84 protein-coding genes, 1 tRNA gene and 3 other RNA genes (1 of these 88 running past the window's edge) are annotated in these 49,040 nt (G+C 62.8%); 36 read left to right on the top strand and 52 right to left on the bottom strand.

Going from position 1 to position 49,040, the window contains the following annotated elements:
* The 4 genes in view from ACIBCT_RS35450 to ACIBCT_RS35435 are tightly spaced (at most 15 nt apart) and all read left to right on the top strand, a layout consistent with a single transcriptional unit that may run on beyond the window.
* A protein-coding gene (locus ACIBCT_RS35450; protein WP_399196264.1) for a hypothetical protein crosses the window boundary here: on the top strand, positions 1–416 show its 3' portion. It extends 250 nt beyond the left edge of the window; only the last 416 of its 666 coding nucleotides appear in the window; the start codon falls outside the window, past its left edge; it ends in the stop codon at positions 414–416.
* Positions 413–853, top strand: a complete 441-nt coding sequence (locus tag ACIBCT_RS35445) for a hypothetical protein (protein WP_399196262.1) — start codon at positions 413–415, stop codon at positions 851–853. Before ACIBCT_RS35450 ends, ACIBCT_RS35445 begins: the two co-directional genes overlap by 4 nt.
* Before the next feature lie 11 nt (positions 854–864).
* On the top strand, positions 865–2,640 hold the full coding sequence (locus ACIBCT_RS35440; protein ID WP_399196260.1) for a hypothetical protein: 1,776 nt from the start codon (positions 865–867) through the stop codon (positions 2,638–2,640).
* A gap of 15 nt (positions 2,641–2,655) precedes the next feature.
* Complete coding sequence (locus ACIBCT_RS35435) at positions 2,656–4,110, top strand: hypothetical protein (RefSeq protein WP_399196258.1); 1,455 nt, start codon at positions 2,656–2,658, stop codon at positions 4,108–4,110.
* A 364-nt stretch (positions 4,111–4,474) separates the two neighbouring features.
* On the opposite strand, the gene ACIBCT_RS35430 is transcribed toward ACIBCT_RS35435, so the two are convergent.
* The 37 genes from ACIBCT_RS35430 to ACIBCT_RS35250 all read right to left on the bottom strand — a co-directional run bounded on the left by ACIBCT_RS35430 (position 4,475) and on the right by ACIBCT_RS35250 (position 21,820).
* A complete protein-coding gene (locus ACIBCT_RS35430) occupies positions 4,475–4,930 on the bottom strand; it encodes a hypothetical protein (RefSeq protein WP_399196256.1) in 456 nt (151 codons plus the stop codon).
* Positions 4,931–4,953: 23 nt separating this feature from the next.
* Positions 4,954–5,325 (bottom strand): hypothetical protein, encoded by a 372-nt coding sequence (locus ACIBCT_RS35425; protein WP_399196254.1) that lies wholly within the window; start codon positions 5,323–5,325, stop codon positions 4,954–4,956.
* Entirely contained in the window at positions 5,322–5,942 is a 621-nt protein-coding gene (locus ACIBCT_RS35420) for a hypothetical protein (protein WP_399196252.1), read from the bottom strand. The genes ACIBCT_RS35425 and ACIBCT_RS35420 overlap by 4 nt, the downstream gene beginning before the upstream one ends.
* A 10-nt stretch (positions 5,943–5,952) precedes the next feature.
* Positions 5,953–6,273 carry a hypothetical protein gene (locus tag ACIBCT_RS35415; RefSeq protein WP_399196250.1) on the bottom strand — a complete coding sequence of 107 codons (321 nt, stop codon included), beginning with the start codon at positions 6,271–6,273 and terminating at the stop codon, positions 5,953–5,955.
* Positions 6,274–6,288: 15 nt separating this feature from the next.
* On the bottom strand, positions 6,289–6,447 hold the full coding sequence (locus ACIBCT_RS35410) for a hypothetical protein (RefSeq protein WP_399196248.1): 159 nt from the start codon (positions 6,445–6,447) through the stop codon (positions 6,289–6,291).
* A gap of 72 nt (positions 6,448–6,519) precedes the next feature.
* Positions 6,520–6,774, bottom strand: a complete 255-nt coding sequence (locus ACIBCT_RS35405; RefSeq protein WP_399196246.1) for a hypothetical protein — start codon at positions 6,772–6,774, stop codon at positions 6,520–6,522.
* Between the two features lie 23 nt (positions 6,775–6,797).
* Positions 6,798–7,400, bottom strand: a complete 603-nt coding sequence (locus ACIBCT_RS35400) for a hypothetical protein (RefSeq protein WP_399196244.1) — start codon at positions 7,398–7,400, stop codon at positions 6,798–6,800.
* Positions 7,401–7,419: 19 nt separating this feature from the next.
* Positions 7,420–7,818 carry a hypothetical protein gene (locus tag ACIBCT_RS35395; protein WP_399196243.1) on the bottom strand — a complete coding sequence of 133 codons (399 nt, stop codon included), beginning with the start codon at positions 7,816–7,818 and terminating at the stop codon, positions 7,420–7,422.
* Positions 7,818–8,102: a hypothetical protein gene (locus ACIBCT_RS35390; RefSeq protein ID WP_399196241.1), complete on the bottom strand. Its 285-nt coding sequence runs from the start codon at positions 8,100–8,102 to the stop codon at positions 7,818–7,820. Before ACIBCT_RS35390 ends, ACIBCT_RS35395 begins: the two co-directional genes overlap by 1 nt.
* On the bottom strand, positions 8,102–8,479 hold the full coding sequence (locus ACIBCT_RS35385) for a hypothetical protein (protein WP_399196239.1): 378 nt from the start codon (positions 8,477–8,479) through the stop codon (positions 8,102–8,104). The genes ACIBCT_RS35390 and ACIBCT_RS35385 overlap by 1 nt, the downstream gene beginning before the upstream one ends.
* A complete protein-coding gene (locus ACIBCT_RS35380) occupies positions 8,469–8,663 on the bottom strand; it encodes a hypothetical protein (RefSeq protein ID WP_399196237.1) in 195 nt (64 codons plus the stop codon). The genes ACIBCT_RS35385 and ACIBCT_RS35380 overlap by 11 nt, the downstream gene beginning before the upstream one ends.
* The gene (locus ACIBCT_RS35375; protein ID WP_399196235.1) at positions 8,663–9,139 is read right to left on the bottom strand and encodes a hypothetical protein; all 477 of its coding nucleotides are present in this window, start codon (positions 9,137–9,139) and stop codon (positions 8,663–8,665) included. The genes ACIBCT_RS35380 and ACIBCT_RS35375 overlap by 1 nt, the downstream gene beginning before the upstream one ends.
* A 76-nt stretch (positions 9,140–9,215) precedes the next feature.
* Complete coding sequence (locus ACIBCT_RS35370) at positions 9,216–10,001, bottom strand: hypothetical protein (RefSeq protein WP_399196233.1); 786 nt, start codon at positions 9,999–10,001, stop codon at positions 9,216–9,218.
* 24 nt (positions 10,002–10,025) lie between these two features.
* Positions 10,026–10,361, bottom strand: coding sequence for a hypothetical protein (locus tag ACIBCT_RS35365; protein WP_399196232.1), 336 nt, complete (start codon positions 10,359–10,361; stop codon positions 10,026–10,028).
* Positions 10,362–10,426: 65 nt separating this feature from the next.
* A complete protein-coding gene (locus ACIBCT_RS35360; RefSeq protein WP_399196230.1) occupies positions 10,427–10,801 on the bottom strand; it encodes a hypothetical protein in 375 nt (124 codons plus the stop codon).
* A 3-nt stretch (positions 10,802–10,804) separates the two neighbouring features.
* A complete protein-coding gene (locus tag ACIBCT_RS35355) occupies positions 10,805–11,320 on the bottom strand; it encodes an antirestriction protein ArdA (protein WP_399196228.1) in 516 nt (171 codons plus the stop codon).
* A 28-nt stretch (positions 11,321–11,348) separates the two neighbouring features.
* On the bottom strand, positions 11,349–12,122 hold the full coding sequence (locus tag ACIBCT_RS35350; RefSeq protein WP_399196226.1) for a hypothetical protein: 774 nt from the start codon (positions 12,120–12,122) through the stop codon (positions 11,349–11,351).
* A complete protein-coding gene (locus ACIBCT_RS35345) occupies positions 12,123–12,392 on the bottom strand; it encodes a hypothetical protein (protein WP_399196224.1) in 270 nt (89 codons plus the stop codon).
* Positions 12,393–12,544: 152 nt separating this feature from the next.
* Positions 12,545–12,838: a hypothetical protein gene (locus ACIBCT_RS35340; RefSeq protein WP_399196222.1), complete on the bottom strand. Its 294-nt coding sequence runs from the start codon at positions 12,836–12,838 to the stop codon at positions 12,545–12,547.
* A 107-nt stretch (positions 12,839–12,945) separates the two neighbouring features.
* Positions 12,946–13,257 carry a hypothetical protein gene (locus ACIBCT_RS35335; protein ID WP_399196220.1) on the bottom strand — a complete coding sequence of 104 codons (312 nt, stop codon included), beginning with the start codon at positions 13,255–13,257 and terminating at the stop codon, positions 12,946–12,948.
* Positions 13,257–13,568 (bottom strand): hypothetical protein, encoded by a 312-nt coding sequence (locus ACIBCT_RS35330; RefSeq protein ID WP_399196217.1) that lies wholly within the window; start codon positions 13,566–13,568, stop codon positions 13,257–13,259. Before ACIBCT_RS35330 ends, ACIBCT_RS35335 begins: the two co-directional genes overlap by 1 nt.
* Positions 13,569–13,930: 362 nt before the next feature.
* Positions 13,931–14,188, bottom strand: coding sequence for a hypothetical protein (locus ACIBCT_RS35325; protein ID WP_399196215.1), 258 nt, complete (start codon positions 14,186–14,188; stop codon positions 13,931–13,933).
* A 56-nt stretch (positions 14,189–14,244) separates the two neighbouring features.
* Entirely contained in the window at positions 14,245–14,559 is a 315-nt protein-coding gene (locus tag ACIBCT_RS35320; protein ID WP_399196213.1) for a hypothetical protein, read from the bottom strand.
* Positions 14,560–14,575: 16 nt separating this feature from the next.
* Positions 14,576–14,806, bottom strand: coding sequence for a hypothetical protein (locus ACIBCT_RS35315; protein WP_399196211.1), 231 nt, complete (start codon positions 14,804–14,806; stop codon positions 14,576–14,578).
* A 43-nt stretch (positions 14,807–14,849) separates the two neighbouring features.
* Positions 14,850–15,536 (bottom strand): DUF6927 domain-containing protein, encoded by a 687-nt coding sequence (locus ACIBCT_RS35310; protein ID WP_399196209.1) that lies wholly within the window; start codon positions 15,534–15,536, stop codon positions 14,850–14,852.
* A 7-nt stretch (positions 15,537–15,543) separates the two neighbouring features.
* Positions 15,544–16,113 (bottom strand): hypothetical protein, encoded by a 570-nt coding sequence (locus ACIBCT_RS35305; RefSeq protein WP_399196207.1) that lies wholly within the window; start codon positions 16,111–16,113, stop codon positions 15,544–15,546.
* A 98-nt stretch (positions 16,114–16,211) separates the two neighbouring features.
* A complete protein-coding gene (locus ACIBCT_RS35300) occupies positions 16,212–16,562 on the bottom strand; it encodes a hypothetical protein (RefSeq protein WP_399196205.1) in 351 nt (116 codons plus the stop codon).
* 20 nt (positions 16,563–16,582) lie between these two features.
* Positions 16,583–16,663, bottom strand: an RNA gene (locus ACIBCT_RS35295) — hammerhead ribozyme type II.
* Positions 16,662–16,985 carry a hypothetical protein gene (locus ACIBCT_RS35290; protein WP_399196203.1) on the bottom strand — a complete coding sequence of 108 codons (324 nt, stop codon included), beginning with the start codon at positions 16,983–16,985 and terminating at the stop codon, positions 16,662–16,664. The genes ACIBCT_RS35295 and ACIBCT_RS35290 overlap by 2 nt, the downstream gene beginning before the upstream one ends.
* A gap of 126 nt (positions 16,986–17,111) precedes the next feature.
* Positions 17,112–17,645: a hypothetical protein gene (locus ACIBCT_RS35285; protein WP_399196201.1), complete on the bottom strand. Its 534-nt coding sequence runs from the start codon at positions 17,643–17,645 to the stop codon at positions 17,112–17,114.
* A 188-nt stretch (positions 17,646–17,833) separates the two neighbouring features.
* Entirely contained in the window at positions 17,834–18,337 is a 504-nt protein-coding gene (locus ACIBCT_RS35280; RefSeq protein ID WP_399196200.1) for a hypothetical protein, read from the bottom strand.
* A 52-nt stretch (positions 18,338–18,389) separates the two neighbouring features.
* An RNA gene (locus tag ACIBCT_RS35275) (hammerhead ribozyme type II) lies at positions 18,390–18,460 on the bottom strand.
* 792 nt (positions 18,461–19,252) lie between these two features.
* Positions 19,253–20,359 carry a DUF932 domain-containing protein gene (locus ACIBCT_RS35270; RefSeq protein ID WP_399196198.1) on the bottom strand — a complete coding sequence of 369 codons (1,107 nt, stop codon included), beginning with the start codon at positions 20,357–20,359 and terminating at the stop codon, positions 19,253–19,255.
* A gap of 114 nt (positions 20,360–20,473) precedes the next feature.
* Positions 20,474–21,058 carry a hypothetical protein gene (locus ACIBCT_RS35265; RefSeq protein WP_399196196.1) on the bottom strand — a complete coding sequence of 195 codons (585 nt, stop codon included), beginning with the start codon at positions 21,056–21,058 and terminating at the stop codon, positions 20,474–20,476.
* Between the two features lie 29 nt (positions 21,059–21,087).
* Positions 21,088–21,167: hammerhead ribozyme type II (locus tag ACIBCT_RS35260), an RNA gene on the bottom strand.
* 3 nt (positions 21,168–21,170) lie between these two features.
* On the bottom strand, positions 21,171–21,479 hold the full coding sequence (locus ACIBCT_RS35255) for a hypothetical protein (RefSeq protein ID WP_399196194.1): 309 nt from the start codon (positions 21,477–21,479) through the stop codon (positions 21,171–21,173).
* Positions 21,480–21,586: 107 nt separating this feature from the next.
* Positions 21,587–21,820, bottom strand: a complete 234-nt coding sequence (locus ACIBCT_RS35250; RefSeq protein WP_399196193.1) for a hypothetical protein — start codon at positions 21,818–21,820, stop codon at positions 21,587–21,589.
* A 2,218-nt stretch (positions 21,821–24,038) separates the two neighbouring features.
* On the opposite strand from ACIBCT_RS35250, the gene ACIBCT_RS35245 reads away from it, so the two are divergent.
* The 12 genes from ACIBCT_RS35245 (at position 24,039) to ACIBCT_RS35190 (ending at position 28,674) form a co-directional block, all read left to right on the top strand.
* Positions 24,039–24,251, top strand: a complete 213-nt coding sequence (locus ACIBCT_RS35245; protein ID WP_399196191.1) for a hypothetical protein — start codon at positions 24,039–24,041, stop codon at positions 24,249–24,251.
* Positions 24,252–24,406: 155 nt separating this feature from the next.
* Complete coding sequence (locus ACIBCT_RS35240; RefSeq protein ID WP_399196189.1) at positions 24,407–24,793, top strand: hypothetical protein; 387 nt, start codon at positions 24,407–24,409, stop codon at positions 24,791–24,793.
* A gap of 249 nt (positions 24,794–25,042) precedes the next feature.
* A complete protein-coding gene (locus ACIBCT_RS35235) occupies positions 25,043–25,510 on the top strand; it encodes a hypothetical protein (RefSeq protein WP_399196187.1) in 468 nt (155 codons plus the stop codon).
* Between the two features lie 82 nt (positions 25,511–25,592).
* Positions 25,593–25,916 (top strand): hypothetical protein, encoded by a 324-nt coding sequence (locus ACIBCT_RS35230; protein WP_399196185.1) that lies wholly within the window; start codon positions 25,593–25,595, stop codon positions 25,914–25,916.
* Positions 25,913–26,278 (top strand): hypothetical protein, encoded by a 366-nt coding sequence (locus ACIBCT_RS35225; protein ID WP_399196183.1) that lies wholly within the window; start codon positions 25,913–25,915, stop codon positions 26,276–26,278. Before ACIBCT_RS35230 ends, ACIBCT_RS35225 begins: the two co-directional genes overlap by 4 nt.
* The gene (locus ACIBCT_RS35220) at positions 26,275–26,628 is read left to right on the top strand and encodes a hypothetical protein (RefSeq protein WP_399196182.1); all 354 of its coding nucleotides are present in this window, start codon (positions 26,275–26,277) and stop codon (positions 26,626–26,628) included. The genes ACIBCT_RS35225 and ACIBCT_RS35220 overlap by 4 nt, the downstream gene beginning before the upstream one ends.
* The gene (locus ACIBCT_RS35215; protein ID WP_399196180.1) at positions 26,625–26,816 is read left to right on the top strand and encodes a hypothetical protein; all 192 of its coding nucleotides are present in this window, start codon (positions 26,625–26,627) and stop codon (positions 26,814–26,816) included. The genes ACIBCT_RS35220 and ACIBCT_RS35215 overlap by 4 nt, the downstream gene beginning before the upstream one ends.
* The gene (locus tag ACIBCT_RS35210; protein WP_399196178.1) at positions 26,813–27,085 is read left to right on the top strand and encodes a hypothetical protein; all 273 of its coding nucleotides are present in this window, start codon (positions 26,813–26,815) and stop codon (positions 27,083–27,085) included. The genes ACIBCT_RS35215 and ACIBCT_RS35210 overlap by 4 nt, the downstream gene beginning before the upstream one ends.
* Entirely contained in the window at positions 27,082–27,696 is a 615-nt protein-coding gene (locus ACIBCT_RS35205) for a hypothetical protein (RefSeq protein ID WP_399196175.1), read from the top strand. The genes ACIBCT_RS35210 and ACIBCT_RS35205 overlap by 4 nt, the downstream gene beginning before the upstream one ends.
* Positions 27,693–27,929 carry a hypothetical protein gene (locus ACIBCT_RS35200; RefSeq protein WP_399196173.1) on the top strand — a complete coding sequence of 79 codons (237 nt, stop codon included), beginning with the start codon at positions 27,693–27,695 and terminating at the stop codon, positions 27,927–27,929. The genes ACIBCT_RS35205 and ACIBCT_RS35200 overlap by 4 nt, the downstream gene beginning before the upstream one ends.
* Complete coding sequence (locus tag ACIBCT_RS35195) at positions 27,929–28,174, top strand: hypothetical protein (protein WP_399196171.1); 246 nt, start codon at positions 27,929–27,931, stop codon at positions 28,172–28,174. The genes ACIBCT_RS35200 and ACIBCT_RS35195 overlap by 1 nt, the downstream gene beginning before the upstream one ends.
* A complete protein-coding gene (locus ACIBCT_RS35190; protein ID WP_399196169.1) occupies positions 28,171–28,674 on the top strand; it encodes an HAD domain-containing protein in 504 nt (167 codons plus the stop codon). The genes ACIBCT_RS35195 and ACIBCT_RS35190 overlap by 4 nt, the downstream gene beginning before the upstream one ends.
* A 63-nt stretch (positions 28,675–28,737) precedes the next feature.
* On the opposite strand, the gene ACIBCT_RS35185 is transcribed toward ACIBCT_RS35190, so the two are convergent.
* From ACIBCT_RS35185 to ACIBCT_RS35165, 5 genes are all read right to left on the bottom strand, one after another.
* Complete coding sequence (locus ACIBCT_RS35185) at positions 28,738–29,097, bottom strand: hypothetical protein (RefSeq protein ID WP_399196167.1); 360 nt, start codon at positions 29,095–29,097, stop codon at positions 28,738–28,740.
* 259 nt (positions 29,098–29,356) lie between these two features.
* A complete protein-coding gene (locus ACIBCT_RS35180; protein WP_399196165.1) occupies positions 29,357–30,391 on the bottom strand; it encodes a hypothetical protein in 1,035 nt (344 codons plus the stop codon).
* A gap of 22 nt (positions 30,392–30,413) precedes the next feature.
* On the bottom strand, positions 30,414–31,025 hold the full coding sequence (locus ACIBCT_RS35175) for a hypothetical protein (protein ID WP_399196163.1): 612 nt from the start codon (positions 31,023–31,025) through the stop codon (positions 30,414–30,416).
* A complete protein-coding gene (locus ACIBCT_RS35170; RefSeq protein ID WP_399196161.1) occupies positions 31,025–31,459 on the bottom strand; it encodes a DUF6283 family protein in 435 nt (144 codons plus the stop codon). Before ACIBCT_RS35170 ends, ACIBCT_RS35175 begins: the two co-directional genes overlap by 1 nt.
* Positions 31,456–32,064, bottom strand: a complete 609-nt coding sequence (locus ACIBCT_RS35165) for a winged helix-turn-helix domain-containing protein (protein WP_399196159.1) — start codon at positions 32,062–32,064, stop codon at positions 31,456–31,458. The genes ACIBCT_RS35170 and ACIBCT_RS35165 overlap by 4 nt, the downstream gene beginning before the upstream one ends.
* 130 nt (positions 32,065–32,194) lie before the next feature.
* On the opposite strand from ACIBCT_RS35165, the gene ACIBCT_RS35160 reads away from it, so the two are divergent.
* Positions 32,195–32,587 carry a hypothetical protein gene (locus tag ACIBCT_RS35160; protein ID WP_399196157.1) on the top strand — a complete coding sequence of 131 codons (393 nt, stop codon included), beginning with the start codon at positions 32,195–32,197 and terminating at the stop codon, positions 32,585–32,587.
* 76 nt (positions 32,588–32,663) lie between these two features.
* On the opposite strand, the gene ACIBCT_RS35155 is transcribed toward ACIBCT_RS35160, so the two are convergent.
* From ACIBCT_RS35155 to ACIBCT_RS35145, 3 genes are all read right to left on the bottom strand, one after another.
* Positions 32,664–32,945: a DUF397 domain-containing protein gene (locus ACIBCT_RS35155; protein WP_399196155.1), complete on the bottom strand. Its 282-nt coding sequence runs from the start codon at positions 32,943–32,945 to the stop codon at positions 32,664–32,666.
* Between the two features lie 146 nt (positions 32,946–33,091).
* A complete protein-coding gene (locus tag ACIBCT_RS35150) occupies positions 33,092–33,289 on the bottom strand; it encodes a DUF397 domain-containing protein (protein ID WP_399196153.1) in 198 nt (65 codons plus the stop codon).
* The gene (locus tag ACIBCT_RS35145) at positions 33,276–34,157 is read right to left on the bottom strand and encodes a helix-turn-helix domain-containing protein (protein ID WP_399196151.1); all 882 of its coding nucleotides are present in this window, start codon (positions 34,155–34,157) and stop codon (positions 33,276–33,278) included. Before ACIBCT_RS35145 ends, ACIBCT_RS35150 begins: the two co-directional genes overlap by 14 nt.
* Before the next feature lie 377 nt (positions 34,158–34,534).
* Here ACIBCT_RS35145 and ACIBCT_RS35140 point away from each other — a divergent pair, with 377 nt between their 5' ends.
* The 4 genes from ACIBCT_RS35140 to ACIBCT_RS35125 all read left to right on the top strand — a co-directional run bounded on the left by ACIBCT_RS35140 (position 34,535) and on the right by ACIBCT_RS35125 (position 36,110).
* Complete coding sequence (locus tag ACIBCT_RS35140) at positions 34,535–34,717, top strand: hypothetical protein (RefSeq protein WP_399196149.1); 183 nt, start codon at positions 34,535–34,537, stop codon at positions 34,715–34,717.
* Entirely contained in the window at positions 34,714–35,184 is a 471-nt protein-coding gene (locus tag ACIBCT_RS35135) for an ATP-binding protein (protein ID WP_399196147.1), read from the top strand. The genes ACIBCT_RS35140 and ACIBCT_RS35135 overlap by 4 nt, the downstream gene beginning before the upstream one ends.
* A gap of 55 nt (positions 35,185–35,239) precedes the next feature.
* Entirely contained in the window at positions 35,240–35,848 is a 609-nt protein-coding gene (locus tag ACIBCT_RS35130) for a hypothetical protein (RefSeq protein WP_399196145.1), read from the top strand.
* 67 nt (positions 35,849–35,915) lie between these two features.
* The gene (locus ACIBCT_RS35125; RefSeq protein ID WP_399196142.1) at positions 35,916–36,110 is read left to right on the top strand and encodes a hypothetical protein; all 195 of its coding nucleotides are present in this window, start codon (positions 35,916–35,918) and stop codon (positions 36,108–36,110) included.
* Between the two features lie 645 nt (positions 36,111–36,755).
* On the opposite strand, the gene ACIBCT_RS35120 is transcribed toward ACIBCT_RS35125, so the two are convergent.
* Complete coding sequence (locus tag ACIBCT_RS35120; protein WP_399196420.1) at positions 36,756–37,739, bottom strand: LuxR C-terminal-related transcriptional regulator; 984 nt, start codon at positions 37,737–37,739, stop codon at positions 36,756–36,758.
* A gap of 385 nt (positions 37,740–38,124) precedes the next feature.
* On the opposite strand from ACIBCT_RS35120, the gene ACIBCT_RS35115 reads away from it, so the two are divergent.
* Complete coding sequence (locus ACIBCT_RS35115) at positions 38,125–38,511, top strand: hypothetical protein (protein WP_399196140.1); 387 nt, start codon at positions 38,125–38,127, stop codon at positions 38,509–38,511.
* Between the two features lie 108 nt (positions 38,512–38,619).
* A complete protein-coding gene (locus ACIBCT_RS35110) occupies positions 38,620–39,009 on the top strand; it encodes a hypothetical protein (protein ID WP_399196139.1) in 390 nt (129 codons plus the stop codon).
* 49 nt (positions 39,010–39,058) lie between these two features.
* On the opposite strand, the gene ACIBCT_RS35105 is transcribed toward ACIBCT_RS35110, so the two are convergent.
* Positions 39,059–39,394, bottom strand: coding sequence for an Lsr2 family protein (locus ACIBCT_RS35105; RefSeq protein ID WP_399196137.1), 336 nt, complete (start codon positions 39,392–39,394; stop codon positions 39,059–39,061).
* Between the two features lie 146 nt (positions 39,395–39,540).
* On the opposite strand from ACIBCT_RS35105, the gene ACIBCT_RS35100 reads away from it, so the two are divergent.
* Both ACIBCT_RS35100 and ACIBCT_RS35095 read left to right on the top strand, forming a co-directional pair.
* Positions 39,541–39,978 (top strand): hypothetical protein, encoded by a 438-nt coding sequence (locus ACIBCT_RS35100; protein ID WP_399196135.1) that lies wholly within the window; start codon positions 39,541–39,543, stop codon positions 39,976–39,978.
* 189 nt (positions 39,979–40,167) lie between these two features.
* Positions 40,168–40,554 (top strand): hypothetical protein, encoded by a 387-nt coding sequence (locus ACIBCT_RS35095; protein ID WP_399196133.1) that lies wholly within the window; start codon positions 40,168–40,170, stop codon positions 40,552–40,554.
* A gap of 1 nt (position 40,555) precedes the next feature.
* On the opposite strand, the gene ACIBCT_RS35090 is transcribed toward ACIBCT_RS35095, so the two are convergent.
* Together ACIBCT_RS35090 and ACIBCT_RS35085 are read right to left on the bottom strand one after the other, a co-directional pair.
* Positions 40,556–41,467, bottom strand: coding sequence for a tyrosine-type recombinase/integrase (locus ACIBCT_RS35090; protein ID WP_399196131.1), 912 nt, complete (start codon positions 41,465–41,467; stop codon positions 40,556–40,558).
* Positions 41,467–41,751, bottom strand: coding sequence for a hypothetical protein (locus tag ACIBCT_RS35085; protein ID WP_399196129.1), 285 nt, complete (start codon positions 41,749–41,751; stop codon positions 41,467–41,469). Before ACIBCT_RS35085 ends, ACIBCT_RS35090 begins: the two co-directional genes overlap by 1 nt.
* Before the next feature lie 107 nt (positions 41,752–41,858).
* Here ACIBCT_RS35085 and ACIBCT_RS35080 point away from each other — a divergent pair, with 107 nt between their 5' ends.
* The 11 genes from ACIBCT_RS35080 to ACIBCT_RS35030 all read left to right on the top strand — a co-directional run bounded on the left by ACIBCT_RS35080 (position 41,859) and on the right by ACIBCT_RS35030 (position 46,352).
* Positions 41,859–42,407 (top strand): hypothetical protein, encoded by a 549-nt coding sequence (locus tag ACIBCT_RS35080; protein ID WP_399196128.1) that lies wholly within the window; start codon positions 41,859–41,861, stop codon positions 42,405–42,407.
* 183 nt (positions 42,408–42,590) lie between these two features.
* Positions 42,591–43,055 carry a hypothetical protein gene (locus ACIBCT_RS35075; protein ID WP_399196126.1) on the top strand — a complete coding sequence of 155 codons (465 nt, stop codon included), beginning with the start codon at positions 42,591–42,593 and terminating at the stop codon, positions 43,053–43,055.
* Between the two features lie 4 nt (positions 43,056–43,059).
* On the top strand, positions 43,060–43,692 hold the full coding sequence (locus ACIBCT_RS35070; RefSeq protein ID WP_399196124.1) for a hypothetical protein: 633 nt from the start codon (positions 43,060–43,062) through the stop codon (positions 43,690–43,692).
* A 56-nt stretch (positions 43,693–43,748) separates the two neighbouring features.
* A complete protein-coding gene (locus ACIBCT_RS35065; protein ID WP_399196122.1) occupies positions 43,749–44,063 on the top strand; it encodes a hypothetical protein in 315 nt (104 codons plus the stop codon).
* Between the two features lie 106 nt (positions 44,064–44,169).
* On the top strand, positions 44,170–44,316 hold the full coding sequence (locus tag ACIBCT_RS35060) for a hypothetical protein (RefSeq protein WP_399196121.1): 147 nt from the start codon (positions 44,170–44,172) through the stop codon (positions 44,314–44,316).
* Entirely contained in the window at positions 44,316–44,579 is a 264-nt protein-coding gene (locus tag ACIBCT_RS35055; protein WP_399196119.1) for a hypothetical protein, read from the top strand. The genes ACIBCT_RS35060 and ACIBCT_RS35055 overlap by 1 nt, the downstream gene beginning before the upstream one ends.
* Positions 44,580–44,644: 65 nt before the next feature.
* Positions 44,645–45,160, top strand: a complete 516-nt coding sequence (locus tag ACIBCT_RS35050) for a KTSC domain-containing protein (protein ID WP_399196117.1) — start codon at positions 44,645–44,647, stop codon at positions 45,158–45,160.
* A 33-nt stretch (positions 45,161–45,193) separates the two neighbouring features.
* The gene (locus tag ACIBCT_RS35045) at positions 45,194–45,511 is read left to right on the top strand and encodes a hypothetical protein (protein ID WP_399196115.1); all 318 of its coding nucleotides are present in this window, start codon (positions 45,194–45,196) and stop codon (positions 45,509–45,511) included.
* Positions 45,512–45,616: 105 nt separating this feature from the next.
* Complete coding sequence (locus ACIBCT_RS35040; RefSeq protein WP_399196113.1) at positions 45,617–45,862, top strand: hypothetical protein; 246 nt, start codon at positions 45,617–45,619, stop codon at positions 45,860–45,862.
* A 71-nt stretch (positions 45,863–45,933) separates the two neighbouring features.
* Entirely contained in the window at positions 45,934–46,134 is a 201-nt protein-coding gene (locus ACIBCT_RS35035; RefSeq protein ID WP_399196110.1) for a helix-turn-helix domain-containing protein, read from the top strand.
* A complete protein-coding gene (locus ACIBCT_RS35030) occupies positions 46,134–46,352 on the top strand; it encodes a helix-turn-helix domain-containing protein (RefSeq protein ID WP_399196108.1) in 219 nt (72 codons plus the stop codon). Before ACIBCT_RS35035 ends, ACIBCT_RS35030 begins: the two co-directional genes overlap by 1 nt.
* A gap of 131 nt (positions 46,353–46,483) precedes the next feature.
* On the opposite strand, the gene ACIBCT_RS35025 is transcribed toward ACIBCT_RS35030, so the two are convergent.
* The 3 genes from ACIBCT_RS35025 to ACIBCT_RS35015 all read right to left on the bottom strand — a co-directional run bounded on the left by ACIBCT_RS35025 (position 46,484) and on the right by ACIBCT_RS35015 (position 48,865).
* Positions 46,484–47,263 (bottom strand): group I intron-associated PD-(D/E)XK endonuclease, encoded by a 780-nt coding sequence (locus ACIBCT_RS35025; RefSeq protein WP_399196105.1) that lies wholly within the window; start codon positions 47,261–47,263, stop codon positions 46,484–46,486.
* A 63-nt stretch (positions 47,264–47,326) separates the two neighbouring features.
* Positions 47,327–47,401 (bottom strand) — tRNA-Pro (locus tag ACIBCT_RS35020).
* Between the two features lie 108 nt (positions 47,402–47,509).
* Positions 47,510–48,865, bottom strand: coding sequence for a tyrosine-type recombinase/integrase (locus ACIBCT_RS35015; protein ID WP_399196103.1), 1,356 nt, complete (start codon positions 48,863–48,865; stop codon positions 47,510–47,512).
* Positions 48,866–49,040: the final 175 nt, after the last annotated feature.

Genomic DNA, 49,040 nt, shown 5'->3' with positions numbered 1-49,040 from the left:
TCCCGAGCGACCCGGCCTCTCTGTTCCCGGCCGACTGGCACAGCGCCATCGTGGCCGAAGCCCGGCAGGCTGCCCAGGTCGTCAAGCGCTTCCACCAGGCCGCCGTGGACGCCCAGCAGGCCGCCCCGAATTCGGGGGCCTGGACGAACTCCCAGACCGTCATGCACCTCGCAGAGGCCCAAGCCGCCGCCCTGTACGAGGACATCCACACCGGCCGCAGATCCGCCTTCACCGAGCACGGAGCGGGCTACTCCGACTGGGCCAACTTCCGCTGGCAGAGCCACAAGCGCAACGGCGTCGTCAACGCGCTACGCGCCATCTCCCAGCTCCGCGACCGGCCCAGCCACTCGATCGAGGACATCCACAACGAGCTGCTCCGCGCCCAGCTCAGCACCGTCCCAGGAGTACGCCTGTGATCGCCTGCGCCATGACCATATGGGGCATTCTCCGCGACCCCATCAGCCGTCAGCCCAGCGACCACGGCCGGACGCTGTATGCCGCCATGAAGGAGGGCTACCGCGTGCACCTGCTGGCCGACGACCCGGCCGACATCGAGTGGCTGCGCCTGGAACACATCACCGGCCACGTCTCCATCAGCACACCGCGCCCCGGCCACCCGATGCACACCGAGCGGCTCTACCAGGTTGCCCAGCTCCGCGCCGCCGGACCGCTCGACCTCGTCATTGACCCCGATCCCACGATCTGCGCCGCCCTGTTCGACGCAGGCCAGCCCACCCTGCTCTACAGCCACCCCCGCTATGCCCACCTGCGGCACCGTCCCGGACTCAAAGCCTGGGCCGACCTGGAAACCACCGTGAACCGCACGCGCCAGCTCGAAGCGAACGCCGCCTAGGAGAGCCGAAAGTGTCCACATCCCCCTTCAACTACTCCACGGTCTCTTCGCCGGGCACCAACGCCGCCAAGAGCCCCAACAAGTTCGGCTTCCAGACGTTCAAGGAAAGACGGGAGAAGAAGTACCGCGAGTCCGTCCGCCGCACCCGCCAGCAGGACTTCTACGACAGGCGCGACTACTCGGTGGGAAAGGACATCGAGAAGGAACAGCACATCCAGCGCATCCGCTGGGATGCCGCACGAGCCAGCGATGCCGCCAAGTCGCAGTACCGCTCGCAGGAGCGTTGGAACGCCTTCCGCGATGACGAGGCACAGGCCGACATCTCCACGGTCACCCAGTCCCGCCGCGACAACTTCGCCCATGGCCACAAACTGCGCCGCCAGGACCAGACCAACGCTCAGCGCGTCTCCCACCAGGACGCGATGCACCAGAGCAACCAGAGCCACGCGGCGGCCATGGGTGACATCAACGCCGACGCGGCCCAGAAACTCGGTAACGCGAAGGCCCAGACGGCTTTCAACGTCAGCTACTCCACCACCTACGGCAGAGGCAAGGGCTCGGCCGACGGCGCACAGCTCCAGGGTCAGGTCAAGGCCGACAACGTCCGCCTGCACGCGAATGCCGACGCCGACGCCAGCCGCATCCGTGCCACCGGTATCTCCGACGCAGACCAGATCAAGGCGCGCGGGAAGGCGTCCGCAGCCCATGTCGGACTCACCACCGCCGACTACGACGCCCAGGCGACACGCACGCGAGCAGTAGGACATGCCGAGGCAGAGCAGATCAGGGCGCGGGGCAAGGCCGCCGCTGCGCACACGGGAATCACCACCGCTGGCCACGAAGCGTCCGCCGCACGCGTTCGCGCTCAAGGCGGCGTAGACGCCGCCATGATCAAGGCCCGTGGCGGTCTGAACGTGGCTGGCCATGCGGCCGAAGCCTCGCGCGTCCGCGCCCAGGGCAGCGCAGATGCCGCCCGCACGGTCGGTCAGGGCCGAGCCGACGCCGCGCGGAAGATTGCACACGGCCAGCTCGACGCCGCCTCCAACGCCCCCGCCATCGCGACCCACGCGGCCGAGGCAGCCCGAATTCGGGCCGAGGGTGACGCCAGCGCTGCCAACATTCGCGCCACCGGCCACGTCAACGCACATCAGATCCGCGCTACCGCTCCCAGCGCTCCAGCTCCCAAGCGCCAGGCAGGACAGCGCTCGCGCCTGGGGGATCCCGTCCAGAGCACGCCCAGGCCCACCGTTCCCAGGAACGCGACGCCGAACGCCGTGCCCACCACACCGAAGCGCACCGACCCGATCAGCGCGCCCGCGACACCGGCTGCGGTCAACGCCCAGCAGATCCCGGCCCCCAAGCCGAAGCGAACCCGGACCCCGAAGGCTCCCGCCAGCAATGGCCAGCAGTCCCTTGACCTGACACCCGCCTCGCCCGCGCCGTCAGCCCCGAAGACGCCCACCACTCCCACCAAGAATCCGGCTCCTACAGGAGGAACTCCCGTGTCCCAGCTCCACCACAGCAACCCCATGCAGGCTCGCCAGCTCCCCAACCTGCCCCGGGCCACCGGCAAGGTGAACCCGGCCATGAAGGTCGGGGAGAAGATCGAGGTAGGGGGACACGAGCCCATCGGCGCAGGTGAGCACGTCCACGGCTCTTTCTCCTGGGACAAGCGCAGTCTCAGCGACCGTCAGACGCAGATGCGTCCCGGCCAGCGCGTGGAGACCCGCGCGGAAAGCTCCAGTCGGCTGCGCACCCGCAGAGCCGCCAAGCCCGCCACGGATTGATCAGGCACACTCACCATGACCCGCCTCTACTACGCGGGGGCCGAGATTCCATCGTGGCGCATCCTCCTGCACAGCCAGGGAGTGCGCCACGTCTCGCTCTCCTTCATCGGACTATCCAGACGAGTCAAATTCTCCCGCCCGTGGCTCCTGTCCACGAAATTCGGGGAAGACACGGAAATCCTTCTCGACTCCGGCGGGTACAGCGTCAGAGCCAATCCCGGAAAGTACGATCTCCCGGATTTGGCCGCGAAGTATCAGTCCTTCGTCGAGACCAACCTTGACCGCGTCTCCCTGGTCACCGAGTGGGACGTCCCCCAAGCACCGGCCGACATCGCCACAATCGCGGGAGACAAGTACCTGCCGATCTGGCACGCCGAAGACGGGCTTCCGCACCTGCGCGAGCTGGCCGACGCACACGGGCGTGTAGGCGTCCCTCAGACGAGCGTGGGCGGCCGGGACATCATGCCGGTACTGCGCAGCCTCGCACGCTCCGGCGTCAAGCTGCACGGCGTGGCCATGACCAAGCCCGAGGTCCTGGAGGCGCTGCCGTGGGACTCGGTCTCCAGCACCTCATGGCTCAGCCCAGCCCAGTACAACGACACGATCGTCTGGACCGGAAACGCGCTGAAGAGATACCCCAAGAAATACGCCGAGCAGGCCAGGAAGCGCCACCGGCAGCTCTTCACCAAGAACGGCTTCGATCCCGAGCTGATCGAGTCCGGCGACTCCAACGAGCTTCTACGCCTATCGCTGTGGAGCTGGCAGCAGTACATCGACCATTTGAACGGAAGAAAGCTAGTTACTGTGGACACTGAATCGCGTGGTTGGAGTTTCGCGGAAAATGACGACGAAACAGTTGATAACCCACCCTCCGAAGCGCGGAAAAGGCTAGCAACTCCCCGACGCCGTGAAGCCGCGAAAATCGCCCCCGGATTCGGGATCGAAGAGGTGGAACAGCGCGTTGTCGGCGAAGACGGCAACTTCACCACCCGGAAAATCGGGCTCATCAACGTATCCGGAGAGAGCCAGCGACTCTGTGACACCTGCTTCCTGAGCCCGAGCTGTCAGGAGTTTGATCCCGGCTCCACATGCGCCTACAAGCTACCCGTGGAGGCCCGCACGGTTGAGCAGCTTCAGCGAATCCGGGAGATGGGAATCGAGATCCAGGCCCAGCGTGTCGCCACGATGTATGCCGCTGAGCAGCAGGAAGGCGGCTACGCAGACCCTAACCTGTCACGTGAGCTGGAGCTGCTCGACAAGATGATTGAGAAGAAGGTGGCCGCCGAGAACGAGGGCTTCTCCATGACCATCAAGGCCAGCGGACGCGCGGCGGCCGGTACCGGACTCGTCGGCCAGCTCTTCGGAGAGAAGGCCGCGCAGCAGGCCCAGGCGCTCCCCGAGGCCGTGCCCGCCGACGACGTACTCCGGCAAATGGGCGTGATCTCCGGCGAGATCGTCAGGGAAGCCTAGTAACTGGCTTACAGCCAAATGCAGCGGAACCGTGTTCGAGCAAAAAAAAGCCCCGGCGCGAAGCCGGGGCTTTTTCACGGGATGATGACAGAGCCGTCTTCGGCAAACGTGCAATCACTCAACCGCACGCCCCTGGCCTCACACTCCCGAAGGACGTGCTGAAGAACGGCGGGGGAGAGGCGGATGTGACTGTCCAGCTTGCCCGGAGGATCAGGATCGTCCAGGGAGCTAGGCCGCCAGCGTTCGTCTCGGGTAGGGATGATGTCCCGGCCCTCGTCGGCTGGCGGCTGGCCCGTCTCGGTCCTGTATACCCTGCGACCTGTCATACCGTCCCCGATCGTCCTGCGCACCGAGGATCGTATCGCTAGCCTCTGTCTTCGGCGATCTTCCGCAGGAGGCCACCGATCCGCATAGCGATGTGCACAGGCTCAGCCTCCGGAAGCAGCGGACGAACCTGGTTGAAGATCTCCGTACGTGACGGCACCTGACCGCCGTTGTCAGCGATGATCTTCCGTAGCAGTTCCTCGTCGAAGGTCCGCTCGACCTCGCCCTGTCCCAGCTCGTTGGCCAGCTCAGCGTCACGCGTACCCGTAGCGTTGCACTTGCCGCAGAAGTGCTCTCGCGACGGCACCAGCCGGACCGATCCGCGCCCGAGACAGGCGGTGCAAAGATCGTTTTCCGCTGCATGAATGACGGCTTCGATGCTGGACTTCAGCTCCGTGCGGCAGAAGCAGGCGTAGGTGGAGAAGTCGCCGCGAAGGACCTTGTCAAAGGGAGCATCTAAGGGGAAATCGTCCCAGTTAGTGATGATGACGTGCATGCCTTGCGTTACCTGCTCTCCAGCTACGCGTCAGCGGATTTGGGGTCGAAGACGATCTCGACTGGCTTGCCGTTCTCGTCCAGGTACGGGCTTCGCCTCCGCATGTAGTGGGGGCCGAGCATCACCTTGCCCTTGTATCCGGGGCGACCTCCCGTGAAGCTGAACGACACCGCGATAAGCGGCCCAACATCATGGGCAGTCAGGACGGTGTTCACGGCGTAGATGGCGAACTCCTCTTCGTGCTCCCAGTGCCGCGCGAGCCAGGCAGGCATGTCGCTCTCGCGGATGGTGCTGATCAGGTTGGGACCGATGATCACGAACACCGTGCCGTCGATGGTCTCGCCCTCGTGCTGCCTCGGCAGATCGACGCGGCCAGGGATCAAACTCTCGCTCATGCGCTCACCCTCTCTTTGATCGCGATAACGCGGGAGGCGATGGCGTCGGTGACGCCAGGGTCCTCGCCGTACGGTGTCACGAAGACATCCCCGCTCACTCCCACGTCCAGCGTGTGCGAGTCAATCCACGCCCACGTTCCTCTAGTGAGCTGACTACTGCGAATCGGAGAGTCACTGGAGAGGAGCAACGTGCCGTTCCAGCTCTCCGGAATCGGGTCATTCGTGGATTCGCGGGGAAAGATGGTCAGAGTATATCGGGTGAGACCCTCGAACAGGTTGTACTCGAAGGACAGCACCTCACCGTTATGCACGTAGGGTTGGCCGCTCTCCAGCTCCTCGAAGCATACGTAAACGCGATCGCCCGGCTCGAAGTTCTTCTTCAAAATCGGCCTGGCGCGAAGCCTGAGCGCGGGGGAAAGAACCTTCGAGCCATCCTCACGGATGTAGAAGACAGCCGTCTCCCAGAACTCCTTCTCGTCGTCCTTCGCCTCGCCGAGCGTTATCCGCTCCATGTTCTTGATGTAGTTCGTCTTCCACCAGTCCCACTCGTTGATGCTCATGCCGCTGTCGTACATCTCGACGACGTTCCTGCCCGGCGTTGATGTTCCAGCGCCCATATAAGTTCTCCTAAATCCCGAGACGAACCATCTCGTTATCGGCGTAGGCATCCGCAGCTTCTTGATTGGCGAAGTCGCGGGTCCACTTGTTGGTCCCGCTCCAGCACTCGACGGCAACGCGCGGCGTCTGAAGAATCGGGCAGACGAAGGAGGTAACACACACCTCCTTTCTCACGTCGTCTCCGAAGGCGTAACCAGACTTGCGGAGGGTCTCGCATCGCAACTGACTACCCGAATAGATCGCCTCAAGAATGCGCTTAGCGTCCTCCTCCGAGACATCCTCCTTCCGGCTAACGGATTCGATGATGCGCTGTTCAGGCTGTTCGGTCATATCAGTTCTCCCTGATCAGAAGAGAATGCCGTCGCAGCGGCACTCACGAACTTCGGGCTTGTAGGATTGTGCGATGTTGGCACCCATGCGCTTGGCTTCCAGATCGTCATGAACTTGCGCGATGTCGATGCGCCTACCTTCGACCTCGATGGACACCTCATAGTGATTGCCCATAGCAGCTCCTTTCGATGACCTGAGTAGACCCCAATGCCGCCCGCCCCGAATTCGGGCGACAAAGGCGCTCACTCAGCCCTGCTTCTGCTCACGAGCGATTCTCCGACGCATCTTGTTAGCGCATTCAGGGCAGATCGGCATCCGCTCCGACCGCGCCAGCTCCTCCGGCGTCGGCGTGCGCGTCGGCGTGCGCGTCTCTGGATCCGTGTCCGGTGGAAGACCGGTTTCCGGATCGACCAAGACCGAATTGACCGTCTCGGGATCGAAGTCGAAGACCTTCCGGCAAACGGGGTTGTAGCACGTCGTCACGTGCAGCTCGTGGCCCATCACTTACTCCTTGTCGTAGTACGTCATCGCGCTGCGTCCTCCACTCGGACCCTGTTCGCGGTCACTTCCACGCGCGCCACCCTGCCGTCGTACAGGGTGAAGGAGCCGCTACCCTGCCTCAGCGTGCCTACGAGGACACGTTCGAGAACGGGTTCTTTGATCTCGTCCTGTAAGGCCAGGCGCACACGATCCGCGAACTCCTTTGCGATGAACTCGGCAGGCTGGTCATCGACACCGAGAGCAGGTTCGGCCGATGGGTTCTTGTGAACCCTGAGCGTCACCGTGAGTGTCACGGTCTCCTCTATGCCGTTGTAGCCCCGCCCCGAGCCGCCGCACGATGTGCAGTGACCGTGCGCCCCGCCCATCGGGGTGGCCTCGCCAGTGCCCAGGCAGGTCTCACAGCCGCCGTTTTCGCGGATGTGCATGATGGCCTGGTCGTTGTTGCCGATGAACTTCGCACAGGCACAGGAGTACAGCTCCGACCCGAGTACCCACGTGTAGCCGCAGGGCTCGCAGAATGCGCGCGGAGAATTGGGGACGATGCTGAATTTGCTCGTATCGCATTTGGGGCAGTTGGAAGTGGTCTCCGCCGCGTAGATCGCGTGTTCCCGGTCTATGGCGTCCATCAGATGAGCACCCTTCGGCTCACTCGTTGTTCTCCGCGTCTTTCACTATGGCGGTGGCCTTGGCGATGATCTCGGACGGCGTTACGCCGAGCCGCTCTTCCGCGTTTTCCGGATCGTCCAGAGATGCGATCCAGCGCACGAACGCATGAAAGGGCGTGTCCTCGATAGCGTCACCGTTCACGTCGAATTGGACTGCTTCGAACTTCCCGTAGCTGGTGACCTTCTTCCGGCGTACGAGCTTGACGTTCGGACGCGGGATCCGGTGCGGCCAGTTGAACGGACCGACCACCTGAATGTCCGGGTTGCCGCGCTTGCGGAACAGGTTGAAGTACTCCCACCCTTCCACCAGGCCGGTTTCCTTGCACACGGCGTCGAGCGCAGCTAGTTCCTCGGCCGTCACCTCGTTCTTCTCAGACATCAGTCCTCCAGCTCCCAGCCGGGGAAGAAGAAGATCGTGGTCCTGGCTGTGTTTACCAGCGCCACAGCGCCCGCCAGTTCGTAAGCAAGTTCTTCGTCTGCGTCGTCGTAAAGGAACATTCCCAGGCCGACGAAGAACTTGGTGGCGTCTCCGTAGGACTTGAATTCGATGCCGAATCCAACCCGGCCGGTGGGCGACTCGTGGGAGTTGAGAATTTCGGCGGTGTGATCGATACCGGCGTTACCGAGGGCCTCCGTGATGTGCCTACGGTGGATCTTCTTCACTAGACGCGCCCCGCTTCCCATGCCTTGTTCCACTGCTCTTCCGTTGCCTGTCCCGGCACCTCCCAGACGAACCCGCATCTCAATCGCGGGCACGAGAGGATCTTGCCGGTAGCGTCCTCGCTGGCCTCCAGCACCCAGCCGTCATCCTCACAGCGCGGTACGTCGTCCTTCGGCTTCTTGGGCTTCCGCTCTTCGATCATCTGGAGCCCGTACCGAAGTGCCGTGATCAGAGCGCGCGCCGTCTCCGCGCTGACGTGCCCACCCTGCGACATGCCTGGAGCTACGCGATTTCGGGTGGTGTAGCGGATGGACGGCTCAGTGTCGCCCGCCATGGGGTCGGCGACTTCGACCTCCACCAAAGGCTTGTCACTGCTCACTCTGCGCCTCGTTCCTGAACATCGCTTCCAGCTCGTCTTCCGCCCGCTGTAGGGTCTCGCCATCGAGCGGGTTCTTGCAGTGCTGGCACATCTGGTTGAACGCGCACAGGTTGCAGACGGGCTTACCGCACTCGGGACAGGGAACCGTCGTCTCTACGATCCTGACGCGCATCTCGCTGCTCACTAGTCGTCCTCTCTCAACTGCTCGATTCCGGCTATGACCTGCTCGCACATCCACAGCAGGTGCTCCCGGTCCTCCGGGCTGATCTCGCGGAGAGCGTTCAGCATGGCCGTGCCGTCGCCGGTCTTCCCCGCGACCAGGGCACCAGCCATAGCCATCACGAACTCAGCCGAAAGCGGGGCAGGAGCAGAGGGCTCCGGCTGGCAGTCCTTGCCGCCCTTGTACTCCTCGCCGTTGATGTAGACGTGCACGTTGTGGCCGATCCCCTGACGGGAGCCACCGCCCGCGTGTCTCACGGCCTGCTGGAGCGCGGTCGCGTCCTCACGCCTGTGGAAGGAGCGACTGTCGCTCGCGAAGGTGCCGGGGTAGCCGGTGTCGCCGTCGTCGTTCGTGCTCCAGTGGAGAACGGCCTCTTCGTCGTCGCCCAGAATGTAGTACTTGCTCCAGGCTTCCAGCTCGCCGTGCTCGTTGTCGGACACCCTTACTCCTTGTGTGTATTCGGGGACGAAGCGGGGCGACGCCCCATGGTAGGACGCCGCCCCGACATGGAACCGGCTATCGAGGAATGGCCCGCGTCTCGCTGCCGATCCGGGCGTCACCCAGGTCAGCTTGCTTGCCGAGCCGCTGGCCCTCGCGGAGGGCATCGCTGTAGAGCTTGCGCGTTCGAGAAGGGCGGAGCTTTGGCCACCGCTCCTTGAGAGCGGCCTCCAGTGCCGTCGCGCGATCGTAGAGGACCAGAGCAGCCGTCGATCCCTCCGTGGCTTCTTCGTACGTCTTGGCCATGCGCTCTTGGATCTTCGCGGCAACGCCTCGTCCGTAGCCAACGAGCACCGATCTGAACCACTTGGTCACCGCGCGAGACAAGTTCGCAGGGTTGAGGTAGTACATCTCCTGTTCCTTGCGGAACTTCTTCGCCGACTGACGAGCTGCGTCCTCCATCTGCAACAGCAGAATTGGGATCAACAGCTTCAACCGGTCCACTGTCTCAGCAGGTCCCAGGACTTCAAAGTCGATGGGCTGTCCATACGTGTTTCGTGCGCAGCCAATGGACACCCCCTCGCAGTTCATCGCGCCTACGAAGGAGAACAGCGCTTCGATCCGCTCTGGTCCGTGCTGGCCACGGTTCGACACTTGGAAACGATGCGAAGAGATCGTGATTTCCGTCTTACCGGCGTTGTTCTCTGTCCGCAAAACGGCTTCGTCGAGGTCATAGGTATAGACCATCTCGGAAACCGCCCCGAAGAACAGCTTCGCTTCTTCCATGTTTCCGAGCTTGACGGCAGATTCGGCCTTGGCAAGGTAAGCCTTCACCCGCCGCTCGATGTCTTCCTTTGTTCTCAATCCGCTGCTCTTTCTGTGCGTGTATCAGGTGACTGTTACAGATAGCTGTACGTCCACCAGGCATCGGGAGTAGGCGTACATCAGCGCCGTGACGAACCTAGGGCGCTCATTTTCAGGAACCGTCTTAATGACTCCGTCAGCCGTCCAAACACTATCAGGGACGTAGACATTCTGATTGCGCTTCTTCAAACCCCGCTCGAATTTCGGGAGGTCGAGAAACTCGGGGGGGAGTTTATCCCTCAGCGCTCTGGCTACAAGAGCCGATGCAACGAACGACAGGGTGAGCCCGCTTCCTTCCGCCTTTTCGCTCATTGCATCGATAGCTGAAACGGGCAGATACATCGTCAGGGAATTCGCCATGATTCGGCTCCGATCGGGGTTGGCTCCAGGTCTACTCGATTCTAGGAGTCAACCCCGCCGAGACATCAGGCGTTGCGTTGCGTGCGCCGGGCCGCCTCCACCCGGCTCCGCATCAGCTTGACGAGATTCTCCAGCCGATCGAGCTGCCGTACGGCGTCCAGCTCCGTCTCGGTGTACCAGCCGCCGTCCAGGCAGAGCGCGGCGATCTCGCCAAGCTTCAAGGCTGCGCCGCCCGTGGCCACCGCCAGCTCTGCCACCTGCCCCCATCGACCGTTCTTCGGCTCGTCCGGGTTGACCACCATGTGATCCGGCAGGATCTCTCGGGTAAAGCGCGGCTGAGTGTCGCTCCACTCATAGACGGTGTGCCCCTCAGGCCCCCAGGGAGCAGGACCAACCAGCTTGCCGCGCGCCCCGTCGCTCTTGCGGATGCCATCAGCCATGACTCAGCCCTTCCCAAAGACGGCGATGCGGCCGGTGGACAGCTCGACAACCCGGTGGTCAGCGGCGACGTACTTGCCGTACTCCGCGAAGTTGAAGAACTGGTCCAGGATGGGCATGTGCCGGATTTCGTCCTCCATGAGGGTGTGTCCATATTCAGCGAGGTCTTCGTAGTCGCCCTCGAACTCCCTACGGAAGTCCCTGATCGCCGTTTCCGGGTCAAGACTCGCGAGCCCGCCCGGCAGGATGCCCGCCCAGGCCATGAAGCAGTTCGCGTCACGAGACTCGGTGGCCAGCTTCGCCAGCTTCCAGAGCTGCTCAATGGTGGTCCCGGACACCTGGACGCCTTCCCAGTTGCCGTCGTCCGTGTCCACCTCGACGTAGATACCGCCGAAGGTACTGAGAACCGCAGCCTTCAACTCGTCCAGTTCGACAGCCAGGAGATCAACCGACATCTCATCCGTGTCATCCGGGTTCTGGGATCGGAGCGTCACGCACAGCTCATAGGGGTAGAAGGACATGACTATTACCGTCTTTCTGTGTGAACGATTAGGCAGCGAGCCCGCGATTGATGAGGTTGTCTCGCCATTGCTTGGCGAATTTCGGGCAGGAGACGCACCGCTTATGCGAGCACCCGTCAAGGTGGATCTTCTGCTTGCGGGCATGCTCAGACCAGGCCATCGAATCGGCGGAGGTGAGGAGATGCCCGACCTTCGCGAGCCCTTCCGTCTTCAGTCCGAATCCGTGTAGCTTCCGCAGTCCGGCATCGTGCAAGGTCTCGATAATCTCGACGGCCTTGTCCGTGTGCTGAATTCGGCAGATGGAACCGACGCCAACGATCTTCTGTGCGAGGGGATCGACTCCTGCGTCTGCGTACATGTCGAGAATGCGGAGATAGGCTCTCGGCGTATCACCCTGCACAGCCATGGCCCACGGAAGATCGGGGGCAAGCTGAGTGAGCCGGGCGAAGTTCCGCACGGTGCGTCTCTGGTGTTCGAGCACCGTAAGACCAGTGTTGGCTAGCTGCTCTTCCTCGCACATCCAATCTTGCGGAGCGATCCACAGAAGGTGGTGGCCGCCTCTCCAGATGAAGCGCTTGAGCCTGCGAATCGCCGCGATGTAGGGCTCTTCGCAGCCGTCCGGCCAACCGCCATTGGAAAGCTGTGTGAAGCCGCCACTGTCGATAGCGAAATCCGTGGTGACATCGATGGGCCGAAACTTCAATCGGCAAATGCGGTTGAAGCTGATGAAAAGCGGCCCGATGTCGCCGTGATCTTCGGCCCAACTCAACTCCGGAGCACCACAGAGAAACCGGGCGCGCACTCAGATCTCCCGGACAGACGGATAACCGGCCTTGGCGTAGACGTGGATGCTCCGGATGTCCGCCTGGATCTGCTGGAGCAGGGCCTTGAGCTTGATCCGCTCGTCGCCGTCGAAGGTCATCGCCATCAGCGCCCGCACGGCCCGCTCCTGCCTCTCCAGGTGGAAGGCCGCGCGGATGATGGCGGCGCGACGGGCCACCCAGTTCATCCCGCGCACGTTGGGGACGCTGCTCTGCGGAGCCTTGTCGGTGGCGATCAGGATCTTAGGCATGGTGGAACTACCGCCTTTCTGTGTGCGGTTGGGGAGTCTCAGTCGCTCTTCGGCCTGATGCAGTACGTCCACCGCTTGGGGCTGCAACGGCTTCCGCGCTCCAACGGCCAGGCCCGCAGCTCTCGGCCGCAACGGTCACAGTGCACGCGGATCTACCGCCTTTCCGCGTGGTTGCACGTACCGTCAGCGCACTTACCGATCAGTCGGAGCGCTGCGGCGAACACCCAGCCGCCCTTGCGGTTCCGCCAGTACTTCGGGTAGGTGATGTTGACCGCCGGACCGCTCTTGGTCCGCGTCGAGTAGCGGAGGTTGTAGGGGGAGTTCGTCTCCGCGTGCGGGGCGATCGTCAGGGTGGTCGAGTTCCCCGGAAGGCTCTTGAGCCGTGCTCGGCAGCCGACCGGCCACCGCTCGCGCATGTAGTCCTCGTTGATGTAGGAGAAGCGCATAGATCTCCCGCCTTTCTGTGTGTGTTGGTCGTGATCGCCCCAGCGGACGCCCCGACCGGCCGCGCATCTCTACCGGTGTGAAAGACGCGCGGTGATCGGAGGATCCGCTAGGACGTGTGCTTGTGGTACTGGCCGTTCCAGTACTCGACGTAGGTCGCGCCGTCCATGCGGTAAGCGAAGGTCTCGCAGACTGACCCCGTGCGGTTGTCGAAGCAGGCCCACGCGCCGCCGTGCTTGATGAGAGAGAGCCGCTTGGTAGCGCGAATGCGCCTCACCTCGCGCCGGATCTCCTTGACGTGCTCGCGGTTGCCAGAGCGCCGAGCCGCGCGCTCCCACCTGTGCAGCTCTGCCACGGTCGCCTGTGTCGCGCGCTGGGAGGCGAAGAAAGCGGCCCGAGCAGCGATCTCGTATGCAGTCATCACGCGTCCCCGTCCTTGAGGTAGGGGAAGACCTCGGCCAGAGACAAGGACTCGATCAGCTTGTCAGCCCGATCGGAGAGCGACAGATTGCCGTGGCGCTTCCGGTTGTCGTCCAGCGCCATCGACAGCGCTACGGGGTTGCAGCCGGTGAACGCCTCGTACGCGGTGGACATCCCAGTGTAGTAGTCGGCTGGGCCAGAAACCGGACCCGTGGCCTTCATGATCTCCCATGCATGGATGAGCCTGTTCGTGATGGTGCGGGTGTTCCTAGCGCGATCCGCGTCCGTCATGCGTGCGTGGTTGTAGGTCATGGTTCTACCGCCTTTCGGTGTCTTCAGATTTGATGCGCTCCCAGACCGCTGCCCACAGCTCGACCACGCTTTCGGGGTCGTCGAAGGAACGGAGAGCCGCCTCCACAGCCCGCTCCGGAGCGAAGCCGGTAGCGATGTTGTGACAGACCAGAGCAGCGAGCCGGACGAGAGCCTCGCTCTCAGATTCCGTGACCTGTGAGCGGTCAGGGGTCGTGCTGCTGGCCGGGTACGGCGATCGGTTCCTGCTGTGCCTTCCCATCTCCCGCCTTTCTGTGTGTGTGTGGTGGTGATCGTCCAAGCGGACGCCCCGGCCGCCCATGCCCGCCCCCGATATTTGGCAGGCATGGGGACCAGAGGATCCGCTAGGCCGACCGCGCGTCCAGGTGGTCAAGCACGATCCGCCAGGCGGTGTCCAGCACGGGGTACATGACGTCGTTCCTCACGTCGAGATCCAGCCCGTAGCGCTGCGGTTCGTCGCAACCGTGCAGGGACAGCACGTCGATCCCTTCGTTGAAGTCGCCGAACACCTGGCCGAACACACAGCGGCTCGTGTGATGCATGGCAAGGGTGTCCTTGTCCACCATTCCGCGCCATTCCGGCGTGTGCTCGTTCAGCATCACGACACAGCGGTAAGCCCGCTTGATGGCTCGCTTTTCGGGGGCGGTAAGAGGCATGGTCACTGGCCTTCCGTGTCGTTCTTCGCAGCGGGGATGTAGAGGTTGAACCCATCGATTTTCAGATCGGTCCGGAACGTGCCGGGCACGCGCGGGTAGAGCCCGGTAACCCCCGGCGGGTAGTTCTCCTCGTACTCCCTGTTGTCCGCCTCCTCCCAGCTCTCGAACAGCAGGCCGCCGACCTTTTCGATCTTGTCCTGTTCCGTGAGCGTCGAGACGGAGAGCACTTCTACCGCGTGCCGGAATTCCGCATGCGATGTGCTCCCGCTGTGCTGTACGAGCGTGTATTTCGTGGTCGCCTTGCGCCGCTCTGGCATTACTCCCGCCTTTCCCTTACTTGTACTTTTCGGCGATGGTGTGCAGCGCCAGATGTAGGGAGAGCACCGCAACCGCGTCATTTAGCAGCTCATCCCTGGACTGTCCGGGAGCATCGCCGATGTGCGTTGACACGTACGCCAGCGCTGCCCGTGCACCATCCACCAGGTCAGACGTGTTGTTCACCGCCTCGTGTGCCGTCCACATAATCATTCGGGCATTGTCGTGCCGGGGAACGCTGCGCGCCATGCGTACGAGGAGAGCGGGGATGTCCATCACTACCGTCTTTCTGCTAGTTGTTCTCGATCTCGAATGACATTGCGCGCCAGCCGGGAATCCGGGCACGGAAGCGGAATTCCCCGTCATCGGTGATCGCTTCAAGGACCGACTTACGCCCCGCCTTCCGGTAGCGGAAGCGCTGAGCCTCTCCATACGGCTCACCGAAGGGCATGGGGTTGGTGAAGCGGATGATCTGACCGTCGGTGAGCTTCCGCGCCTTGTCCAGGCGGGCATTGTGGGCACGGCAGCGCTCTCGCCACCTGGTGGCCCCTGCATGTTCGGTCGGTGACAGGAGGTCAAGAATCCGGTCCGGGCAGGTGCTTTCAACCGGCCCCATGGTCTCGTCCAAGTCCTTGTAGTAGAAGTTGCACCCGCCCGACGATTTACGGTCGTTGCGCATCAGCACGACCAACGCCCACGTCTCGCCCGGCTTATACGACGCGTCATCGTTGTTGGTGACCGCCGCATAGAAAGCACGGTTCCAATCGCCACCAGCGGGGTTGGAAGCACAGGCCACGATCTGCCCATACTTGCCGAGCATGTTCGGGAACTCCTTCTCGAAGAATTCCCGATCGGTCATGCCAGGCTCGCGGTGAAGTCCAATCGATCCCATCTGTCCCGCCTTTCTGCGTGTTGCTCTGACACGTTCGCCGTGCCACCAACACCGCCCGGAAATCCGGGTGATGTCAGAAGCGCTCACGACCGCACTACATAAGAGTCCGAAGGAATTCGGCGATCTTTGCGGCTACCTCACCATCCGTCTTGATCTCGATAGCCACGCTGCTACCGGACATGACGCGGAATTCCGAGCGTGTAACGGGCGCCTTCGGACCGCACCAGCCGCTACGGACATAGACTCCGGATGGGTGGACGGTCTCCGGGCAATCGACACCAAGCGCCGTTGCGACGGTCTGCGCTATGGTCGCCTGCCGCCTTTCCTCCGCCTCGTGAGCGGCGATCCGTGTGACAACGCTCTCCAGCTCGCGGAGGTAGTCAGGCATCAACCTCCGCTTGATCTCCCGTGCGATCACGACCGCGCCGCGCTTGTAAGACACGCGGATGCTGTAGCCCTTGATGCCGTGCACCACACTGGAATTCTTCGGGTACGAGGCACTGATGCTGAGCCTGCCCGTCTCGTGTGTGAGATCGAACATCAGGCACAGCTCTTTGTTCTCGTCGGCGATGAAGAACTGGCCGTTCATGTAGCCGTCGCGAATGGTCCAGTTACCCATCTCGCGAGCAACATCGGTAGCGATGGCACGGATCTCTGTGAGCATTACAACCCTCTTTCTGTGTATGTTCTTAGGTCTGACACGTTCGCCGTGCCACCAACACCGCCCGGATTTCCGGGCGATGTCAGAAGCGCTCACGACCGTTACGCAGCCTCGTCAATGACGTTTGCGCGGTTCAGATACACGCGAACACGGCTCTGGTGCTTGGTCGTCGTGGGTGAGTAATAGGTGTCAGAGACGTACGTCTCTCCGTTCTCCAGAACCCAGGCAATCGGGGTGGCGTACGAAAGAACGGTGTACGTGATCTGCGGTCGGTCGGTCTCGAAACGCTCGCGCTCATCCTTCGGCATGCGGCCGGTCCCGGAGGGCACGCCAGCCATGGCCTGAAAGGCACCAGCCGTCTTGAAGGGAGTGCAGGTCTCCAGGGCCTCAATCAGCGCCCGCAGGCCCTTGCCGTGCGTCCCAACCTGGATCTGCTTAGCGGTGTTGCTCATGGGTCTGTGCCCTCTTTCTGTGTGGTCTGGCTCATCAGGCATCGGGTAACGACTCCCGACGCGACGCGCGCCTACCGGTGTGAAAGACGCGCGTTTCGCCTAGTAGATGAAATTCGGGAGAGAGGCGCCGGGACCGGCCTGCTGCGTATAGCTCAGCAGGGCATAGGCGAGGTCTTGTCCCGCGCGGTGGCCGTTGTGTGCGTACCAGGCTTCGCCCTGGTCGGCGTATCCGTATTCGATGGTCCAGATCACGAACTCTTTCCGCGTTGGACACCAGCACAGCGCAACCGCGCGTGTGATCCTCGTGCTGCTGTGGATGCCGGTGTAGGCCAGCACGTGAGCACCGTTCGAAATTTGGTCACCGAACTTGAGAGCGATTCCCTTTTTAGGACTCGCGAGCATCGAGACCAGCTCGGCATCCATCTTGCATTGCGGGCACCCGTGCAGTCCGTTGCACCGTGTGACCCTGTCCGGCCTAGGCCCGGTGGGCTCACCGTCGCCAAACCAGTGACCATGTGCCGTGTACGGCATGTCATCCGCCTTTCTGGATTAGTTGGCTTCGATCTGGACAATCCAGCAAACGGCCTGGACTGTCAGAGGCAGGACACCCAGCCGCCTAGCGGCCTCCCTGTAGGCGTCCGCAATGGCCTTGTAACGCTTGCGAGAGCTAAGGCCACGGTCCGCACTGCCATACCGGCGACCAACCGCCACATCATGCGCGTGACGGTCCACACAGACCGCCTCAGGGTCCGTCGGGTCAGCGATGCATCGGAAAAACTGGCCCGTCTTGACGTCCATGGGCAGGACATCCGAAGGTGACTCACCGCCCATGATCCGAGCCGCTTTCGTGAGCGCATCACCGACGTGCCCCGACGGTTCACCATTCACGAAAGCGCGGGCCGCAATCTTGGTGTTCTCGTCCCATCGCTTATTGGCGGACAGGGCAGCGATGACACCGGCCCCGGCTACTACGTCGCCACCAGAGATCATGGCGGCGAACTGGTTAGCCTGGGGATACCAGCGCGTTCCACGCTCCAACTGGTCCGGCGTAGCGCTGTGCCAGACGTCCAGGATGCTGGACACGAACCGTTCGTGCGTCTCACCAGAAATCGGGAGGGGGATAGGTGTCATAGCCGCCTTTCTGTGTTGCGCCGTGCCTGTGTGAAAGACGCATGGGGGTTTAAGCAGTCCGATGTCACATCGAACTGAGGGAGGCACGGCGCGTGTCCGCACATCCCCCTAGCTCGCCTAGACCGGATCGGATCCGTCGCCTACGCAGACACCTTGTCCGCCGTCTGCTGTGCGACCCACGAGCGCATACCGGCCACGTCCAACCACTGGTAGTGGGTGCCGTTGGCGCGCATTTCGCGATGCCTAATGGCGAAGCGGTTGCATCCGATCGCGGCGGCGAAGTGCGCCAGGTACTCCCCATAAGAATCGGGGTAGCCGTGCGCGTCGCGAAGCTTGTTCATCTCCCGGTCTATCTTGCGGAGAGCCTTCGCCATGACCTCAGCCTCACGCGTGCGGACCCTGGTCATGTCGGCGTACTCGATTTCGTAGCCGTAGACACACGAACGGTTGGTAACGTCGTACTGGCACGAAGCGCGAAGGTTGCCCAGGTGGTTGTACGGCTCGTCCCAGCCGTACCGGTCACCCAGTCCCGGAGAGAGCAACACGGGGGCATCGGCGTACTTCTGAAAGCCGTTGTTCTCCACGCGCGGCCTGGCGTAAATGTGACCGTATCCGTAGTTCTCTTCGACGTCGAGAACCAACACGATGTTCCTGTCAATGCGCGGAGCCATATCTCCCGCCTTTCTGTGTGTTAACGGTGGTCTGCCGTCATCAGGTACCGGGTAACCAATCCCGGTACGACGCACGCCGTAGCGTGCGTTTCGGCTAGTAGTCGAGAGCGACGAGCATCCGGTTAACCGTCTGGCGCTCCCTACGCCGGATGTGGCGCCGCTCGCGCCGCTTGTTCGACCAGATCGGGCAGCAGGTGAATTCGCAGCCGGAGAATCCGACACGGCCACGGTTGCGGGGGGCCATGAGCATGTGTTCCGCCTTTCTGTGTGTTAGCTAGGTGCGTAGCGCGGGCAACCATCGTCCATGTACACCTGCCACGCGCTGATGTTGTTCTGTAGGGCTTTGTGCTTGGTGCGGAGCTTGTTCCGTCGCGACGCGTTGCGCTCTTGCTCTATGCGCGCTTCGATGCCGGTTAGCTCTGTCTCGCGTTCCCCGATAATCCACAGAGCGGCATCCGCCCGGACTTCCGGCGAGTCATCAGAAAGCGCGGGAATGAATCCAGGCGGGTATGCCGCCATGGCTACGGCTTACGGATCAAGCCGGGGTAGGCGCCACAGTCGAATTCCCCGATGAACCGTCGCACGGCTGCGGAATTGGGGATGGTGGTGTACCTGAAGCTGCCGAAACAGAGGGTCACGTTGTAACGACCTACAGTCACTCGCGTCGCGTGCGGGTACTGGAGTCTGTAGTACGCGGACACAGGGCACTTTCTAGCGAGCTGCTGGACGCCCGTGCAGCCGAGCGAAAGCAGGAGAGTAGCCACCTGTTGCGACGTCCGCAGTCTGTTGATCATCGTTAGAGCCGCCTTTCTGGGGGAGGTACCGACGTCACATCGGATTGAAGGACACGCGTCTCCCGGTGTGAAAGACGCGTGCCCAACGAACCGCCTAGACGGTGGCGAGAACCTTGGTCAGCGTGGCGAGCGTGCTTCGGTCCAGCTTGTCGAAGTCACCGCTCACGGCCTTGTCCATGTTGCGGTCGGCCCGGCTCATGCCGCGCGTGGTGGCAATGTGGTGGTCGTACGTGTTGACCGCAGCCAGCACGCCGTAGGCGGTGTTCTGCCAGGGGGAGACGCGAGCGTCGTGGTTCCACAGGCGGTTGTACTCCGCGCGCTTGTTCTCCGCCATGGTGGCACCCCGCTTGTTCTTCGGGTCCTCGGGCAGGGGCGCGATCTCGTTCATGAAGGCGGCCCACGCCTTGTCGGACACGTCGATCCGGCACAGCTCCGCCACTTCCGCCGCGAAGTCGTCCGCAGCGCTGTAGACGATGTTCAGAGCCTCGCGAGCGTCAGTGATGCGGTTGAGGCTCTTGCTCGTGTGCTTGACCTTGTACTGCTGTCCGTTCTCGCCCCTGGCGATGCTCAGCGTGTTGTCGCACACGACCACCGTGACGTGGCGCTTGTACGTGGTCGCCAACGAGCCGTCGAAGGACGTGCACGCCAGCAGATTCGGCCGGAACTCGACCCCTTCTGGCGTGGTGATGTTGTCCGGCACTTCCACACTCACCCACGCCTGAGCACCGCCGCGCAGCAGACCGGCCGAGCCGATGGAGAGGTTCCCGTCCAGGATCCGCTCCACGTTCAGCACGAGCCACTCGTGGTAGGGGTGCGGCTGGTACGAGTCCTTGAACATGCCCATGGCGTCCATGCCGGGCAGGTCCCACAGGTTGCCGGACAGGTCCAGGCCGGTCAGGTCGATACCCGCCGCCGCCAGCTCGTCATCCCGGAGAACGGCCTTACGCCCGTCCAGGCGGACGATACGCGCGGGGTGGACGCCGTCCAGGTCGAAACGCGGGGGGACGATGGTGAACACGGGCATCTCGACGGGCGCCCAGTGGAACAGACGCCGCTTGACGTCTTCCACGGGAATGGCGCCGTCGTAGTGGTTGCTCTCGTCACCCTGGACGTCGGCACGGTAGTGCCACGCCTTGCCACGCTTGCCGGTGAAGCCGATGAGGGTCATGGTGTTGAGCCACTGCGCAGTCTCGCGAGACATGTGTTTACCGTCTTTCTGTGTGATGGCTGTGAGTCCGGTTTGGCATCATCAGGCACGCGGGCACCACCCACGTACGACACACGTCTCCCGGTGTGAAAGACGTGCGTTTCGCCTTTACTGCTGGACAGCAGCCCTCTCGCGGGCACTCTCGATCAGCGCCGGGAGCTGCTTCCGGATTATCTTGCGGAACGTGTTGTCGGCACCGCCGCCGTACCAGTCCCGAAGCGCGTCCACCAGGGGCTCGATGTCGGCCAGGTCGGGCGCCTGCTCGGGCAGGACACCTGCCTTTTCGGCCAGCCTCAGGAAACGTCCGTACTCACCGCACCAACCCTGCTCATCGCCGAACGTCTCGATCTCCTCACGCGTCATCGGGAGAGCGCGGAGAACCGTGTGCGCGTGGTGCTCGTAACCGTTGAGGACCGGCGGCGTGGTCGCGATCCAGCGGACCATTGCGTTCTCCGATTCGCGGAGAGCATCGAACGCAGCCGCTTCCGCCTCTTTCCAGTCATTGTCCACCTGCCGGAGGGCAGCCTCACGCTTCTCTGCCGCCACGTAGTAAGCCGCTCTCTCCTCCTTCGGAAGGAGGGGGGACCAGGCCGGAACCGGGTTGTCCTGCTCCGCCTGCGAGCGCCTGTCCCAGTAGTCGGAGCTGTTGCGGGCGTCGCGAGCGGCGAAGTACTTCTCAACCTCGGGAAGCATGGTTGTACCGTCTTTCTGTGTGTGGTGATGGGGATCTGCCATCCTCAGGCACGGGCGATCAGTCCCGTACGACACGCGTCTCCCGGTGTGAAGGACGCATGTTTCGGCTTGTCTAGACGTAGCTCTCTCGCTTGACGCCGCCGCGCGGTCCGAGCGCCAGGCGGAAATCCGGATAGTTGGCAGTCTCGCCAGCACGCCCGATGTAGACGTCCATGGTGCAGTCCTCGCCCACGGCCGGGAAGCACACACGGGAGTTCTCCCGGTTCACGAAGTACGTCGGCAGGCCGAACGCGCCCGACGTCTCGGCACGCTCCCGGAACGTGTTGATAGCGTGCGTGATGCTGGTGAACTGTTCGACGCTGTCAGCGTCCGGGAGGCTGTAAGAGCCGTTGCCGCCAAACCACAGAGCCGTAACGATCATGATTGGTTGCCTCTCAGGCACAGTGAAGCCAGGTCAGAGCGTGTGAAGGGTGTGCTAGCGCCTGCCGGTGTGAAAGACGCTAGCACACAGGGAAACGCGGGAGAAGGTCAACGCCTGCCCGTGATGCGCTCCATCAGTCCGGAGGTCTCGATGAAGGCCAGCACGTCGAACGCGTCGCGCATGCTCTGGACGTACGGCAGCGTGACCGTCACGTCTCCGCGCGTCAGGACATAGCTCGCGTCCTCCTGCTGTTCCGCGTGCCAGCCGACGGAAAATGCGGCTCCGAGGATGACCCCCATGTAGTCGTCGGCCCGCACGTTGGACAGATGCCCGTTAGCCATTTGGTCGCCCTCATTCTGTGTCGTCTCTGTGAGTCCGGTTTGGCTCATCAGGCACGTGATGACCAATCACGTACGACGCGTGCCTGTCTGAAAGACGCGCGTTTCGCCGTTACTACTTATTCGCTGATTGCGTCGAGCGCGTCACACATGCTCTGTTTCGTGTATGCGCAGTCTGCGCCGATTTTTTGGGCACGGTATGTGCCATAGTTCTCCTGAACCACGCCTACGTATTCGCCATCACGCTTGACGTCGAATTGCTTCGCATACGGGTTGTATTCAAGAGTGATCATGTATTCCGCCTTTCTGTGATTTGCCTTGGTGCATGTTCCCAACACGCGCGGTTGCCCGTGTTGAGAACACACAGGGAAATGGTTCGCTAGGCCATTTCCCGGCGTGCTTGGTACAGCTACCCGCTACGGCTTTTCGTTCGTGCACATCATCGGGTTACCGATGCATTCGCCCGAACGCATTCGCTTGCGTTCTCTGTACCTAGACACTCCCACCTATGACGCTGTGACCTTGTGCTTTGGCCTGCCCGCGTAATCGCTCGCGTCGTGATCTGTCGCTAGCGTCTGCCCACAGAATTTGGGCTGAAAGACGCATCTAAGCGCGTTATCCGTACGGTCATCGCGAAATCTCGGCACACGGTTGCCCGTGCGCACACTAACGCGTAGGTACAGCTCATGACATAGGCTGTGTCCGTATTGCTCTACCCGTTCTTACACGTTGGCCGCATTTTAGGTAGCACGTCCCAGCTTTCTCGCTTCCCGACTGGTCTTGACCTTTCCAAAGGGTCTGCCAGCTAGCACAGCGAGCGCTGGACCGCGCGCCATAAAGCGCAGCGTCCCGCCCGAAGAAACAGGCTTAAATTAAATTCTCAAGCAACCGCAAGATTCCCGACACAGGGCGTGCGTGACCTAATAGACCTCTGGCGTCCAACGAATTTTCACCGGCCGCTCTAGCGCGTCCACACATAGGGGACTGAAACGCGAGCATCTCAGATATTGCCGGGGTCGTTGGGTACAGAGTCCATCCGTATCCCGTACGTCCTATGCGGTTATCAAGCTTCATGCCCGCACCTTCCCCGTTCCCGCTTTCGCGAGTCCGGAGCCGGGAGGCTCCGTGTGGCCGGTCCCGCTGGCCTCACAACGAGAACTATCCTCGTTTCGAGTATAGATGTCAACACATTTCTAAAATTCGCTTGTGACCTGCACTTTTACCCTCGTGTACCAACCAATCACATGCTTGGTTTGATCTTGTTCAAGGGTCAAAAGATCTTCAAAGTGTGACGCAGGTCACACCGATGATTCGGACATTCGAGCATTCCGTGGGAGAATTCCGGCGCGTGCGGGATCGGCTCTCGCGCGTGCCAGCACTGCCGTTCGCCCGCACCCTGCCCGCGAATTCGGGGGGATCGGGGAAGCCCTAAGGGAATGCCTCTGTACGCCTCTACAACACACCATAGAGACGAGAAAATCGGGCTCAGGTCCAAGTACCTTAAAGGACACCTACTCCAGCCATAGAGACACTACAGACGCATACAGAGGCATAGGGAGATTGGCCGAGGTCTCGCCCGTGCGCGCGTCGCGCGGCTCGCGTGGATCGCACTGCTTGCTATTGCAAGCGCGCTGCAAGCACTTTGAGCGAATGTCATTACATAACGCTCAGTTAACCTACTTGAGTAGTGGGGATTGCGTCCCATTTCCGCTCAGTGAGGCAACGGCAACAGGTCTCAGTCAGGCGTTTCTGACAGTAGCCGGTTCGGATCACGCGCGTTTCCCTGTACCAATGTTCCTAACGCTGTGTGTCGATGCACGCTGCGTCATTGCAGGTCGAAGGGCTCTTGACAGGATTTCCGAAATACTCTCAGTAGTTTGACCTGATCAGGCACGGTGTGCGAGTAGGGCTATTCTCGCAAGTCCCAATGGCTCTACGTAGGTGGTCTAGAACGCGTTGTAACAAGCGTTTGGCCTTGACAGGTACCCCCCCACCCTTAAATGATCTTGCAGGGGTACCTTGACGGCCCGACCAGAGCCGCGCCGGGAGTACGGAGAGTGAGAACAGTGGCCGGTGATGCGGCGTAACTGCTAGCTCACGGAAGGTCACGGAGCTGCGGAAGCCACGGAATCACGGGAATTCGGGCAATTAATCTAATTAATTGAATTAATTGGGCTAATTGAATTAATTAGATCTAATTCGGTGGGATAGGATACGTCGCATGCAACCAGGAACCCGCATCATGTTCGTTCGATACGCCGAGGACGGTACGGCGACGGTGCAAAGCTGGGGAGTCTTCCCGCCAGACGCTCCGGAACTGGCGAGCGCCTATACGTCGATGGTCGAGCGGTTCGGGGAGCCGGACCAGCAGGACGTGATCGCGCCAGAGGACACCGGAGATGGCGGTTCGCGCTTCAGTCTCCGGTTCTGGTGATCGTGTATCGTGCGGCTATTGGCCCCGCACTCGCGGGGGATAGTCCTCTGAGGGCGAGGACAGCCGCTTTCTGAGCGGCATGCTCCCCACGCATGCGGGGGTTTGTACCCGAGACCCCATCGGGCACCTTCCCCTGCTCGCGTGTTGGAGGACCTGTGCTGAAGGACGCCACCAGATACCGCTACGGCAATCGCGATGATGCGGCCCGATGCGCCCATGTCGATGAGGAGAACGCCCGCCGCCGGGAACTACTGGCCGCCGCCCATCCGGCTTGGCTACGCCGGGCTCTCCTGGAGGCCATCAGAGACGGCGTCAGTCCCCGCGAAGCGGCCGAGCGGTTGCGTACGAGCTTCCAGGCGATCTACGCCCTGGCGCGCATCGATCCGGAGTGGGGGCGCGAGCTGGACGAGGCGACTTCGGCGGCCTGCACCTGTGAGGGCACCGGCTGGAAGCGCCAGGAGCCGCGAAAGCGCTGTCATTGCCCTATTGCTCGCGCCTATCGGGCTGAGGAGTCGCGCCGGGAACGGGCTCAGAATCCGTGACCCGACTGTTACAAAAGGGCTTTGGTGCACTGCGGGCTTAATTAAGAGGCTCGCGACCGCCTTTCGACGGCGTAGCGGCCCCTTCTACGCTGGGATAACCCTTAAATAAGGCCCACAAGCACGTCTGAAGGCTCGAAAAAGGGGTCCTGACCTGCGTAGACACTCGTCGGAGGTCGGTTGCTGCGGTCGGCCAGGGCTGGGAGAATGGAGGCATCCCAAAAGACCACCTGGCGACAGGAGCTATTTCGCATGCCTACGACCAAGAAGGCCCCGCTCACGATTCTGGAGAAGGTCGCGCTCGGGAAGAAGTACAGCCGCTCGGAAGCAGAGGAACTGAAGGCCGACATCGAGACCTGGTCCGGCCACGCGGAGACGCGTCAGGGTCAGCTCCAGTCGCTCTCCCAGGCGGAGCTGGCCAGCCTCGTTGAGCAGGCCGAGGCACTGGAGGAGCTGGGCGGCATCTTCCCGCAGATCGCCGGGCACCTGACGGCCTTGGCCAACCTGACGGCCGACCTGGGCTCGATCGAAGAGAAGCTGGGCGAGTTCACCGAGGTGGCGGAGTCCTTCTCGGAGCACGCCGGTACGTGGATCGAGAATGAGGAGGACCGCGAGACCATCGCGGAGGCGAGGGATGAGATGGAGGGCCTGGCCGATTCCCTGAAGGACCTCAAGGCCGAGCTGCTGGAGCTGGGCGTGGACGTCGAGCTGGAGGCGTAGCTGCTGGGCGGGATGCGTGCGCTTGCGTCTTTCACACCGGCACGGCAGAGTGTACGCATCCCGTCTTTCACACAGGAGCGACATGCTCATTTACGAGGACCTCTGTGTCGGCCTGCCGGTCGTCGCGGAGGGCAAGGAATATCGAATCAACGCCTACGACGCCGACGGCATCACCCTGGGATCAGTGCTTCCGATCTCGTCGGGGGAATCGCGCTACGCGTTCTGGTACATCCCGCGTGACCAGGTCTTCGACGTCATCACCTATGACGGTGACGCCGACTACCACGAGTCCGGCGGCGTCCTGTGCGATGACTGCGGGAAGCGCGTCCGGCCGAGGAGCCTGGAGTCCCTTCCCGAGCACGGCTGCACCGAGCGTCAGCACGCACGGCGGGAGGCTGCGGCGTGATCGAGGTCAAGGAGGGCGACGAGGTCCGTCTCTTCGAGAGCTACTACAGCGGGAGTCGGCAGCCTGGCGGCCAGCCGGGAATCGTGAAGAGCGTACGCCGGACCCTGTTCGACGCCGAGTTCAACGGTAACGGGACGTTCACGAGGACCTTCCGCCTGGAAGACGGCTACCTGAACGAGAAGAACAGCCGGACGTACGTCAAGACGGTTGCCCAGGCCGAGCAGGACGTTCGATACAACAACGCCATGAACCGGCTGCAACACCACAAGATCGCAGTGCGGGACGGGCACAAGCTCGACCTAGATCAGCTCGAAGCGCTGGTGGCGCTGCTCGACACGTTCGAGGCGGAGGAGTCGGCGTGACTGAGCTGACAGACAAGTCGGAGCTGCCTGCGCTGGTGTCGTCCACACTGAAGGAGATCCTTCAGCACGGTTGGACGATCGATGGTTTGGTCCTGATCAGCGAATATCCCGGACCTAGGTACTACATCTCGGCCAAGAACGTCCTGTGGTGGCTGACTTTCTGGGTCGATTCCGATGGCACCGAGGAGTGGAAGATCCGGAACTGCTCGATCGTCTGGCAGACCATACGAAGGACGAAGGGCGGTTACCTCAAAATCTCGGTCGCTGACCTACACCACGTTCTGACGCTATCGCGCGAGGAGCTGGAGATGTGGTTCGAGAACCGGCAGACGCAGGAGGCGGGGGAGTGACTGAGCCCGTCAACAACGTCCGCATGATCGTCAATCTGCGATTCGAGGGCGATTACTTCGACCCTGACGAGCTGGTAGACGTCGCCAGCGGTTGGATCTATGCCGGTCTGGAAGACCGTGACAACCTCGTTGGCACGAAGATCACTGGAGAGCTGCTGCCGACGAGCGACACCGAGGAGGCGGCGTGATCCAGGACGCGATTGGCCAAGCGCTGCGGCCCGGGTACAAGGTCGCCTTCGCGGGCCAGGAGTACGGCAAGCCGACGATCAACTTCGGTGTGGTGTCGGAGCTGGGGGAGGACAAGGTCTGCGTCGAGCGGACGATGCGCCTCGGCCACCCGAACGGAAAGCAGGACGGCCAGCGCCGCAAGGTCTGGGTCGAGCGATGGAAGGTCGCGCGGCTGGCTGCCGACGTCATCTTCCCGTGGGAGAACGACTTCACCTGGGAGGGGTCGTGAGTGAGCTTTCGTCGAACAAGGACATCTTCCGGCACCTGCGCGAGGCCGTCGCGGGCAACGCCGTGGCATTGGCCTACATACAGACGATCTCGGAGGAACTTGACCGGCAATATCAGCGGCTCTGGTACTTCGGTAACGACGGTCGCACGTACAACGACAAGGACATGCGCAAGTACCGAAAGGTCGAGCTGGAGGCACTGCACGATGTGGCCGCCGCGCTGCTGGTCGTGTCGCCGACGGTCGTGACTGAGGCGGTGGAGCTGCCGTCGGTGACGGTGGAGGGCGACGATCTCCCGGAAAAGCCGGGGGATGGGTGGGTGTGGATCCTCACCATGGACCGCCGCCGTGGTGTGTCGGCTCCTACGCAGCTCGGCGTGTGCGACAACGCGGAGAGCATGCGCCAGGCGGTGAAGGGCGCGCTGGCCAAGGCCGAAGGGTGCAACCTCGCCGTCCGGACGGTGTCAGATTTCGCGACCATCTACTCGGGTGACGAGATCCCGAAGGACGAGCTGTGGGTCTGCACTGACGGGACAGCGGCCTGGAGCAATCGCTTCCTGATCAGCGCCGAGCGCTTCACGATGAACGAGCTGATGGAATGGGAGGCGGAGTGAGCGAGAGCAACCGCCCCCTCGCGGTTGGCGACGTCATCCACGGATTCGCCTATGGCGCCTTCGGCCGCGACCACTTCTACTGCGCTCGCGTCGAGGCTGTCGGCCGTGATTGGGTGGTCGTCCGATCGTCGCTCGGCACCGTGGAGTTCTCTACCTTCCTGGATCTCGTCCAGCAGGCCCGCGACGAGGTGTGCCCCAACGGGAAGTACAACTGTGAGCCGGGGGAGTCGTAGTGAAGGAAAAGATGGCCCGGCTGCGCGCGGTCATGGAGGCGCATAACGTCCTGCGGGAGAGTTACAGGCGGGTCCACGAGCACGTCGGTAAGGCGCAGAGCGCGAAGCCGGATGAGGTGGCAGCGGCGATGCGCGAGTACCAGAGGATCATGGACGGCCTGGAGAATGAGGTCAACACCCTGATAGACCAACTGGCTGCGGAAGCTCTGAAGGACGACCCGCTCGCGACCAAGGACGAGTCATGAAGCCGTACCTGGTGATGGACGTGGACGGTGTCATCAACCCGACGGCTGAGGAGCCTCGCGGCTACAGGAGGGTCGCCTACCCCGGATCGGAGCAGGACGGCTACGTCTGGGTCAACGATGATCACGTCCGCTGGCTGGCCGAGGTCCTGCCCCGCGTCGAGCTGGTGTGGGCGACGAGCTGGAGCACGGAGATGTGGGCGTTGCGCTGGCTGGCCAAGGAGCTGGGGCTGCCGGAGGATCTGCCGTGCATCGACGTCGGCAAGTACGGCGGCGTGACTTTCGGCCGAACGGCGAAGATCGGGCCGGTGGAGAAGTACATCGGTGACCGGCCGACGGTATGGATCGACGACGTCTTCGGCGGCAAGGACTGGGGCTGGGCGTTGGACCGGACGGAGGAAGGGATCCCGACGCTGCTGATCAATCCGCCGTCGCATCTGGGCCTGGGCTTCATCGACATGGGCCGCGTGCTGGCGTGGCTGGACGAGCAGGAGAACGGCTGACCGAGGCGTAGACAGCGAAAGGCCCCGGAGTCCGAGATTCCGGGGCCTTTCTCGTTGCCGTCGCTAGTCGTCTTCCCTATACGAATCCAGGAGGGCGGCGGCCTCTTCCTTCGCCCCCTCAGGGGCCTCGTCGTCGGTCAGCTCCACGTACCTCACCAGATCTTCGCGGCGCAACCTGGTGCCGTTCCCGATAGTCACCCAGGGGGAGCCCCACTGGCTACGGCCACGCATGCTGGACGAGCCGAGACTGTCAGCTCGGACGAGCATCTGCTTGGCCTCCTCGCGCGCCTCCTCAGCCGCTTTCTCGGCCTCGAAGTCAGCGACCTCGGCCGCCGTTCCAGCGAACACCCAGTCCATGGCGATCGTGGACATGACCACGTAGTAGTCCTTGTCCCGGTCCGGCTTGATGTAGTAGCGACTCACTCGTCCTCCGCTCGCGAAATCAGTGTGAGGTCCGCCGGATGGAAGTCCATCGTCTTCCCATCGTTAGTTGACTTGAGGACAACCTGACTCCGGTTGAGGGCCACGATCCACCCCTGCCCGTGTATCCAGTGCTTGGGTCGGTTGTACGCGTCTCTGGTGGGCTCGACCTCACAAAGATCGCCTTCGCGCATAGACGTGCCGTCTAGGTAGATCTGCTCCCCGGCCCGGCGCCGAGCGTCAGTGTCGATGGCATTCACTATCAGCTCCTCCTCTCGGGCCTCGGGCCAAGGGGCTTTGGCGTCAGGAAGGCCCGTTCCATGCCGACGACCGGCGCACCCGCCGGGCCGATCAACCCCTTGGTGATGATCAGGATCGGCTTGTTCTCCTGCGTCTTCTCGTACCACTGCCAGCGCCAGTGCTTCCGGCGAGGGAATCGCACGGAGTACTCCCGGCCGGAGCCGCCCGCCGACGACCCTCGTACCTTCCCGCTGCCGGTCTGCTGCGTGAATCGCGTGACCTGGATCTTGCCGTTGAGGTTCGGGTGCTTCCTGCGGGCGCTCTTCAGCCGCATCTCGTTGCTCTTGCTGCGCTCCTTGGGCTCTCCGCGCTCCAGAAGCTCCTGGCGGATGATCGCGAAGTACGACAGGAGGACCTGCATGTACGGCGACTTCTGGCGCTTCTGGGCGAAGTTGGGATCGAGGCCCTCCTTCCACAGCTCCATCGTGCCTTCGTCGCCGATCGTCCAGACCACGGAGGCCACCGGCAGTACGCGGGGGTTCTCCTGCGGGTCCATCCCCAGGTCCGTCGTACGCGCGTAGATCATGAGCATCAGCATGTAGGCGCCGTCCAGGTCGCCATCCCCGAAGAAGGTGACGCGTTCGTCGTCGGCCTTCAGCACCATCCAGGACATCGCCGCGACCGGCATTGAGTTGCCGTCCTGGGGAATCGGGTCCGGCAGCGGCTCGGCGAAGTGCACGAAACCCGTGGGGGTGAGGATGTCGGTGAGGTAGGCCGTGGTGGACGGGTAGCTCTCCCACATCTCGCTGAGCGTCTGGCACACGTCCACTGGCGGTACGAAAGTCGGCCCCGCGATCAGCTCCTCCCGGTGCAGATCCCGCAGCTTGGCGGCGGTGCTGAGCTGGCCGGGCGTCGCCTTGGTCAGTGGTATGCCGGACAGGTCGGTCACCATCATCACCGCGAGCATCATCCGCAGGCCGATCTGGGCGTCCCCGAAATACTTGATGAGGGAAAGGCGGCTCTTCACCGCCTCCTCCACCGCCGCTTTCTCGTCCATCAGTTGTCCCCCTCCAGAACTCCTACCCGTCCGACGGGAGATTCTTTATCCCGCCGCACGGCTTACAGAGAAATCCGCGAGTGGCGCCGTCGAACTTTTCGGCTTCGCGAACAATCTCCGCCGCACGCTTACTGGTTACTGAGATAGAATTGAGCTGGTGTAGGTTGGTGGTTCCCTTAGGAATGTACTTGCAGCCGAATTTGTGTACGCTAACCGACACGATGCGACCGGCATAGGTGACGCCCCATGTTATCGTGATTGCGTCGGCCTCAGAATATTGCTCTTCGTTGGCAAGCCAGTTATTCGACTTGTTCCATTCAGCTAGCTGCTCTTCGTATTTCTGTTCAAGTTCGGGGCTGTACTTAAATAACCTCTTGGCCGCCTCTTCGTTAATTCCACTGCTTGAACATGCCCTTTTAAAGGTGTTCCCTTTGAGCATCTTTCTGAGAATCTCGTTAGCGCGATTCTTGTGGTACCGCGCCTGTGCCTCATGGCTCTCGCTCATAAGCTCCGGTTTGGCGTCAAAGAGCTGTCGTATTTCTGTCATGGGTATCCGCAGTTGTCTGGCAGCCTCCTCGGGCCGTCCGGATTTCTCGACACGCTCCAGAAACTTGCCCCACCACTTGACTTGCATCAGATATCCCTCCAGCGGATGTCCCGCCGCACTCGCGCGATCTTCTCGATTACGCTGCCTGCCTGGTCGCTTGGCTGCTCGACTTCCGCCATGCCGTGATCGGCGGCCTCCTTGCCGGAGGAGAACAGCGGGACGGGGGAGACGTAGTCCGTGACCGCGTAAGCCTCCTCGGGCGTCATCCGACCCGTCATCGTAGCCACTCGCAGCGCCAGCAGCTCGTCACCGTCGTGACATCCGGCCCACCCTCCGCAAATCCGGGAGGCCGAGTCGCGGTCTTGCTGGTGGCACAGAAACACGGTCGGCGGCTGCTCTCCCGTCGGCCGGTCGTACTCGCGGAGCTTTTCATACTCCTCAGGTGCCCATACGCCGGAAGGGACGTCCTTGCGGTAGGGGCAGCTCTCGCACGGGCGGGGAGCTGGGCGGCGATACTTCACGCGTTCTCCTTCGGTGTGTCGGTCCGTGCGTTCTCCGCCTCGATCTCCCGATAACGCTTCTGAATCCACCAGTTGACGAGGGCCACCACTGCCTCAGGGTCGTCCACCTCGCCGAAATCCTTCTGGATGTAGTCCCCGGCCTCGCCAGCGGGCACGTGCCAGACGTTAGACACCAGCGTGTACGTCCACGGGCTATCGGTGAACTCGACATCCACCGTCTCGTCCTCGGTCACAAAGACCTGCGCTGCGGTGTCGGTCATTTCTGGCGACGGCGCTGGAATGGCGTACCCGGCCGCAGTCAGCGCTGCGCGGACCGCCTCGGCCGCCGCTGCCTGCTCCTCCTCGGTGAGGACCTTGCGGATGGCGAGCGTCGAGCAGACGTAGACCGCCTTGCCAGGGTGGCCTTCTACGAGGCCCTCGTTTCGCAGGAGGGAGAGAGCGTTCTTCATCGTGCCTAGGGAGACACCGTTCTTCGCAGCCATTTCCCTGATGGGATGGAGCTGCTGGCCTGGCTCCAGGACGCCGTTGAGGATCAGGCGCCGCAGCCCGTCAGCGATCTCCGTATAGGTCGGATGTTGGTTAGCCTGGTTAGACTGGTTAGCCATGTGGAAGACCTTAGTGCATGCCCGACGACCTGTCTACCTGTGTGAAAGACGGGCTGGGGTGCGTTGCATTTTCTTGCAGTACCCGCTTGCCGCTGGCCTGCCGCCCCTGCGGCCTCCTAGCGTTGTGACCATGGACGAGACCCTTTTCCGCGAGTTCTCCGAGATCTGTGACGGCATCGCCGAAAATCCGGGCCGGAACGCATGGCCGACGCACGATCTCCAGCGCCTCCTCATGTACCACGGCGATATGAAGACGTTCAACACCGTGGTCGCCGGTCTCGTCACCATGGCTCACCAGCGCAAGCCGGACGCCCCGGCCGAGCTGCTCGCGTCGATCTACGCCAAGCTGTCGGAGGCGGCGGAACTGCCCTTCCCCCAGCTCGCCCTGGACCGCGCGCACGCGCTGATCACCTACTTCCAGACCGGCGTGGAGGAGATTCCCGGCGAGGGCCAGGAGATGGAGATGGTTGACGCGCTCTCGGCCCTCGCGCTGATGTACGTGATGTGCTTCTTCAGCACGTAGGCCGGGAACGCCGAAGACCCCCGGATCTCTCCAGGGGCCTTCGCCTTGTTACCTACCGACCAGCGTGGTCAGAGGGTCACGCGTTGCAAACTTCGCGATCGTCGGTCTTGGAGATGACGCCCGAAGCCGGGCCGTCGAACTCGCCGTCCTTCACGCCGCCGACGAAGGCGTCCCACTCGCTCCGGGTGAACGCCAGCTTCGGGCCGTTCGGGTCCTTGGAGTCGCGGACGAGGAAGAGCAGATCGGCGTCGGCCTTGTGCTCGGCGACCTCCGGGCTGCCGGGGACGACCGTCACTTCCACGCAGTTGCCACTGGTGCTGCGACCGCTCTTGCGCCACGGGGCAACGCTGAGGTCCATCGTGGATCCTTTCTCTCTGCGGGGTTGTCTGCCCTTACGATGGCACGGCAACGACGCGTATGCAACGGCGCATGCGCATCGTGGCAAAAAGTTGGAGCCCCCGTCACATAGACGGGGGCTCCAACGAGAGCGTTGTCAGAGAGTGATCACAAATCTCCGTGCCGGATGGCGCGGGTGAAGGCAGCCCATGCGCCGGGCGGGAAGACCAGCGCCGGACCGGTAGGGTCCTTGCTGTCCCGTACAGCCACGAGGCCGGGGAGGTTGGTGGCAACCTCCACGCAGTTGCCCTGCTGACTCCGCGAGCTTTTGCGCCATTTGGCGTCGGACAGGTCACGCTTCGTCATGCCCGCCCTCCTTCCATTTCCGTTGGGCCTTGGCCAGCAGTGCCCGTGTTGCGTCCGGACCGTCGGCTGCGGCCCGTAGATGCTCAATTAGAACTCTATATTCCCTGATGTCCGCTTTGTTCTCCAGGAACAGTGTGCTTGTACTGCCCTCGATGTAGACGACATCGTGGCCTTCATCAGGGAATTCGAGGATGACGAACGCCCCGTGCATGCCAGGGTAAGCCCCAACGCTCCGAGGAATCACCTGGATTGTGACGTTGGGCTCTTCGGCTGCCTCTAGGAGCTTGGCCATCTGCTCGGCCATGACCTGACGGCCGCCGACCTCCCGAAGCAGGGACGACTCGTCCATCACGGCCCAGAGCATCAGCGGGCTCGGATCGGTCCGCGTGAGGAGGTGCTGACGCTCCAACCGGGCGGCGACGCGGCTTTCGACCTCATCGCGCGCCAGGCTGGGATCCGTGCCCTTGATCATGGCCCGCGCGTAGTCCTCGGTCTGAAGCAGTCCGGGCACGGCCAAGGGCTCGTAGGTGCTCACTTTTTCGGCTTCAGACTCAAAGCCGATGAAGGTGGCGTACTCCTTCGGCAGGGACGCTGCCGTCTGGAGCCACGTTTGGTCCGCTGCGGCCTTGAGAAGTGCGCGCAGTGACTCACGGTCTTCCGGGGGAGCGTCGTACGCGTCGAGGAGTGCTTGAAGCGTCCGCGCTTGGGGTCGCACCTTCGCGCCTTCGATCCGGAACAGTGTTGCCCGGTTGATCTGGGTCTGCTCCGCTACTTCCGTAGGCGACATGTCGGCGGCCTCCCGCAGCTCACGAAGCCGGGAGGCGAAGCGCCGCAGTCGCAGTGTCGGGGCCTTGTCGCGTGCTGCCACGCGCCCAGGGTAGCGGTTTTTCTTGCGAGTTGTTGATGCGCCGTTGCATGTGCGTCTTCACGTGTGCATCATGGCATAGAGCTTGACTGCTCTTACGGAATTCGGCAGGCGAATGAGCCGATCCGGCCTACGTCTATGCCATCAGCCGTGGGAGAAGGTCACGCAATCCGCGCAGTTCACTCGATTCCCCCCGATTTCAAAAGTGCTCCGCCAAGCCGCTGACCAGGTGATTGACGGACCTTGACCACTCGCCGGAGGTGCGATCCATGCCGACCGAAAGCACTGTACCCAGGACGGTACCGACAGAGGCGGAAGAGCAGTACACACACCTCATACGGCTGGCCTGGGACCTTCGGGACCTGGGGCTGGAGACGCGGGTGGAGCTTCCGCTGAAAAAGGATCCTCGCCTGGCGGTGATGCTCCCGGTGGAGACGTTGCGGGTGTACGCGATGCTCTTCTCCGGCCAGTGGTTCTTCTCGTGGGGGAGGGGCCACATGCAGCGCATCGACGCCCTGGCCGACAACGCGGCGCAGAAGATATACGAGGTGGCGACGCGATGATGACCAGGGACGACATCTACATAGCGGCATCATCGATGCTCTTGCGCTGGCAAGGGATGTGCATCGGGATGCGCCACTTCACCTGCGACAACGCGCAGACGCCGGGCCTGGCGCGTCACTGGGCGGTCGATCTGCTGCGCGCACACGGTGTCTCGGGCGAGCTGCTGGAAACGGCCGAGCTGCTGGTGAGCGAGGTCGTCACGAACAGCCACCTCTACGCCGACCCCAGCAATGATCCCGACAGGCTGATCACGGTAGGCGTCGGCGTCAACCGCGAAATGATCCACATCGAGGTCATCGATCCGGGATCGCTCGTCAACGTGCCCGCCATGCGACCGGCGGAGGACGAAGATCTCGGCGGGCGGGGGCTGGCCCTGGTACACCAGCTTTCGCGCGAGTGGGGCACTGATCATGTCCAGGGGATCGGCCGGGCGTTCTGGTTCCGGCTCAATTTAGCGGGCTCCTGAGATGGATCAAGCACTCCGTGAGGCTCCTTTCGTCCAGTACCAAGGAGATCTGCGGGTGCCGTGGGTGCTCGCCCATGCTGACGAAGGCGTGACAGCAGATCTCGTCTTCACCAAAAGCCGGGCCATGGGTAGGGATCGTCTTTCCTACCGCCGCCCGCGCCGGAGCGATTGGATCGTGGACGGCACGCTCCTTCGCGCTCGGGTCCGCCAGAGCTACAAGGGCAAGCCGCTGTGGCGCAAGATGAACACCCGGCGGCAGTTCCTCGCCATGGAGCGAGATCTGTGCCAGGTGTGCAGCCTGCCTGCGACGGATCCGGACAATGGGCTGATTCCGTGGATCGTCACTCCAACGACCTACCAGCCCATCGGCGGCGGTCTCAAAGGCACGAATGCCCCTCCCACGTGCGTGCGCTGTATGCCGGTCGCCCGTGAGCAGTGCCCGAAGGTGCGGGAGGCGTCCGAGGTCTTCTGGGTGAGGCACGCCGAGCCGGTCGGCGTGCTGGGGGACGTCTTCGAGCCGAATTGGCGCGGGTATCCGGTGCGCCAGGCCAAGAACGTCTTCGTCAGCTTCGAGGAGTACTCCCGGCATCCCATGACGCTCGCCCACCAGCTCGTGGTCCGGCTGGACGACAAACGCCCGTTCGATCGCTGTCCTGCTTCCTGAGCCTGTGCAGGACGGCGCAGGAAATCCGGGCTGACCGATCACCGTGCCTGCCGGTAGACTGCCCGGTATGGGAGTGATCAGGGTCAAGAGCCAGGCGGCTCGATTCGAGCACGTCGAGGTCATGTGCCCTGTGCCCTGGTGCGGTGCGGTCAGGGACCAGCCGTGCAAGAAGCGTACGAAGTACCGGCTGGTGATCTCGGAGAAGATCCACCCGGCCCGCCGCAAGAAGCAGGACGAGCTGGACGCGAAGCGCAACGCCTGACGCTCCTGGAAGTGCCTGAATGCCGGTCTGGAAGGCGTCTTTCAGACCGGTATTTTGGTGCTAGGCTCTTGCCCAGTCAGACAACCACCAGGGTCTAGCGGGCACCAGAAGCCCCCGCTCCACGCTGCCCGAGCGGCAGGCGGCCCGCCATCCCGGCACGAGGCGGAAAGAGTACCCGGGCACCGGCTCACCCACCGGTCGTAGAGCGAGGCCGAACAGGCTAAAGGGGATTGAATCTACAGGCGACCAGTCTTTGGTCCCCAAAGCCCCGCTCGACGAAGGCCACCGTTCCGGCACGGACCCAGCGAGCGAGGGACGCCGCGAGGCGGGGATCGGAACACGGCAGGCTCGGACTGGACGCGGCAGACGCGTACGCCTCGGATGACGACCGAACCCCGAGGGGAATCGGGCCGAGGCGATGGATCTGTAGAACACCCCGCCCTGGGGCCGCGTAATGACCGGCCTGGCAGCCATACCTGACCGATGCGACCGACCGACGGCGTACGGAGATGAGCTACCCCCTCTGCTTGTGAGACGGCCCGCTTCTTGGCGGGCGTATACGTCCCATGAGCAGGGGGCAGGGCCTCCCCTCCCTGGCTTCCCTCTCTCGGCCCCGGAGGGGGGCTTAACCCCAAATGCGGTAGATCAGCTTGCGGCTTTGTCTCTGCCAATCCAGCCGAGCTTGTGGATTTGGTAGCCGAGTTGGAAGCGGGTCTCGACGCCTGCGACCGTCATGAGATCGGCGATGTGACGCCCGACGGTGCGAGTGGCGACGCCCAGGGTGGTGGCGATCGTCTGGTCTGTGGCTCCGTTCAGGAGCGCTCCAAGGATCACTTGATCACGTTTGGACAGACTCTTGCGTCGCGAGCCGGGGGCGGTTGCGACCACCCGGTCACCAGCCACGTGGAGCGGGACAGAACGCTCCCAGTAGTGCTCGAACATGTTTACGAGTGCGACGAGCATGTTGCTTTTGCGCAGGACCACCGTTGCGTTGCCTTCCGGGTGGTCCGGCCGGTGCAGGGGCAGCATCCCTATCGTCCGGTCGGCGACCATGAGTTTCATGGGAAGTGTTCCCAGGGCTCCCCGGACTTCGTCGCCCGCCTTGATCGCGTACGCGAGCCCGTATTGGCCTTGGTCCTCGGCCAGTACTGACTGTTCTGCGATGATGCGCGTCCGGACTCCCCGCCGCGCGGCCTCCACTTCACTGGGGGTGTTGGTCGGTGTGGCCACGACATAGGGCGAGGTCGAGAAGTTCAGAACCTCCTTCTTGGCGTTGTCGTAGATCGCCCCGAAGTAGCGGCGGATCGCCTCTCCCTCCGTGAGGATCTCGAAGGGTTGTGCGCCGACTTCTGTGGGCCGCTGCTGAAACATTCGCTCCAGCTCCGCCAGTAGCTCGCGACCGGCGATAAGGGTCTGGGCCTCGTTCATAAGCCGTCGTCCGAAAGCCAGATTCGGCTGGATTGGGACAGGCGGATCACCTACGACGATTCCCTGTTGCCGCAGGGAGTTGATCGTCGCAGTCACCTCCGGCCCAAACGCCTGCCTGAGCTGCTCCGGATCCGAGCCGTCCTTGATCAGGTGCGTCAAGACCTCGCGTTCGGTGTCGGTCAGTCCCAGAACATGTTCCATCTTCACCTGCCGTCCTTACAGCTTGTCAGTGCGTAAAGGAACCTATCGGGCGCGAATCCGAAAATACTAGACCTCTTGACGAAAAGACGCGAGCCGTCTGTAAGACCCCAAGAAGGTCTCGGAAGAGTAACGGGGTACGGATGGTGCATCGAGGACATTGATGCATAGGGACGTCCGAAACCATGGATCTGTAACGTCCCAAGCAAGTATCGGACGGGTAACTGTGCGTAGATGTCGTATCACGGACAATGTCCGAATGGGACAGCCGAAAACCTAGACGCCCCATCGGTCCCGCCGGTTACATGGTCACCGCCGCTGACGCCTGTCACGGTCCAGAACCTTTCAGTGCCCTAGCGCACCCGTACACATAGATAGAGGAAGCACGTTGTCTCGTTCACTTGCACGCCTGCTCGGCGCCGTTCTCACCGCCGCCATCATGCTCGCCGCTCCGGCCCACGCGCTCGCCGACTCCGAGCCGACCCCTGAGCCGACAGCGACCACCACGCAGAGCCCCGAGCCGGAGCCCTCTTCCGAGCCGACGCCGGAGGAGACCGGAGAACCGGCCGAGGAGCCGACGACCGAGCCGGAGCCGGAGCCGACGGCCACGCAGACGCCGAGCGAGCCCGAGCCGACCGAAGAGCCGACGACCGAGCCGACCCCTGCGCCGGAGCCGTCCGCCACCCCGACCGTGCCGACGCCCGGCGAAGGACCGACGCCCGGCTCGACGCCGACGCACACGACGAACCAGCGAAACGGCGCAATCGGCTGGTAGGTAAACCAGCCCGCACGACAAGACGTCAGGAGCTAGTTACGCATACGGCGAACCGCCGCACAAAGACACGACCTGGCTTATAAGACACACACGCAAGGGATGATACGTATGAGCGACATGAGTCTGTCGAAGGCCATCGAGTCACTCACCTCAGCGGCTCACTTCCTTCGGCAGGCTGCCGAGCAGATCGACATGCTGGACCCCAGCGCCCAGAGCGCGCGTGACTGGTTCCGCGCTGTTAATGTGCTCGACCTGTGCGCGGGGAAATCCCACGGAGTGACCGACCGCGTCCGCGAAGGCATGCTCGCCTGGGTGGACAGCGACCCCGCTGTGGCGCTGTCCCCGGCAGAGAAATCGGCGGGAGTAACGCGCGACGATGTGCTCCAGGTGATCAAGACCGCGATGGACGAGGCATTCACCGCGCCGACGATGCACCTGGCAATCGTCCGGACTTCCCTGGGCACCCTGCGTGACGACCCGAAGGTCCAAGCCGCTTAAATACGAAAAGCCCCGCCTCCTTCCGGAGACGGGGCCTTTCGCTTGCCTTCTAGTGCGCTGCCTCGTACTGCTCGACGACACTCGCCGCGATCCGGCCGCGCTCACTGACCTCGATCCCCTTGTCCTTCGCCCACGCGCGGATGATCCGGCCCTTCTCCCTGTCGATCGAAGGGGTCGAACTACCACGGCGACGGCGGACGGCGACCGGCTCGCGGACGCGGCGAGCGCTCTCGACGAAAGGCGCGAGCGCCTCGCGCAACTGCTTCGCGTGGGAGCCGGATAGGTCGATCTCGTAGCCGCCACCGTCGAGACCGAAGAGGATCGTCTCGTCCGCCTCGCCACCGTCGATGTCGTCGATGAGGATTTCCTGAATACGCTTAGCCATTGTGGTTCTCCGCTGAACTCTGTGCTGCTCGAACTTACTAAGTCCGAATCTAGCCACTGTCATTCGGGAATGCAAATCGAATGGCGAATAAGTCGTAAGTAGTGAACATATCCCTGCGCAATTGCGGGTGATGTACGCTGCCGCCTATGCGATTGTTACCCTTAGCGACCATTCTGCTCGTCCTGGCAGGAGGCATTCTCGGGTGCGGCGGCGCCAGCGCACTGCCCGAGCAGGCTTCTCTCCCCAGCTCCACAGCGCCCCCCAGCTCGACCGCCGCCCGCGACCTGGCCAGCAAGCTGACCGGCCAGCAACGCATCCCGTGCACCGAAGCCGAGCCCGAAGGCGAAGGAGTGCTCGATGCGGCCCGATGCGAACTCCTGGGCAAGCCCCTGCACATCACCGCCTACGCCGACGCGACGAAGGCCCGCGCGGCGGCAGAGCGGCTGTATGAGGAGCTGCGCCAGCAGTGGGACTTCCCGCTCGTCCTGACCTACGACACCTGGGTACTGGACGCCTCGGCCGACCGCTCGACAGGCGTGGCGATCTGGCAGATGTTCCCCGACGCGACGAAGTTCGGGTCCTAACACGGCATTCGGGTCCTGACACGGCAGAAGCCCCGGCCCTTGCCTGGCCGAGGCTTCCAGATGCCACACACAGAAAGGGCAGCGGAGCCCTCGGGGTCACTATCCCATGCCCGCGCGATGATCGACAACTGACGTGTGAGCCGGTCCGGGATACAGTAGGTGCACAGCGGAATCGGGCCGGAGGCAAGGATGGGCGAGGTAGAGGAGAAGATCGAGGATCCGCAGGTGGCCAAGTGGCACAAGGCGGCCAAGATCTACAAGGAGAAGCGCTCCCTTGCAGACGTCGGCAAGGAGATGGGCGTCCACGAATCCACCGTCCGCTACTACCTCGCGAACCTCGGCTTCAAGGACATGCGTCCGCAAGGCGATCGAACCCGCGAAGACGTGACGGACGAACTCATCGTCGAGCTACGCGAAGGCGGGCTGAGCTTCGCCCAGATCGGCGCGCAGGTGGGCATGTCCAAGGCTGGCGTGCACGCCCGCTACATGGTCATCACCACGGGGGAGCGTCCCTCCGATGCCACGCGTCCCGTCAAGAAGCGCATGAAGAAGGACGCCCCGAAGCCGCAGGAGTAGGTCAGGCGACCTGCGCCAGAGCCTCCCGTGCGCGAGCCCCGTTCCGCCGGTCGTAGCTGAGCATCACCGTGATCGACTGGTGTCCCGTGATGTCCATGATCGTCTTGGGGTCCACTCCGGCGTCCAGCAGGTCACCCACCAGCGTCCGCCGGAAATCGTGCGGCGTGGCGTCCAGGTGCTTGTGGATGGCGTTGCTGATGGCCTGGCCGGACAGGTGCCGCTGGCGTGAGGCCGACGGCGACAGGAAGTCTCCGCCGATCGGGATGAACAGCGCGCCGGGTGCGTCGCCGCGAATCGCCAGCCACGCCTCCAGCAACTCGACGGCCCGCTCATTGAGAGGGATCTTCCGCTCGCGGTCGCCCTTACCGATGACGCGGATCTCCATCGCTTCCCGGTTGTAGTCGGCCCGCTTCATCCCGCCCAGCTCGGCCCGCCGCATGCCGGTGTAGCGGAAGACGCCGAAGACCGCCGCATTGCGGATCTCCAGGTGCGTCCCTGCGCTGGCGCACGTGTCGATGGCAGCGGTGATCTCCTCGGCCGCGATGTGACGACCGCGCGGCACGCGACTACCCGTGACCGCCTTGATGTTGATGGCGGCCTGGTAGTCCTCGGCCGCCATCAGCCGCAGCAGCCACGCCTCCCTCAACACCCTGCGCAACGCGGCCAGGTGTTTGTTGACATAGGCAGGCGTCCAGCCCTGCGCACACAGCATCTCCCGGATCCGGCTGGTGTGCTCATACCGCAGCAGGTGCCAGCTCATCTCCTCCGCCGAAACCTTCTTCCCACGCACCAGGGAGGCGATCCGGTCCAGGCAGCCATGCTGCGAGCGCCGCGAGCCAGCAGCCAGCGAACGCATGTAGCTGGCGACCGGATCCTTGACGTCCTCGCCCACGTGCGCAGGCAGCTTGGTCATCAGATCTTCTCCTGCGGAACCTCGGGGGCCTTCTCGCTGGAAACCTGAGTGATCTCGAACAGTCCCGGCTTGATGTGTCGGCAGACGGCGACGAAGAAGGTTTCGTTCGCTGCGATGGCTGCGGTGATGGGGTTCTCGGCCTCGCCGATGTAGCGGGCGGAGATCACGCCCATGGCCCTGTTCATGTAGACGGCAGCCAGGCCCGGTCCTGCGATGGCCGTTCCGCTGGGCGGCATGTCCTCGGGCTTGACGGCTGCTGCGAGATCTACGAGATAGCGGTTCACGTGTGCTCCAGGTGGGGACCGACTTGCGAGAAACCAATGTTGCACAAGTGAGGAAGCTTATGCAACATTGACGGCTCAAGGCAGACGCAGGGTGTAGGAGTAGCAACGTGGCGAAGAAGACGAAGAAGGTCCCAAGACGCGGAGTGAGCGGCAACCCGGCCAGACGAGCCCAGGCAGAGCAACTGCTGGCCGAAGACACGCTCATCTGCGAGATCTGTCGAGCACCGCTCGACTGGAAGACCGCCAATGGCATCACCAGCTTCAGCCACCCAGCCGGGATCAAGCTGGAGTTCGAGCACCGTCCGATGCCGACGACGGGTAAGCCAACGCCTGCGACCACGGTCTGCGACTTCTGCGGCGAGACCGGTATCTCTGCGTCCTTCGTGACGGCAAAGCAGATCGTTGTGCCCGATGTGGATGCGCAGGGCAACCCGACTGGCACGGGGAACGGCTATGACAAGCGGTGGGTTGCGTGCGCGCGGTGTACGCCTCTAGTCGAGCGAGGCAACCTGGCTGCCCTTCTGGACAGGGCCGCGCACATGCTCGGCGCTCGGCATGACCTCGGCGAAGCCCAGCGTGCTCGCCTCCGCAGAGACGCGAAGCGCCTCCAGGAAGCCTTCTTTGAGGCGGAGCCGACAGGCCCTTTCCCTGCTTAATCGAATAGGTGTTCTATTAATGAAGCCCCGTACCGATCTTCTTTCGGACGGGGCTTCTTGGTTGTGTATCGATACCTACCCTGTAACTGAACCTTAAACTAACCGACTACCTGTTTGACATGCACTAATGATTTCATGCAACATGTGTCGGACACAGACCCAGACAGACAGAGAGTGAGTCCCGTGGACCGCCGCTTCTGCCGATACCTGGACGAGAAGGAGCACCGCATCTGCGGTCGCATCCTGCCAGCGACCCGTAACCCACTGCGATTAATCTCGGCTCGCCTCGGACAGGTCAGCCGCATGGACCTCTGCGACGAGCACGAGCAGGCATTCCTCCAGCTCATCGAACCTTTCGTGGGTGAGACGAACACGGGCGGCCCGGCTCGCGACCTCGCTGCCAAGGTCGAGCTAGCCATCCACACGAACAGCGCCAGCGGCGAAGGACTGGACGACGCCTCCATCCGCCAGGGCCTCCGCGTCCTCGCAAAACTGAACAAACTGCCAGAAGGCTTCAAGATCACCGGGCGTGGCAAGATACGCGGCGAAGGGGTAACTCTTTTCCTGGAGAATCGGCACGAATTAGATAATCTAACCCCGGAAGAGTTGGCTAAGCTGGTGGAGGCAGCCCCTTCTTCTGAGGACTAGTAACGTGCGCACCCCCGAAATTCTCGGCCTTATCGAAGAGTTCTTCACCACCTACTCCATCGACAAGGCCACCCCCGAAACCCGCAACGACGTGATCGACCGCTGCCAGAACCTCGTCACCGAGGAAGCTGAAGAGGTTTTGGAAGCTCACGCTGCTTACAACGCAGCCCCCGGCCCTGAGACCCGAGCACACTTCGGGCAAGAGCTGGGTGACGTACGCTACGTCACCGGCTACACCCGCCATGCGCTGAGCCTTCCGCCGCGTCACGCCGCCGCCTTCTATCTCGACCTACCACCGACGTTCCACTCCGCCGATCTTTGGGGCGGCATCCGCCAGCTTTCCGAGCGCACCGCGAACTACTTCGCCGCCCTGAAGCAATCTGAGCCGGGCAGCGAGCAGGAAGAGCAGGCGCGACAAGCTCTGGCCGTCATGCTGGAACGCATCGACGTCAAGATCAACGCAGTGGCCAGCCACAACGGCATTCCACTGGAAAAGGTCATCCGGATCGTGCACGCGGCCAACCTGGACAAGGTCTGGCCCGACGGCACCATCCACCGCCGCGAAGACGGCAAGATCCTCAAGCCGCCCGGCTGGGAGGACCCCAAGACGCGCATCGCCGACGCCCTGGCCGCCTGAGCTTTAATAAAAGAACCGTCATTCCGTTTACTCTGGGATTGAGTTCCCGGCACGGAATGGCGGTTTTTGTGTTCCTCGCGTCCCTCGCGATTCTCGTAGCGGAAGACCCAGGTCTCTCGCTGACGAATCCTATTGTTCTCGGCCCAGTGGTCGGGTTCGTCTTCGCCGTTTTCGTGTACGAGGTCATCGTGCCCGGTAAGTCCTACCGGCGCGAACAGGAAGAGAACGCCCGGCTCCGCGAGCTGGTCGAAACCGTCATCCCCCTCACGGCGAAACTGGTTGAGATATGCGAGCAGAATACCGAGCTGATCGAGAAGAACACGGCGGCCTTCCACGAGGTGACGGCGTATCTGAAGGTCAAGGATCACTGACCGACGCAGAACTCATCGAAGAGCACATGCGCAAGATGCGGTCACGTATGGACACTCTCGACGAGATTCTCGGTAACAACGCTCGCATGCTGAGAAGGTGGTAGGCATGCTGCATCGACAAAGTTGCGTCATCAAGGACGGCTATCACTACGGCCCCGAAGACTGCTACCACACGCAAGAGGTAGACGAATTCGGCGAGATCAAACCGTGGGGCTGGACCGTACAACAAGAATTGGCCCAAGAAGCGCAATAATGGGAGAGGTACGTACCCCCATTGTTGAGAGGCAAATAGTGGATAAGACCATTGACGCTCGCGAGGCTTCCATCGGCTGGACCGCCCAGTCCGATCACCCCAAGCCGCGTGATGTGGATGACACGGTCGGCAACACCTTCACTCCCGACCAGCTCCCGGACCCCGAGGTTCAGCGCGCCGCCGGTATCAACCCCGACCAGTGGGCCAGGGCCATCGTGTTCGAGCCTGAGACGCCCGCAGAGCCCTCTGAGGCCGACGAGTAACACCCAACCCCACACGCCCCCAGGAGAGCGTTCCTGGGGGCTCTGGCACGCAGACGGGAGCATCCGTGGCCGAGGACCGCCGTCCTATCCCTAGCTGGGACGACCTGGCACGCTACGCGCGCAGCAAGGCCGACGAATGGGCGCGCGAGTTTGCCTCCGACCCGCCCCGCGACGAAGACGGCAACGAACTGCCCCGCGTCCGGCCCGGCACCAAGACGAGCTACGGCCAGCCCCTCAGCGAGCCCGACGAGGACGACGACCTCTTCCTGCCCTACCGGCCCACCCCCAGCTCCTACCCTCCCCGCCCGCGCACCCAGGCCGCCGGATACGACCGCGCCCGCCAGGAATTGCGCATCGAATTCAGAGACGGCTCGCGCTACGTCTACCACGACGTCCCCCCGAGCGTCTGGAAGAATTTCCGGCGCGTGAAGTCGCCCGGCCGCTACGTGAACCGCGTGCTGAACAACTACCGGTATGAGCGCGAAACCGAGCCGACGATCGACGACAGCATTTACAACCCCTTCCGCACGAAGAGCTACCGCAGCGCCAACCGCAGCACCTACCGCAGGCGCACGCGCTAACAAACGCAGCGAGGGCTTCCATAGGATTCCGCTATGCCCCAGACCTTCGACTTCGGCCCGCTAAAGGAATCCGCTTACGGCATGCGCTACCGCAAGTACTACGCCCACTGGATCAGCCTGAAGCGGTTCGGACCCATCTTCGAGCGGCGCACCACGCTAACGCAGGAGCCCCCTTACCTCGTCGGCCGCAGCGCCATCCTCCATCTGTGGGGAACGAAAATCGGGGTAGTCGTCGGCAGATGGACCGGCGAACGCCTGGACGAGGACAGCGCACTGCTGGCCGCGCTCAACTGCGTTGACAAAAGCGACCTCCCGAGAATCGGCGAAGACGATGAGCCGACCGGAGTATGAACCCTACGCACGCATCGTGGAATCCACCATGCGGACCCTCCTCGCCGAATTCGCCGACGGCGACCCCGACATTGAATGGCACCTGCTGAACCTGATGGAGCTGACATGAGACTCTTCAAGAAGAAGGCGACGCCGGAGCAGCGCGACGCCATCCGCGACAAGGCCGCCCAGCGCATGTCCACGCTCTCCCCGGCCGAGATCCTCACCTACGCCGAGCAATACCTGGGCGCGAGCTGGATGGCCCTGGACGGCTACAAGCGCGAGCCCGGAACCGAACGCCTGGTGGAGTTCCTGACGAACCTGTCCACGCTCGACGGCATCGCCGACGCCCTGGCCGCCCGACACCTGTGACGCACGTCACACAAGCAACCAGTTACTAGGTTACGAGACGCCACGAACCACCATCGGCTGGAATCAACCCCATGAGCACCGCACAGACCATCACAGACGAGCCCATGTGGGGCAAGGCCGAGATCGCCAGCTACCTCAACGTCAGCGAATACAAGGTCAGGACGCTGGTCGAGCGCTACCGCTTGCCCGTCTTCGACATCGGCGGCGAGCTGCGAGCCCACCGCAGCGAGTTCATGGACTGGCTGAAGACGCGGAAGGTGGCGCAGCACTGATGGAGCAAGATCTCACGGTCGCGGACCTCACGCTCATCAGCGTCGATGACCTCTGCAAGATGTGGCGCGTCAATGCGGACTGGATCTACGACATGGTTGCGCTGGGCGAGGACAAGGGCGGCCTGCCGCATCACCGGCTCGGGCGGCGAACTCTTCGGTTCAAGATGAGCGAGCTGGCTACGTGGCTTGACGCCCGCAGGTCCGCGAAAGCCGCCTGAGCCTCGATCGGCCTCCGCATCCGTGCGGTTTCGTGGAGGCCGATCAATTACCCATTTGCCTGTTTGATGGCGCTCTGCCTGTTGAGCGAGGAGCAGCTTGAACGGCGGTGAGAGCCTGCTCTGCCAAGCCCTCACTTCAGCGGGCTTGAAAACGAGCCTACCTGGTACGACATGTAGGCGCTGAGGCAAATGTGCAGCTTGCCCGACACCGCGATGCTGGGGATCAGGTAGACCATCATGTCTCCATCGATGATGAAGAATAGATCAACATCGTCGAGTCGGTACGGGACGCGGGGACCGTTTTTCGTCGCACCTGGCGTACGGCGACTGGTCACCACGAGCCAGGAGCCTTGGCTGTCTCGTGTGGTGGTTGTCTTGACCTGGACTCGCTGAAAGCGCCCATCCAGTTCAACGAGCATGTCGTAGACCTGGGAAGCAGTGGTGGGCTTGGCCACGGGGATGCCCCGAAGCTCGAACCACGCCTGCGCCAGCGCTTCGGCCGCGCTCCGGAGGTGGGCGAGCTGGGGGACGCTCGTATCGGCGGGCGCGGCATATGTGGGAGCCTCCAGGTGGCTGATGTCCAGCCCCAGCCGCAACGTGTGGGCGCGCACGCTTGCTCGATTTTCCCCTGTGTCGGACTTCATCCCGAGCATCCGGAGGAGTTCTGCCCAGGTTCGGGCTTCTGGCGTCGCTTCTCTGATCTTTTGATCACTCCAGCGGCGTACGCCTGTGAAGTGATCACATGGGATGTCATGGTCGCTGGCGAATCGCTTCACGATTCTCATGGCCGAGGCGGAGGCTTCTGGCAGACCGAGTAACCGAAGAGCGCCGCGCCATGAATGTGCTTTGGCGATTGCCTGCGCAATATCGGTATGAGTGACATCGCTGCCTGAAATGGTCACCTTCAGCATGCAGGTGATCTTACGACAGAAGCTCCGCATCATTTACGATGCGGAGCTTCTGTCCGTTTTGTGTCGGGATGACAGGATTTGAACCTGCGACCCCCTGACCCCCAGTCAGGTGCGCTAGCCAAGCTGCGCTACATCCCGTGGCTGTTGGATCACGTTCGGCTTTCGCTTCCCGCTCTCTTCGGCGCGAGGTAAACACTACCACGGCCCAGGAGGGCGACGACGCTTCCTGGGCCGTGGTGGCAGCGGTCAGGCGGCCAGTGCGTCCAGCTCATCGAGGTCGCCGAGCATGACCGTGTCGTACTCGTCCGGGTAGCACAGATAGTGCTTCTGGAGCACCTTCTCGGAGTTCCCCAGCCGTGCGGAGATGACGTCCGGAGTCCATCCCTGTCCTAGGAGCGCGTTGGCGTGGCCGTGGCGGAGGTTCTTGATCGGGATGCGGATCGTCAGGTCGGTGATCTCGTAGGCGTTCCGCCACAAGCGGTTGAGGGACTCGTGGCTGACGTACTTGGAGTTGTCGCGAGGGTCGTGCCTGGTCTTGGCGACCAAGCCTCTTTCGGCGCGCTTGCGGCGTGAGTACTCCGAGCGCTCCTGGCGGCAGGCGTCGCACCGGCACCGGGCGATCTCGTATGCGTTGACTGTCCCGTGAGCATAGGTTCGCCCGTTTTCGGCCTGGATGAACGTCTGACGGGCTGCTTGCATCTGCTCTTCGGTGAGCACCGTGCGGCGGTAGGCGACACTGCGGGGGGCGACCAGATGTGCGGGGAAGATTAGGTCGTCGTCGGTGAGGCCGTGCTGCTTGATGTGCTCATTGATGAGGTTGCCGATCGCCACGCTGACCTGGACGCGACGCTGGGTGCCGTTCTTGGTGTAGTCGCGCACCGAAAAGCGCTCCTGGTTTGGCTGGATGTGCTTGGTTACGACAGCCAGGGACTTGCTGACAGTGACGGTGTTGGTCGGAGCATGCCAGTCAGACACCTTGAGTGGCGTTAGCTCGCCCATGCGCATGCCGCTGGCGTTCATGAGGCGGAAGAAGAGCTGGGCGGGCTCGCCTTGGACGTTTGGCCACAGCCGACCGAACTGCTTCATCGTCAAGACGAGAATCGGCTTACGGGTGACCGTGATGCACGGCAGTCCGTCCACAGGATTGTCGTCGCGGTAGCCGTCGCCCCATGCCATCCGGAACATCGCGCTCATGGCGGCCTTGAGGTGTTTGCGGGTCTGCGCCGGAACGCTCTTCTCCTTCAGCCGCATCAGGAACGTCCTGATGTGACTGCGTTCCACCTCGGAAACGCGGAACTTCCCAAGGGCCGGAATGAGCCAGTGCGTCAGCAGAGATCGGTAGTTGTCGAGCGTGTTGGGTTCCACGTCGTGCAAGGACAGGAAGATCGGAACGAATTCGGCGATGGTGACGCGGGCCTTGAAAGCGGGGGAGGCGTCGTGTTCGGCGTAGTTGAGGAATGCTTCCTGCTGGGTTGCCACCTCCTTGGCGCGTTCATCGGTGTCGAAGGTCCCGACGTAGGCAGCCTTGCCGTCGGGGGTACGCGCGTAGGCAGCGAAGCGAAGGTGGCCGCGCTTGGTGCGTCGAGGTTGTGTGTACGGCACGGGGGGTCCTGTCTCGATGTCCGTTTCTCAAGATCATCGTTGCTAGTGGCCGTGCTAGTGACACGTCGATCCACCATGCTCCACCATCCCCCTTGTAAACCGCTCTGTAAGGGCATCTACCTGGGGAAATAGGCCGAATGATCTCCTACTTGGTACATCATAGACAGACTGGGGG

Source organism: Streptosporangium sp. NPDC050855 (assembly GCF_044456585.1).
Taxonomy (GTDB): Bacteria; Actinomycetota; Actinomycetes; order Streptosporangiales; family Streptosporangiaceae; genus Streptosporangium; species Streptosporangium longisporum.
Note: the sequence above shows the minus strand (reverse complement) of the source record. Positions and strands in the feature narration are given on the sequence as shown.

Excerpts from the sequence above, each read along its gene's own strand:
- ACIBCT_RS35330 (WP_399196217.1), bottom strand. The coding sequence starts at position 13,568 with ATGACCTACAACCACGCACGCATGACGGACGCGGATCGCGCTAGGAAC.
- ACIBCT_RS35045 (WP_399196115.1), top strand. The coding sequence starts at position 45,194 with ATGCCCCAGACCTTCGACTTCGGCCCGCTAAAGGAATCCGCTTACGGC.
- ACIBCT_RS35090 (WP_399196131.1), bottom strand. The coding sequence starts at position 41,467 with ATGACCAAGCTGCCTGCGCACGTGGGCGAGGACGTCAAGGATCCGGTC.
- ACIBCT_RS35300 (WP_399196205.1), bottom strand. The coding sequence starts at position 16,562 with ATGAGCAACACCGCTAAGCAGATCCAGGTTGGGACGCACGGCAAGGGC.
- ACIBCT_RS35365 (WP_399196232.1), bottom strand. The coding sequence starts at position 10,361 with ATGGCGAATTCCCTGACGATGTATCTGCCCGTTTCAGCTATCGATGCA.
- ACIBCT_RS35190 (WP_399196169.1), top strand. The coding sequence starts at position 28,171 with ATGAAGCCGTACCTGGTGATGGACGTGGACGGTGTCATCAACCCGACG.
- ACIBCT_RS35040 (WP_399196113.1), top strand. The coding sequence starts at position 45,617 with ATGAGACTCTTCAAGAAGAAGGCGACGCCGGAGCAGCGCGACGCCATC.
- ACIBCT_RS35405 (WP_399196246.1), bottom strand. The coding sequence starts at position 6,774 with ATGGGCCACGAGCTGCACGTGACGACGTGCTACAACCCCGTTTGCCGG.
- ACIBCT_RS35290 (WP_399196203.1), bottom strand. The coding sequence starts at position 16,985 with ATGGATGCCGAGCTGGTCTCGATGCTCGCGAGTCCTAAAAAGGGAATC.
- ACIBCT_RS35345 (WP_399196224.1), bottom strand. The coding sequence starts at position 12,392 with ATGCCTAAGATCCTGATCGCCACCGACAAGGCTCCGCAGAGCAGCGTC.
- ACIBCT_RS35435 (WP_399196258.1), top strand. The coding sequence starts at position 2,656 with ATGACCCGCCTCTACTACGCGGGGGCCGAGATTCCATCGTGGCGCATC.
- ACIBCT_RS35355 (WP_399196228.1), bottom strand. The coding sequence starts at position 11,320 with ATGTCCTTCTACCCCTATGAGCTGTGCGTGACGCTCCGATCCCAGAAC.
- ACIBCT_RS35315 (WP_399196211.1), bottom strand. The coding sequence starts at position 14,806 with ATGGCGCGCAGCGTTCCCCGGCACGACAATGCCCGAATGATTATGTGG.
- ACIBCT_RS35155 (WP_399196155.1), bottom strand. The coding sequence starts at position 32,945 with ATGGACCTCAGCGTTGCCCCGTGGCGCAAGAGCGGTCGCAGCACCAGT.
- ACIBCT_RS35180 (WP_399196165.1), bottom strand. The coding sequence starts at position 30,391 with ATGGACGAGAAAGCGGCGGTGGAGGAGGCGGTGAAGAGCCGCCTTTCC.
- ACIBCT_RS35425 (WP_399196254.1), bottom strand. The coding sequence starts at position 5,325 with ATGAGCGAGAGTTTGATCCCTGGCCGCGTCGATCTGCCGAGGCAGCAC.
- ACIBCT_RS35430 (WP_399196256.1), bottom strand. The coding sequence starts at position 4,930 with ATGCACGTCATCATCACTAACTGGGACGATTTCCCCTTAGATGCTCCC.
- ACIBCT_RS35340 (WP_399196222.1), bottom strand. The coding sequence starts at position 12,838 with ATGCGCTTCTCCTACATCAACGAGGACTACATGCGCGAGCGGTGGCCG.
- ACIBCT_RS35410 (WP_399196248.1), bottom strand. The coding sequence starts at position 6,447 with ATGGGCAATCACTATGAGGTGTCCATCGAGGTCGAAGGTAGGCGCATC.
- ACIBCT_RS35230 (WP_399196185.1), top strand. The coding sequence starts at position 25,593 with ATGCTCATTTACGAGGACCTCTGTGTCGGCCTGCCGGTCGTCGCGGAG.
- ACIBCT_RS35060 (WP_399196121.1), top strand. The coding sequence starts at position 44,170 with ATGCTGCATCGACAAAGTTGCGTCATCAAGGACGGCTATCACTACGGC.
- ACIBCT_RS35250 (WP_399196193.1), bottom strand. The coding sequence starts at position 21,820 with ATGGCTAACGGGCATCTGTCCAACGTGCGGGCCGACGACTACATGGGG.
- ACIBCT_RS35320 (WP_399196213.1), bottom strand. The coding sequence starts at position 14,559 with ATGCCAGAGCGGCGCAAGGCGACCACGAAATACACGCTCGTACAGCAC.
- ACIBCT_RS35270 (WP_399196198.1), bottom strand. The coding sequence starts at position 20,359 with ATGTCTCGCGAGACTGCGCAGTGGCTCAACACCATGACCCTCATCGGC.
- ACIBCT_RS35035 (WP_399196110.1), top strand. The coding sequence starts at position 45,934 with ATGAGCACCGCACAGACCATCACAGACGAGCCCATGTGGGGCAAGGCC.
- ACIBCT_RS35095 (WP_399196133.1), top strand. The coding sequence starts at position 40,168 with ATGGGCGAGGTAGAGGAGAAGATCGAGGATCCGCAGGTGGCCAAGTGG.
- ACIBCT_RS35265 (WP_399196196.1), bottom strand. The coding sequence starts at position 21,058 with ATGCTTCCCGAGGTTGAGAAGTACTTCGCCGCTCGCGACGCCCGCAAC.
- ACIBCT_RS35255 (WP_399196194.1), bottom strand. The coding sequence starts at position 21,479 with ATGATCGTTACGGCTCTGTGGTTTGGCGGCAACGGCTCTTACAGCCTC.
- ACIBCT_RS35245 (WP_399196191.1), top strand. The coding sequence starts at position 24,039 with ATGCAACCAGGAACCCGCATCATGTTCGTTCGATACGCCGAGGACGGT.
- ACIBCT_RS35175 (WP_399196163.1), bottom strand. The coding sequence starts at position 31,025 with ATGCAAGTCAAGTGGTGGGGCAAGTTTCTGGAGCGTGTCGAGAAATCC.
- ACIBCT_RS35335 (WP_399196220.1), bottom strand. The coding sequence starts at position 13,257 with ATGACTGCATACGAGATCGCTGCTCGGGCCGCTTTCTTCGCCTCCCAG.
- ACIBCT_RS35235 (WP_399196187.1), top strand. The coding sequence starts at position 25,043 with ATGCCTACGACCAAGAAGGCCCCGCTCACGATTCTGGAGAAGGTCGCG.
- ACIBCT_RS35100 (WP_399196135.1), top strand. The coding sequence starts at position 39,541 with ATGCGATTGTTACCCTTAGCGACCATTCTGCTCGTCCTGGCAGGAGGC.
- ACIBCT_RS35065 (WP_399196122.1), top strand. The coding sequence starts at position 43,749 with ATGGCGGTTTTTGTGTTCCTCGCGTCCCTCGCGATTCTCGTAGCGGAA.
- ACIBCT_RS35025 (WP_399196105.1), bottom strand. The coding sequence starts at position 47,263 with ATGCTGAAGGTGACCATTTCAGGCAGCGATGTCACTCATACCGATATT.
- ACIBCT_RS35400 (WP_399196244.1), bottom strand. The coding sequence starts at position 7,400 with ATGGACGCCATAGACCGGGAACACGCGATCTACGCGGCGGAGACCACT.
- ACIBCT_RS35415 (WP_399196250.1), bottom strand. The coding sequence starts at position 6,273 with ATGACCGAACAGCCTGAACAGCGCATCATCGAATCCGTTAGCCGGAAG.
- ACIBCT_RS35165 (WP_399196159.1), bottom strand. The coding sequence starts at position 32,064 with ATGGCTAACCAGTCTAACCAGGCTAACCAACATCCGACCTATACGGAG.
- ACIBCT_RS35395 (WP_399196243.1), bottom strand. The coding sequence starts at position 7,818 with ATGTCTGAGAAGAACGAGGTGACGGCCGAGGAACTAGCTGCGCTCGAC.
- ACIBCT_RS35120 (WP_399196420.1), bottom strand. The coding sequence starts at position 37,739 with ATGGAACATGTTCTGGGACTGACCGACACCGAACGCGAGGTCTTGACG.
- ACIBCT_RS35160 (WP_399196157.1), top strand. The coding sequence starts at position 32,195 with ATGGACGAGACCCTTTTCCGCGAGTTCTCCGAGATCTGTGACGGCATC.
- ACIBCT_RS35150 (WP_399196153.1), bottom strand. The coding sequence starts at position 33,289 with ATGACGAAGCGTGACCTGTCCGACGCCAAATGGCGCAAAAGCTCGCGG.
- ACIBCT_RS35360 (WP_399196230.1), bottom strand. The coding sequence starts at position 10,801 with ATGGCTGATGGCATCCGCAAGAGCGACGGGGCGCGCGGCAAGCTGGTT.
- ACIBCT_RS35420 (WP_399196252.1), bottom strand. The coding sequence starts at position 5,942 with ATGGGCGCTGGAACATCAACGCCGGGCAGGAACGTCGTCGAGATGTAC.
- ACIBCT_RS35305 (WP_399196207.1), bottom strand. The coding sequence starts at position 16,113 with ATGCTCACAGAGATCCGTGCCATCGCTACCGATGTTGCTCGCGAGATG.
- ACIBCT_RS35105 (WP_399196137.1), bottom strand. The coding sequence starts at position 39,394 with ATGGCTAAGCGTATTCAGGAAATCCTCATCGACGACATCGACGGTGGC.
- ACIBCT_RS35030 (WP_399196108.1), top strand. The coding sequence starts at position 46,134 with ATGGAGCAAGATCTCACGGTCGCGGACCTCACGCTCATCAGCGTCGAT.
- ACIBCT_RS35110 (WP_399196139.1), top strand. The coding sequence starts at position 38,620 with ATGAGCGACATGAGTCTGTCGAAGGCCATCGAGTCACTCACCTCAGCG.
- ACIBCT_RS35125 (WP_399196142.1), top strand. The coding sequence starts at position 35,916 with ATGGGAGTGATCAGGGTCAAGAGCCAGGCGGCTCGATTCGAGCACGTC.
- ACIBCT_RS35135 (WP_399196147.1), top strand. The coding sequence starts at position 34,714 with ATGATGACCAGGGACGACATCTACATAGCGGCATCATCGATGCTCTTG.
- ACIBCT_RS35055 (WP_399196119.1), top strand. The coding sequence starts at position 44,316 with ATGGGAGAGGTACGTACCCCCATTGTTGAGAGGCAAATAGTGGATAAG.